The following is a 57,671-nucleotide window of genomic DNA, read 5'->3' on the forward strand; positions in this document are numbered from 1 at the left end:
GCTCGTGAATGTGTTCTACGACCCGTCGGCGAAATACTTCTATGTCAACAGCGACCATCAAATTCATTCCGAACATGCGCATGGGCCGGATGGAGGCCTATATACGGATTTCTGGTGGGAAGCCCAGCTGTGGGAAACGGTAATGGATGCTTACGAACGCACGAACAGTCCGGTATACCGGACAATGATCGATGATATCTATGCCGGCTTCAACAACAAGTATCCTGATATGATGGCGAACCCTTTCAATGACGATCTGGGCTGGTGGGCGCTGGCCTGCATGAGGGCTTACGAGCTAACCGGCACTGCTGAATACCGTAACCGCGGGAGCTTTCTGTTCGGCCAAATCTATGCGGAATGGGACACGGTTTATGGCGGAGGCATTTGGTGGAGAAGGGACGCACATACACCGGGCCAAGCGAATGCCCAGAAAAACATGGCGACGAACGCCCCGATGGTCATGACCGCCGTCAAGCTCCGCAATGCCTATAATGATCCTGCCTATCTGACCAAAGCTGCACAAATCTACAACTGGTCCAAGACAACCCTGGTGAACGGCAGCAAGGTTAACGATCATATTGAAGGCACCGGCAGCGGCTTAGTCAAGGATTGGGACTTCACCTATAATTATGGAACCTTTCTGGGTGCCGCAGTCTCCATGTACCAGGCTACAGGAACTGCTTCCTACCTCACAGATGCTAATACTGCCGCACAGTACGTTGTGAATAAAATGGTATCCGCCCAAAGCCTCATGTATGAAGGGGAAAATGATGCCGCCGGCTTCAAAATGGTCTTCGTCCGCAACCTGAACCGCCTGCGTGTCCAAGGCGGACAATCGCAATATTTGAGTTTTCTTCAGCAAAACGCTACACAAGCCTGGAATCACCGCCGTGCTTCCGATCAGATCATCGGCAGCGACTGGCTCTACCCGACTGGGACGGCCTACGTGCAAAGCCTGGCTGCTGCTGCGGGCGCTTCTATTCTGCAGCTTGTACCGGCTGACGGCTACACCGGCTATATTGCCGGCAATGGCGCATATGAAGCGGAGAATGCCCGGCGGACCTTGGCTTCCGGCGGTGGCATGATTAATGAGAGCACCAATGCCGGCTTCACCGGAAGAGGTTATGTGGGAGGCTGGAACACGAACGGAACATCGCTTGATTTCTATGTCAACCAGAATACAGCAGGCACCAAAACAGTAACTTTCCGTTATGCCGCTGCTGCCGGCAATGCTTCGCGTTATGTAAAAGTGAATGGGGTTGTAGTCTCGGCCAATCTGGTATTCAATTCAACTTCAAGCTGGAGTACCTACGGAACCGTATCCGTAACAATACCGCTGAATGCTGGCTCCAATACGATTCAACTGGGGTATGACAGCACTCTGGGGAATTCGAATTATTTGAATGTGGATTTGCTGAGCGGTTTGTAGACAGTTAAGCTGCACCGGCTGAGGATGACCTGGAGCCTTGAAAACAGGCAGCACGGGTCATCCTCTTATACTTTTAATCCAGCCGTCATTCCATCCTTCAGGAGAGCTTCAGATTCCCTTCATTTTGGATCACCGGATTGACCTTGAGCTTCACCTTCATCCGGGGCAAATAATCGGTTCTCCAATGACTTAGCTCGCTCCTGGGCAATTTATTTCTGAAATACTGCCCGACGCCTAGAATATCAGCCTTGCTCGCCAGTATTTTGTCAAAAAGATGCTCAAACCTCTGCAGCAAAACCTCCTGAAGTTCGTCTTTGATCAACTTTGTAGTGGGAGTGCCCTTCGTTTCCACGATGCTTACCTTGAGGGTTAATTCTATATCCAGATAAGGAATGTTGTGGACCAGACGGCTTCGATGCCGCGTTGAATTGCTTAGGATCAGGACGCTCGCGTTATTCATGACTTCAATTTTCCCTTGAGTACCGAGGCCATTGACCGAATTGAACAGCAGCGTTTCCTCCGGGGTGATCTGTCCGACCATTCGGCCGTTCTTAATGATCGCCGAGCCGGTGTAATCGATAGTTCCGCTTTTGCCGGATTTGTAGACCGGAATGGCAACATCCCGGGTATAGGAATGGATGCTCCGGTACACCTGCCAGATTCGGGTCAAGGCCATCTGCGGATTCCAGCCGGCGTTTTTTTCAAAACTGTCATATAAGGTGGTTCCTTTGGGGGCCATCGACACTTTGACATGCTCAAAAAAAGTATCCAGCTTCTCGTCGCAGATCACAACAAGCGCTTTGGGGGAAATTTCCCTGGATCTCATGAAGGTTGTAATGCTGTCACTGAGGCCGAGCTGAGCATATTCTTTCTCCACCAGAATCACTTTGAGATGTAGAAGATCCACAGAGCTTTCCATTCTTGCACTGATTTTGTCTACGGCCTGGTTGATGGTTTTCCCGGTTTGGGTCAATATCTTTAGGGAAATTCCACTTTCCAGCGGCTCCGGGATTTGCAGAACGATTTGGTATAGATTCTCATGATAGGCAATCCCCATGACTAAGGGCAGGGAACGGTGATTGATGTCCCTGTTGTCCCAACAGCCAGTGTTAAGGAGCAGCAGGCATATGCATAGCAGGCTTCCGGCCGTTCGCCTAATCCGCCGCATGACAGTCCACCTTCCTTTGCAGTCTTTTTCCGAAGAAATAAGTTGACAACGGTATAGTAATCACAACATAAAACCGGAGGTATGAGTTCCATTCGAACAGCAGTTTCACATCTTCCCAATTGGGAATGGCCATACAGGCGATGAAGATGAGAACCGGAAGGGCAAACGTTAAATATGACGGCTTAATAACCGGTATACACCGGCTGATCACCCGTATGGTTGACCATAACACCATGGTGAGGAAGAGCATCGTAAAGGAAATCAGGCAAAGAAAGAAAAAGATGGTAATCCGGTCAAACATCAGCCAGCTGAGATTGATGGAATCCAGGGCCGCAATAAAGGGGAAATGAAAGGTAGAGGCGGTAGCCTGCCCAAAAGTCAGCACCGGGATATATACGGAAAACAGAAAAAAGGGCAGCAGCACCAGTGCGGCAATGAATATATTTTTTTTCCGGTAGGTGAAATAAGGCTGAAGAAATCCCAGGAACAGGAATCCTCCGGCAAATGCAAAGAAACTTTGATAAAAGTCCGAATCTGTAAAAAAAGCAAATCCATCCGCTAACGGGAAGATATAACGCCAATCAACGTTCTGAAAGGAAGCCGCAGTGAACAATAAAATCACCGGGAGGCATAACATACCGGTCAGCACCCCCGTCCGGAGGAGTGTGCCAATGCCCTTTATGGCAATAAAGGCAGCAATCAGCAGAAACAACAGCATGATCGCCCACAGCGGAGTATTGGACAGAAAAACAATCGTCATCATTTCTGCGCAGTAACGGAGTGTGATGATAATAATCAGCAGGAAATAGACAGTGACTGGGAGCAGCAGCAGCAAGGGCCAGCCTTTGCCCGCTTCCAAATAGAGGCTGATAATATCCCTTCGGCCAATGAAGCTTAGTCCTTTCATATAAACCGTAATAGCGGCAAGGTGGACCATAAAGCCGATAATCACCGGCAGCCAGTGGCCGTCGTTAGTGCTGGAGATTACATCTCCGGGGTACAGGAAAAAGATCAGCCCCAGGTGGATGAAAAAATACATCAGCGTGATCTGCCAGGTTCTATCCATGGTTCACCTCTTTTTTGCAACGCATGATGCTTGTGTAGGGAATGCCAAATGGATGCAGACTCGACAGGTAGGCAAAAACCAGCACCAGACCTTCCATAATGCCAAACACCCCATAAATGGCGGCAAGAATCACAATGATGTATTTTGCGATCCGCAGCGAAAGGGATTGCTGCAAGCCGATAATGGTGGAGTTGGCGATGGTGGTTGCCGCCAGAATGATGATGAGCAAATTACTCACCAGCTTTGCCTGCACAACCGCCTCCCCCAAGATGATTCCACCTACCATAGTGATCGTTGGGCCAATGTTTTTGGGCAGACGGATGCTCGCTTCAATAATCAATTCCAGTATCAGCAGCATGAGCACTATCTCAACGATGGCTGGATAGGGGATGCCTTCTCGGGTCTGTGCAATCGAAAGCGCCAGTTCAATCCTCAGCACCTCCGGGTTCACGGAGACGAGGGCGACATACGTTCCGGGGAGAATCAGTGTCAGCATGACCCCAATTACACGCAGGGCGCGCAGGAACATCATAAGCGGCAATGGCATATGCCTGTCACTGCCCAGGACAAAAATATCCCAGAGCAGGCTCGGAAGCACCACTGCCACCGGCAGCCTGTCCATGAACAGCAAAGCACGGCCGTTTCTCAGAAAGTTCGCCGCTTCTTCCGGCAGCTCGGTCTGGTTCAGATTCGGGACCAGCGTCCAGTTCCGGAACCCCATCATACGCTGAGACAGCTGCTGCAGATTGTCAATTTGCTGGTGTTTATTTTGCTCAATCTGCATTTTGATTTTCTCGATCAGGTTAACATCGGCATGGCCTTCATAATACACCAGCGTTAGCTGACGTGTTTCTTCACTGCCGATAGTATAAGAGCTGACATTGACATGGCTGGATTGAATTTGCTTACGAAGAATCCCGATATTGGAGTTGATATCCTCGGTGAAGGAGCTTAAGGTACCTTGAAATACATTTTCGTTGACAGGCGGGGTTATGGAACGGTCAAGGGTTCTAGCGACCGTGTCCATCACTATGAATGAATTCTCTTGTTCAAAATAAATAATCAGCTTGCCTTGAAGCAGCCCCGCACTAGCCTTGTCCATGCCGGATGCAGTCTCAACCTGCCCCAATACGGTTCTGAACTCCTCCAGACCCAATCCCGTATCTGCAGCGGTGTTGATGTAGGTTTGGAGGTTCTGCTTCGTAAGGGTCCAATCCATCAGAGAATTGAAACCCATCAGAATAACCGGGGTTTCCAAGAGGTAATCATTCAGTATAAAGAAATCATCGCTGACGGCATATTGTTCCTTAATCCTGCTGATGAATCCCATGAAATCAATCCTCCCTTCTGAAGAAAAATGGTTGCTAGAAGGGTTCCCCTGAAGGAGAAAGGATATGCATGGTAATCGGTCCATGGCAAAAGTGCAGCTGCAGCTTCTTTAAAGCATGGAATCGCCTATCTTTTCAGTAGAAATGCCTATCTGGATTCATCTGCATTATATCTATAATAAGTATGTATTGCAGCGGCAATCTTACATTATTATGGAGGAGGTTAATAATGCGCAACAAGTATTTCTTATGGCTGATTACCGGGACTCTAGTGATCGCAAGCTTGCTTATGGGTATGGGTCCATTTCCCCCTGCTTCAGCAGCCGGAGGCTCCAACCTGACGCTCGGCAAAAGCATCACTGCAAGCAGCCACTCCCAGATTTACAGTGAGGGCAATGTCCAAGACAGCAACCAGGCTACGTATTGGGAAAGCTCAAACAACATATTTCCGCAGTGGCTGCAGGTTGATCTGGGCGCTGTCACAAGCATGGAACAAATTGTCCTTAAGCTTCCGGCAGGGTGGGAAGCACGGACACAGACGCTATCGGTTCAGGGCAGCACGGACGGGATGGCATTCACAACCTTAGCCGGCAGTGCCGATTACAAATTCAGCCCTTCCGTTCAGAATAACTCCGTAACGATCAGCTTCAATGCAGCAGACACCCGCTATGTGCGTCTGAGCTTTACAGCCAACACAGTCTGGCCTGCGGCACAGCTGGCTGAATTTGAAATTTACGGCACCAGCGGCACTTCTCCGACGGCAACCCCGACAGCAGTTCCAACGTCGACTCCAACAGCAACAGCTACTCCTACCGCTACCGCTACCGCTACCGCTACTGCTACTGTTGCACCTACAGCAACTGCAACATCCACGGCAACACCCGTTCCGGGCAACAACATCGCCACCGGCAAATCTATAACCGCTTCTTCCAGCACTCAATCCTATGTGGCTGCCTATGCGAATGACAACAGCACCAGCACGTATTGGGAAGGGAACGGCCATCCCAGTACGCTGACACTGGACCTTGGTTCTAATTACAATATTTCCTCTATTGTGCTGAAGCTGAATCCGGCAGCAGAATGGAGCACGCGTACACAAACTATTCAAGTGCTTGGTCATAACCAGAGCTCTTCCACCTTCAGCAATCTGGTGACGGCTCAGAGCTATACCTTTAATCCGTCCACGGGAAATTCGGTTACCCTGCCGGTAGCAGCCACTGTCAAACGGCTGCATTTGAACATTACCTCCAACTCCGGCGCTCCATCCGGGCAAATCGCCGAGTTCCAGGTCTTTGGTTCACCTGCGCCGAATCCGGATTTGACGGTTACAGGCATGACCTGGTCTCCGGCCTCTCCAGCCGAGAACAGTGCGATCACGCTGAATGCTGTTGTCAAGAACAGCGGAAATGCGGCTTCGGGGCCAACCACCGTCAATTTCTATCTGGGCGGTGAGCTTGCAGGATCAGCTCCCGCAGGTGAACTTGCGGCAGGTCAATCCGTTACCGTCTCACTTAACGCAGGAACATATAAGGCTGCATCCTATGCCCTCAGTGCCAAGGTGGATGAGAGTAACACCGTTATTGAGCAGAATGAAAGCAACAACAGCTACACTAATCCGTCGAACCTTGTAGTTACACCTGTTGCTAGCTCTGATCTGATTGGAATCGTATCCTGGACGCCGGTAACTCCGGTGGCGGGCAATACGCTCGGGTTTACAGTGAATCTCAAAAATCAGGGAAGCATTGCTTCGGCCAGCGGAGCACATGGCATCACCGTTGTGCTTAAGAACTCTGCCGGGTCTACAATTCAAACCTTCAGCGGATCTTATGGCGGTGTGATTGCTCCAGGAGCATCGGTCAATGTCGCCATTCCGGGTACATGGACAGCAGGAGACGGAAGTTATACCGTAACTGCCACCGTTGCGGCAGATGCCAATGAGCTTCCTGCCAAACAGGCCAACAACATTAATACGTCAAATCTGGTTGTGTATGCGCAGCGTGGAGCAAGCGTTCCTTACAGCCGGTACGACACGGATGATGCTGTGCGCGGGGGAGCAGCCGCATTAAAGACTGCACCGGATTTCGATCAGGCGCAGATTGCCTCGGAAGCTTCCGGCCAGCGATATATCGCACTTCCTGCGAACGGCTCCTATGCTCAGTGGACGGTCAGACAAGGCCAAGGCGGGGCGGGAGTAACCATGAGATTTACCATGCCCGACGCTGCGGATGGCATGGGCCTGAACGGTTCACTTGACGCCTATGTTAATGGAGTCAAGGTCAAGACTATAGCCTTGACCTCATATTACAGCTGGCAGTATTTCTCTGGGGACCATCCCGGAGATGCTCCCGGTGCGGGACGCCCGCTGTTCCGGTTCGATGAAGTGCACTGGAAACTGGACACTCCGCTTCAGGCGGGTGACACGATCCGGATTCAGAAGAATAACGGAGACAATCTGGAATATGGAGTTGACTTCCTTGAGATCGAGCCTGTTCCGGCAGTCATAACCAGACCGGTTAATTCCGTTTCCGTCACGGATCATGGTGCGGTAGCGAACGATGGCCAGGATGACCTTGCGGCGTTTAACGCGGCAGTGACTGCGGCAGTATCTTCCGGTAAAACTCTGTATATTCCCGCAGGAACCTTCAACCTGAGCAGCATGTGGCAAATTGGCTCGGCCAACAGCAAGATCAACAATTTTACGGTTACGGGTGCGGGCTTCTGGCATACGAATCTGCAATTCACGAATCCCAATGCGGCTGGAGGCGGAATCTCGCTCCGCATTACCGGCAAACTTGATTTCAGCCATGTGTATATGAATTCCAATCTGCGTTCACGTCATAACCAGAATGCGATCTACAAAGGATTTATGGATAATTTCGGCAATAACTCTATCATTCATGATGTCTGGGTAGAGCATTTTGAATGCGGCATGTGGGTCGGGGATTACGCTCATACTCCGGCCATCTACGCCAGCGGGCTGGTTGTTGAGAACAGCCGGATCCGCAACAACCTGGCGGACGGCATCAACTTCTCGCAAGGTACCAGCAACTCCATCGTCCGCAACAGCAATGTGCGCAATAATGGAGATGACGGGCTTGCTGTGTGGCCGAGCAACACGTTTGGCGCACCGGATGGTGTGAACAATACTTTCTCATACAACACCATTGAGAATAACTGGCGGGCGGGGGGCATTGCCATTTTCGGAGGAAGCGGGCACAAGGCGGATCATAACTATATTATCGACACGGTGGGCGGCTCAGGTATCCGTTTGAACACTACTTTCCCGGGGGCTCATTTCAATAACAATACCGGCATTCTGTTCTCGGACACAACCATTATCAATAGCGGAACCAGCCAGGATCTGTACAACGGGGAACGGGGAGCTATCGATCTTGAAGCTTCCACCGACCCGATCAAGAACGTAACGTTTACCAGCATCGATCTCATCAATACCCAGCGGGATGCCATCCAGTTCGGATATGGCGGCGGATTCAGCAACATTGTGTTCAATAATATTACCATTGACGGCACGGGGCTGGATGGAGTAACCACCTCACGTTTTTCGGGAGCGCACAAAGGTGCGGCAATTTACACCTATACCGGCAATGGGGCCGCCACTTTCAACAACCTGACCACGAGCAACATTGCCTATCCTGACCTGTATTTCATCCAAAACGGCTTTGGTTTAACCATTCAATAGCACGAGCGGAAGGGAGAGGCTTTTACAGCTTCTTCCTTTTCTTGTTGTGTGATCTGTTCTGCGGGTATATCATACAGGTAATAGAACATAAGGAAGGTGAGACTCATGGGGGAGCATCCTTCAACCCCGCAAATCGCAATATTGAAACAAAAGTACACCGAACTCTACCCTCAAGCGGAAGCGCTGGTGAATGCCTGGGACCCGATTGGATTAATTGGAGGAGGGGCGCCTCCGGATGAATATGACTGTATCACGGTTCAACTGTTGGAACTGCTTGCTCAGGGGAAAAATGCCGCCGAAATCTATGAATTTATCCTTCAGGAGCTCTATGATCATTTTGGCATGGGACTAAATTCGGTCAAGGAAGAAAATTTGGGGCCCTATATCAAAAAACACAAAGACTTCAGTTCGGAGATCTTACATTGGTACGAAGAACTAAATATCACCGTTAATCTGGACTAACGCTTCAAAAGTTCAAGCCGATACATAAGGACCAAAACCCGCTGCATGTGGTGTTTGGTCCTTCTTTGTTGTTGTGGTACAGCCTTGAACCGGACAGTAGAATGACTAAAATTTGCTGTTTTTTGGCACACTTAAATCACGGCTTGCTGTCCTTGCCATCTAGGCAAAACTATAAGTTAAGGAATGAGCACAATGTGGTCAACTATTGTATCCTACATCCCGGGATGGGTCATATTCATGCAGGCTGCACTTACATTGCTCTGTCCGCTGGGAATTTATTATATATATAAAAAACTGTATGCATTCGTTAGCAATGCGGGACCCAAGATGAAGGCGAATGCTCAACCCAATAAGGATTCAACCGCGGACAGCCAGGTCAGCGGGCAGTACGAGGCAGATTTGTCGTATGTTCAGCAAGCAATCGGCGGGAACAGTGATGTGAATTTTCGTGAGTTTGTGGTACAGGGGTATGAGCTTCGGGCTGTACTTATCTTTGTTAACGGTATGCAGGATGAAGAATCGATCAACAGGCATGTCATGCAGCAGCTTATGTTCGGAAACAGCGGGATGAAGGAGGAGGGGCAAGATTCCCGGGAAACCTTAACCCTGTCCGCTCTAAAAGCAAACCTGCTGCCGCTCACAGAGCTTGAGGAGGTTACAGAGCTGGACAAGCTCCAGGAGCGGATTCTTTTCGGCTATACGGCATTACTGATTGAAGGAATACCCGCAGGACTTTTGGTTGGGCAGCCCAATGGGTCTATCCGTGCTATTACGGAACCGACCTCAGAAGCGCTGCTTCGCGGACCAAGAATCGCTTTTTCGGAAGTGTTGAGTGAGAACACGTCTATGCTGCGCAGACAGGGCCTGAATAAGAATCTGGAAATGAAGGTATACGAGGTGGGCAGTCTGGTAAAACGCAAGCTGGTGATTGCGTACATGAAGGATATCGTCAACCCCGATTTGCTGGAGGAAGTGAAGACGAGAGTATCCAGGATCGATATGGATTTTATTGCTGAATCGGGTTATGTGGAACAATTGATAGAGGATAATGTTCTAAGCCCTTTTCAGCAAATTCAAAATACCGAGCGGCCTGACCGGGTAATCAACGCCTTGCTCGAAGGGCGGGTTGCTCTACTTCTGGACGGGACACCGTTTGCACTCATTGTGCCAGTGACCTTCAGTATGCTGCTTCAATCACCGGAGGATTACTTTGAGCGGTGGCTGCCTGGAACCTTGCTGCGGCTGCTGAGGTTTTTCGCCGCATTCATGGCGCTGATGGCACCGGCTTTGTATATTTCCTTCATCTCGTTTCATCCCGGATTGATTCCGACCGAGCTGGTGATCAGCATCATCGAGACACGCCAGGGGGTGCCTTTTCCTTCCGTTATTGAAGTTCTGATTCTGGAGGTATCCATTGAAATCCTGCGTGAAGCGGGAATCCGGCTGCCCAAACCGATCGGACCTGCGATGGGCATCGTAGGCGGTCTGATTATAGGCGATGCCGCAGTGAATGCGGGAATCGTCAGCCCTTTTCTGGTCATAGTGGTGGCAGTTACTGCGATTTCATCCTTTTCGATCCCCATGTACAGTGCCGGCATCACGCTCCGTATTTTGCGGTTTGTTGGCATGATGTTCGCAGCCGTACTCGGCATGCTTGGCACTATTCTGTTTATACTGCTGATCTTTATCCATTTGACCAAGCTGAAGAGCTTTGGCGTGCCATACGTCACCCCTTTCTCCCCTCTGCGCTTGAGCGACTGGAAGGATCTCTATATTCGTGCACCGCTGCCTTTAATGAAGCGCAGACCTGAAATGATGAAGACACAGAAGAAAAAACGCCGCAACTAGCCGGAAAACAGCAGAAGGGGGAAGCTAAGTGTTTGAACGCTCTGACCCAAAAATCACATCCACACAGGCTGCTATATTCTTGACAAACACTGTTCTCGGTGCAGGAATATTGACGCTGCCCAGATCAGTTACCGAGTCCGCCAAAACTCCGGATGCCTGGATTTCGGTTCTGCTGGGAGGCGGCATTATCATGCTGGTTATCGTGCTGATGGTTAAGCTTAGCCAGCAATTCCCCGGGAAAACAGTCTATCAATACTCCAGACAAATTGCAGGCAGCATTCCAGGGAGCTTTCTTTCCATGCTGCTGATTGTTTACTTCATCGTAATTGCAGGTTTTGAGATTCGTGTATTTGCCGAGATCACCATGTTTTTTTTACTTGAAGGCACACCTATCTGGGCCATTGTCATCCCGTTTATCTGGGTGGGGGGGTATCTGGTCTTCGGAGGGATTAATTCAATCGCCAGAGTGTATCAGATTATTTTTCCGGTCAGCATATTCGTTCTTCTGCTGTGCTATTTCTTCAGTGGGAGACTGTTTGATCTCAATCATTTGCGACCGTTATTGGGTGACGGAATCATGCCGGTCCTCAGGGGACTAAAATCAACAATCTTGGTGTACACCGGTTGTGAGGTTGTAATGACAATAACAGCATTTATGCAGCATCCCCAGCAAGCTGTCAAAGCCATGTTAACCGGGATTGGGATTCCGATGGTGTTGTACTTGATAACTGTGGTCATGTCCATTGGCGGACTGTCGGTAGATTCAGTGATTACAAGCACATGGCCTACGATTGACCTGATCCGCAGCTTTGAAATTTCAGGCTTCTTTTTTGAACGTCTGGAATTCCCGCTGCTCGTCATTTGGATGATGCAGATGTTTTGCAACTTCTGCAGCTTCTTCTTCAACGCATCACTGGGAATCTCCCAGTTGTTTAAACTAAAGATGGCTCCGATAATTTTCGGACTGATGCCGTTCATTTTCCTGGCAACCATGGTTCCTGTACGCATCAACGATGTATTTGCTATTGGCGACGCGATCGGGAAGATGGGTATAGGCATTTTTTTCCTGCTGCCGGTTCTTCTGTCCCTGATTCTGATCGTTCGGAGGAAGGGGCTGAAGCAGAATGTATAGACACAGATTATTCCTTACCTTCTTGGCCGCTGCACTTCTGCTGGCAGAGACCGGCTGCTGGAGCAGCAATGAGATTGAAGATCTGAGCATGTACACGGCGCTAACTATGGATACAGGACAACCAAGCCAGGTGGAGCAGACCTTTGAGAAAGAAGGAGGAAGCTATTTTAAAGACAATAAAATTACAGTAACGATTGAGATTGTCCCGAAACAGTCCTATGAGAATTCCAACAAAACAGCGGATACCGGTGCCAAAGCGCATAACTACGTCAATATTTCGGAAACAGGCGATTCAGTATTGGAAATTTTGCGCCAGTTCGCCATTCGTCTGGATCACCCGGTGATTGGGCATCACCTGAAGGTTATTGTGATTTCCAAGCAGCTGCTGCAGGAGCAGCGAATACAGGATTTGATGGATTTTGTGCTGCGGGATAATGACATTCGTCCCAGCTGCTTAATTTTAATGAGTGAAGGGCGGGCTGCGGATATACTCAAAACGAAATATGGCGATGAAATACCGGCTTTTCACATTAGAGGCATGACGCGGAACCGTTTTAGAAACAACAGAATTATGAAGGGCATCATTACATCCGAACTTGATGCGCTGATGTATGCCAAAAAAACCTTTGTGTTGCAGAATATCGTTGAAGCGAATCAGGAAGTGGAGTTCTCAGGCGGAGGGGTGATTAAGGGGGACACCGGCAAGTGGATTGGAAATCTGGATCAGCAGGATATTGAGAGCATCGCATGGATAAAGGGGGAAGTAAAAGGCGGAACGCTCAAAACCTACAATCCGGATCATAAAACCGTGACCTATGAGATTAAGTCGGCAAAAAGTAAAATCTCGGCAAAAATGAACAAAGATCACCAGCCGGTGTTTCACGTGAATATTGAATCCGAAGGGCGGTTAATCGAAACGTGGAAGAACCCTGGGCTGTCCTCTAAGAAAGAATATCTTGAAAAATTGCAGGAAATATTCGAAGAGAGACTAGCCGCCATGATTCAATCGCTTATGCAGAAGATGCAGTCGGATTACAAAGTAGACGTAGCCGGATTTGGAGATCGGCTTGCTGTGGAAGAGCCGCAGGAATGGAAGAAGCTGAAAGATCATTGGGATGAAACCTTCAGCCGTACTCCAGTCACCTTTGATATCAAGCTTAAAATTACAGATTTTGGATCATTCATTGAATAAAGATTTGAGCCATAGACAGCTGAAGAATTAATGATTATAATTGATAGTGATTATCATTATCTCTAAAAATCTATTTTCCTCAAACACCGCCTACCCTGGTGGTGTTTTTTTTAGAGATGCTTTCAGGAGTTGAGATTAGAATATGATTGTAGAAGATCACCTTATATTGTGGAATCAAGCTGTGCTGAAAATTATGGATGTACGGCGCATCGAGCTGCCGGTCAGCGGGCAGCCACATCTCATGCGGCTTTCAGAAAGTACTATATTATTCACGGCACAAGGCCGGGCCCGGCTGCTGCTGGCCGGGGAAGAGAGGGTATTGGAGAATGGATATGTTTTTCATGCGGGTAAAGATGCAGTGCTCAAGGTCACGGACGTAGCTGTTCCATTGAGCTGTTATCGGGTTCAGTATAAGGCCGATTTACCTCTGTCCTGCAGCCGGGAACTGCTTGATTTGCTGGAGCGTACAAGGCCATTTGATAGACATTATGGTTTGGCAGCCACCAATACCGCTTCGCTATCTGCCACCTTATCCCGTATGGTTCAGGAATGGGAACGGCCGGAAGCACTCGCTAAGCTGCAGGTAAAGTTATTGTTTTACCAGTTCATATGCGAGCTGATGGATCAGCTGCAGCGCCGTAAGCCAGAGCCTGCTTCACCGGATATGGTCCTTCAAGCTGTCCGGTATATGGATGAAAACTATACGCATCCGATTACTGCGGACACTCTAGCGGAGCTGTTCAAATGCAGCTCACGCACCATGCAGCGGCTGTTCAAAAAACGGCTGGCGGTTGGACCAATTGACTATCTGCTGCAGGTGCGCATGGACCAGGCCAAGTCGATGCTCAGCCGTACAAATGCCGGGCTTAAAGAAATTTCTGAAGCTGTAGGTTATGCGGACAGCTATTATTTCAGCCGCTTATTTAAACGCTGCACGGGCATTTCTCCCAGCACGTACCGGGAATGGACACGGCAATCTGGCGAAGCTGAATCAGAAAGACTGTCTGTGCCCGTTGGAAAATCCGCAAGTGAACTGCTGAATACCGCTTTCCGCCGCTCCTTGCGGACAATCGTCCATCTTAAGGGCGAATTCCCGCTCGCGCGGCTGCCGGAGAAAATTGCCGTGCTGGACCCCCAGTTTACGGACCATATGCTTGCTTTGGGTGTGCAGCCGGCCGGAAGTGTTACGGTGAGCGGGGACCCGGCTGGCTTCCCTGAGTATCTGCTCGGCAGCCTGCGCGAGGTACGGACCTTGGGGACGAAAAATGAACCTAATCTGAAAGGGCTGCAGGCGCTCGCGCCGGATCTGATCCTCTGCACCGAGTTTCAAAAAAGTATTTACGGCAATCTCGCGCAAATTGCGCCAACCATTATGCTCAAGCGAAATCACGACTGGAAGGAAACCTTGCGGATCATCGGGCGTATCGTAGGCAAGGAAATAGAGGCGGAGCAGATCCTGCAGAGGTACAAACAAAAAACCGGACGGCTGAAAACGGTCCTGGCCGCCAAGCTGCATGGACAGTCGGTATCCGTCATCCGTCCGCAGGACAATCATATCAGACTGCATACAAGCGCTCACCGGACGGCTGCGATTTTATACGGTGATTTGGGACTGTGTCCTCCGAAGCAGGCCGTTCACCGCCAACGCACCAGTTCGATGATTCCCCTGGAAGGCTTGCGTGAGCTGGATGCCGACCATTATTTTGTATTGACCGGCGGCAAATTGGACACCTGGCCGGATGAGGTTCAGAATACAGCGACCTGGAAAAACCTCCGTGCTGTTCTGCAGGAGCATGTGTATCCTGCCAAAATGAGCATGTGGATCGCTTATTACGGTCCGATTGCGTTGAATCGGGTGGTAGATCAAGTGGAGGAAGTGTTCCTGTAAGCGAAATAGCAGATTGGCTGTGCTATGAAGAGGGTGGACAAACGGCGAGGCAGCCTGTTCCTTGACATCATCACTGCTGAATCCGGATTTTCAAATCGGGCGGCAGTGTTTTTTTGTGTCGCCATAATCCATTGCGGATGTCGCAAGTATCCATTGCCGGGAAGGACCTGAGTCATTATAGTGTTGTAATGATGATGAGTATCATTATCAATTAGGGATAGGAGGGACAACACTTATGCATCCGAATTTAAAAGGCCCGGGGGTCATCAGCCTGTTGATATGTCTTGTTATGCTGCTTGGGGGTTGCTCCAACCCATCAAATCAAGGCAGCGGGAAAACGCAAGGAACAACAGCGGATCAGACACAAGCCGCACCAGAACCGGTCGCAGGCTCAAGCTCCGAAGCAAAGCCCGCACCGGCAGCACCTGTTACGATTCAACATTTGAAGGGCGAGTTGACGCTGGAGAAAGTACCCGAGAGAATTGTCGTGCTGGATGTTCAGTACGCAGATGAGCTGCTGGCGTTGGGAAAGAAGCCGGCGGGGAGCGTAGTAGCCGGAACCGACAATGCAGTTCCCGAATATTTGGGAACTCAAATGGACAATGTTACTTTAATTGGAACGTATGAAGAACCGAACGTGGAAGCGGTCATTTCGCTGAACCCGGATCTTATTATCGGCACGGAGTTCCATGACAAAATTTACGATGAGCTGCAGAAAATCGCTCCGACGCTTATCTTTGAGCGCAATGAAGACTGGAAAACGGTAATGTTGAAGATCGGGCAGGTTTTGGGCGAGCCAGAACAGGCACAGCAGCTGATCGATGATTACAATCAGAAGGTGAGCGGTCTAAAAGCTGCGCTGGCCGGCAAGATGAAGGGACAGACGGTTGCCTTGATCCGTCCGCGGGATAGCATGATTCGTCTTCAAAACACTTCGCATCGAACCTCCCAGATTCTGTACGGCGACCTTGGACTGACTCCTCCCCCAATGGCCGTAAACAGCTCGGATACAAGTTCGATGATCTCGATTGAAGTTTTGCCGGAGCTTGGGGCTGACCATATCTTCCTGCTTCAGGATGATACGAACAAGGCACTGACGGCTGAATTTCAAAGTACCTCGGTCTGGAAAAATCTGAGTGCGGTAAAAGACAACCGGGTATATGAAGAAAATACGGCACAATGGATCGGTTATTATGGACCCATAGCCATTAATCTGATTGTCGATCAGATTGCCGAGGCACTTAACTAAAGCAATGTTACACTAAGAATCCAAGGAGGGGTTGTGTTTGAATATTCAGTCCCCGCTCGCACAAGAGGAATGGGCTGGATTAAGCCAATATTTCAGCTTGCATAAGCATACCGGACCTTGCAGCGCATATTCTGTAAAAGCTTCAGAGTTAATTGAAGTTCAGGCCTGTTCTGATTACCTGGACCGGTTGAGCGTACTTCTGGATTCCCCCTCGAGAGGAGTTACAGCTTCACAATTTATAAAAAGGTACGCCTTCTTAACCGCTGTCCCTCTATTGTACGCCATGACAGTGTACAATAAGGGGCTGGACTTTTCGGCCGGAAACTGCTGGCTTGCCTCACCGCCGGGTTACTCCTGGCTGGAATATGTCAGTCTGGCCGAAGCAAATGCCGCTATGCCTGAAACTGGCGAACGGCAGGGTTGGCGCGATATGTTGCTTCAGGCGCTTTTTGCCGGGAATTTGGGCCGGCTAATCCAAGTGATGTCCGGAGTGGCGCATGTGCCGAAAGCAATATTGTGGGAAAATGTGGCAGTGCGCGTATTCTCGCTCTACGAGAAAAGAATCGGCCTGTCAGTGGACCCGCAGGAGAAGGCCCGGGGACAGGCAGACTTCCAGTACTTGATTGAGCAGGCTCCAGGCGCCCTATTCGGAGAAAAACACAATCCGTTGCGCCGTTTCTACAGCCGTCCGGCCAGCTCACCGGTCACTGGTTCTCCCTTGCGGGTCCGCAAAACCTGCTGCTTCTACTATGAAGTCGCGGGCAGCGCGGATTACTGCTCCAACTGTCCGAAGAAGTGAACCTAGGCGATCCCGGAATAAGTACTCCTTGAACGGTATCCCTTCATACTTGCGCCGCCCCGATTCTCTGGGCGGCGCTTTGTTTGCTAGGCGTAAGCCCGGTGAGTACGTGAGGAGATTATCGAACAGATTCAATCCGAACCGCCAGTTGTGCCAATTCCTCCAGGAGCTGTTCTTCGAGGCTGATTATTTCATGCATTTTTTTATGAATCTTCCGCCGTTGAGATAGCTTGTTGCCTGAACACATCACTTTGATCATGAATTGATTTATAAGATTCCACTGCTCTCCTGAATGCTGATAGCCCTCAGCAGCTTGAGAGAGTGCGGTCAGGCCGGCCTCACGGTTAAGCAGACGCAGGAACAGGCTGAACCGGATCCGGTGGATTGGCAGGGTGTTGGCTGCCAGCATGAAGTTAGAGCTGTATTCAGCAGGACAATCGGCGGTGATCCCCGTATTCAGATAGGTGTCGGCATAGGCTCTGAGGTGAGCGGCAACCTGGCCCGGCTGAACCTGATTGAAAGGGGTGCTCAGCATTCCTTGAAGCGTAGTCTGCCAATCTGTGTATGAACGCGAAGAATCGCAAAGCTCAAATAATGCATAGAAATGGCAGGCTTGCTGAAAGACATCGAAATCCACAGCTTCAAGCTTTTTGCCATAGTAGGCATCCGTTAAATAGATGATGTGGCTTGTACGGTCCAGTCCAACGGCGAGACAGGCATGGCTGGTATGCAGCTTGCGGAAGGCCAGACACCAGGGGCAGTCATAGGAATCGAATCCGACCAGGACCGGCATTCCTGAAGACAACCGGCTCTCCAGCATGTCGAGCATGAAGTTCTTATCCATTTCTGGCTCCTTCCGTTCAATATAAGTGAACATAAGGCCATGGTACGCAGACAGAGATTCTGTACTGATCCGCGGCAGGGCTAACCGCTCAATCAACGGCTGATCCGGGAACTGCTGTTCTTCAAAGGACACCTGCCAGGCATTTCCGTACATGCACTTGCTGTCCTTTCCCTGCCATTGCGCCACAGAATGAATGCAGTCATCGATGCAGCTGCGGAGTGTGGGGTAGGGGGTGCTCTTAACGGGAACAATGTTCAGCAATGTTCATCATCTCCTTTGCCGACAAAAAATGACTGCGAAACCGGTTTCGATAACAAGCAGGAGTCATCCCGCTGTATTCGCGGAACAGCCGGTAGAAATATTTCATGTCGTAAATTCCGACCTCCAGCGCAATAGCCTGTATCCCAAGCTTCGTGAACATCAGCAGCATGCAGCTGTATTTCATGCGGATTTCCTGGAGCATCTGGATGTAGGATCTGCCGGTCTTTATTTTGAATAACCGCTGAAACTGGCGGGAGCTCATCGCAATCTGCCGGCTAATCTCCTTCAGTGTGATTTTCTCGCTGAAATTACTGATCATATACAGAATGACGTCATGCAGCGGATCTTCGTCAATCTCGGGCTGCTGAGTGAAGGGGACGGCTGCAGCAGGCAGTATGAGGTTCGCCAGCTTGAACAGCAGCGGGTACAGCTGCTGTTGATCCTCAGCGGAACCATTGTTATGAATCCCCTGCATTCGGCGGAGTAAAAAGGAAAGCTCCACATTATTATCCCTGTATCCGAACCATTGCTTCAATTCCAGAAGCTTCAGCAATGGAAACATGTCCTCTTCAGAGAATTGTCCTGACAGTTCGCTGGGAATCCTGCTAAGCTCAGGCCTGAGCATACAATTGAGAATGATGAGCGGCTGGGAACCGGTCAGGTCCTGCGGGTGAAAGACATGGGACACCCCAGGCGGTATAACTAGCAAATCCCCTTGAACAACCTGCATTTTATCCTCAGCTGCCAGATGAATTCCTTCCCCCTGAACCACATAAGCGAGCTCCAAAAAATCATGCTGATGACGTACGGAAGTGACCGTTTCCTGAGTCAGGAGCATTTGAACCGGTGAACAGGAGTCAAATAGATATTCCCCAGTAAATACCGGAAAAACTTCCATAGACAAGCCTCCGTTTCCTACTTCCTTAGGATATAGACCTGGAATCCACCCTAGTATAGCTGAATATTTTGGCGCATTCAACCATATATTAACATCTGGTTTTTTGGTATATTCATTTCATTCATTCCTAATATGCACACTGAAAGGGGTATACACATGCAGCAGAAGGTCATTGAGATTATCGCTGAAATCAAGGAGGAGCCGGGCCTGCTTCAGACGCTGAACGGGGCTTCCGATCTGACTCTGGATGCCGCACTCGATTCGCTGCAAATCATCAACTTTATTCTGAGAATCGAAGACGAATTCGATATCGAAGTAGATTTCGATACCTTTGATCTGGAACATTTGAAATCGGTAGACCGTTTCTCCGCTTATGTTGCCGGGCTTACCGTGCGATGAGGAAGGCTGTGCACTGCGGCAGCTTGGAGTCGGAACGGTACTGGCGGGAGGAAGACCTGGCCGCTCTGCCGTCCATTCCTGATGCGAGGGCGCTGGCTATCGTTCAGGCGATGGATGAAATGCTGTTTGTCTTTTGCAGGAGCGGGGATATTCTATTAACCCGTCATGGCATGGACCAAGCTCAATATGACTATCTGCAATCTCTCAAATATTCATTCAAGACGAATATGAATCCGTTAATATTAGGAGCCCAAGAACCGGACACAGACCAGAACGCACTGAATGTGTTTGAATTGCTGGGCAGGCTAGGCCCCGGGCAGGAGCCGGATAGGTTAATACCGGAAGGATCGCTGCTTGAACCTTTTGCCGTGCTTCCCGGGACGGAGGAGGCGGTTAGGCGCTATAAGCTTCTGCCCGGACTCCCGGATGAACAGACCGTGCGCACAGTGAACACCAAAACCTACTCTGCTGCTATGCGGGATAGGCTGTCGCTGCCGAATATCGCCCGGATCGTTCACAGTGTGGAGGAGCTGCTGCAATCAGGACAGGAGCTGCTGGAGAAGGGGTCTTTTCTGATCAAGGATGAGTACGGTGTATCCGGCAAAGGAAATCAGCTCGTGGACTCTGACCGCATGCTGCGCAGAATTGCCGGGTATCTGGAGTCCAGCCGGAACAAGGATAAAAGAATCCGCTTTGTGCTTGAGCCCCTGTTGAACCGGGAGACAGACTTTTCCTGTCAGTTTCACATCGATGCTGAAGGCCAGATCTCGATATTGTCTGTTCAGCAGCTGGTCAATCATGGCTTTGCCTTCGGTGAGTCCCATTCCCCGGAGCCGACGCTGCTCGAAACGCTGAACCGGGAAGGCTATTGGGAAATCATGCACAATATTGGACGGGAGCTGTATGCAGACGGTTATCATGGCGATGTATGCGTGGATTCCATGCTGTTGCGTGACGGGAGTCTCGCACCTCTGGTAGAGATCAATGCCCGCAAGTCGATGAGTTTGATTAAGCATAATATAGACCGCCATCTCAAGCATGAGGGGATGCACACCTGTCTAATACAGGTACCGCTCGCAACCATGGGAGAGGTTTGTTATGGAGAGCTGCTGCAGCGGTTGGAGGAGGCTGGCATATTATTTTCGCCGGCAGAGGGAGAAGGCGTGATTCCTTTGTCTTCAGGTACACTCCAGCCTCAGGTCCCGTCACGTTCCGCGGGTTCTGCCAAGGGTAAGCTGTATGCCTCACTCGCCTACCGGAATGAAGACCGCAAAAACAGACTCACAGGCAAGCTGGAAGAATCGCTTTTGCGCAATGGCTATACTATACTGCGTTAACAAGTGGAAACGGCTGCGCCGTCCTTAGAGAAGCTTATCCTTCCGAAGCAGCGATACTACGTATCGCTTTCAGGTACTCGTTTCAGCGGGAAATAGAAGGAATTTATAGCGCGAAGAATATAAATTATATTTTGAAAGGAACCCTCCAATGAACAACACCGTGACTGTTCTATGTTCTGGTTTTGGTCTGGGCTTCTATGTGCCCGGCCTGCTGATTGCGCGGAGACTCAAGGCACTTGGCATCAAGGCGGAGATTGAGGTTTTTGAAACATTAATGTCTGACAGCAAAAAAAAGCTGACGGACGACAGCCGCAAAGCGTACCAGAAGAATTTTGCGGTAGCACTGACCTCTCAGAAAATACCGGCGGATATCCGGAGCAGCCTTGATTCATCAGCCGTTGAAGGGTTATTCCAGCAATGGCGGCAGGAAGAAAGACAGCACTTCATAGTATTATCCGGGCACTGGGTACATGTGATGGACAGATACCGTGAAACTGCCGGTTTGCCTATGTATGCCGACTTGCTATATATTGATGCCGATCTTTCACCGTCCTGGAAGAATCTCCGCAGGCTGAATCCCGGTTATGCGGAAGGTTACCATGAAGTAAGCATGTATGATCCCGAGAAGCGGGAGATACTCTGCAGCATAGATGCCGGCCCCCTGGAAGCGCTGCCCGCTACGGCAAGAAACGGGAGATTGGTTGTTCATGGCGGCGGCTGGGGAATTGGAACCTTCCGCGAGAAGTTCGATGCCCTGGAGTCGGCAGGGTATGAGCTGGATATCGCCGCCTACAGTACTGAGGAGATTGGAGAGGCAATCCACGGAAGACGTTATTATATGAACGACCCGGAGTGGCCGACCTGGCTCCGCGACAGCAGCGGGCAGTATACCTTCCCGCCTTTTGCAGAGGTAACCGGCAACCAGGCCAACCACTTTCCGCCCTGCCGCCACTATCAGGAGGGGATGTATGGTGTCATCCGGCAGGCATCTGCTGTAATCAGCAAACCGGGAGGAGGGGCCTTGATTGATTCATTGGCCTCAGGCACTCCGCTGGTGCTGCTGGACCCTTTTGGCCCGCATGAGAAGATCAACAGCGATCTGTGGGTAGAGCTTGGTTACGGCATTCGTTACGGGGAGTGGGCCGGGACAGGCTTTGACCGGGAGGAATTGCTTAAGCTGTCGGACAACCTCCAGGCAGCCAGAGGCCGATATCCAGATTATGCCGCAAGTTATGCGGAACAATTATCCGCAGCAGAAGGGAGAAGCTAATGCAGCCTACCAGCAGAGTGAACCTGGATGCCAAATCCTTTGAGGCTTTGAAACGCACGATCAAGAATGTCGTCATTCCGCACAGAGAACGTAAGCGTGATCCCGGTTTCAAAACCGTTATGCCGGAGATAATGTCACTTAAGCTGACCAACCGCTGTAATCTCCGCTGCAAGCATTGCTACCAATGGAATGAATCCGGCTATCATCATGATATGGACACCGCCGAGCAGAATCTGGATATGGATTTGGAGATGATCCGCAAGCTTTTGCAGGAAACGGATGAAGCACAGTCCCGTCTGTATTTATGGGGAGGCGAGCCGCTGTTTCACCGGGATACGAAGCAAATTTTGGAGCTTCTGAAAGAGCATCCCCGCGATACGACGATCTGCACTAATGCTTATCTGATTCATAAGTATGAAGAAGAGCTGTGTGCAATCTCGGACAATCTGGAGCTGCTGATTCCGATAGAGGGGTTCGAGGAGGAGCATGATTTTCTGCGCGGCAAAGGATCGTTTCACAAAGTGATCGAGAACGTGGAACGGCTGCTTGAACTGCGCAAGCAAGGCCGCTTCCGCGGCCGGATCTCTGTGCATAATGTGATTAATGATAATATGATCGGCAGATTGTATGAGCTGGTGGAATTTTTTGAGCAAAAGGGTGTCGATCTGGTGCTGCTCTGCTTCCCCTGGTATATTTCTGCAGAAACCAGCCTGGAAATGGACCGCTTTTACGATGAACACTTCCAGTGGCTGGCGGAGCTTGCGCCGGATCACCGGAGCAGCTGGCATGCCTTCAAATACCATATTAAGCCCGGCAATGTCACAAGGCTAACCGAAGACCTGAAACGGATCAACAGCAACACTTGGCAAAATACAAGAATCCGTTACCAGCCGGGGCTCGACTTTGATGAAATCGAAGATTTTGTGGCCGGCAGGCCGATGGCGTCCCGCAGTACGTCGAAATGTCTGGCGCTCAGCACCAGGGTTGATATTGCCCCGAACGGCATGGTGAGTGCATGCAAATTTTTTGGCGAGCTGGCCATTGGCAACGTGAATGAGTTGTCCCTGACGGAAATATGGAACTCGGACCGCTACGACCGGCTGCGGCGGATTCTGGATGAAGGCTTGTCGCCAGCTTGTTCCAAATGCAATGTGCTGTACCTGAATACCTATGCTGCGCTGACACATGTATGAAGAGTGAATGTGGACCAACTGCCTATCGGCTGGGTATCCTGGGCTCCTCGAACATCGCTGCGCCAGCTATACTGGAGCCTGCACGGTATGTTCGGACTGTCAGTGTAGCCGCAATCGCAAACCGGACATTTGAAAAAGCGGCAAAAATGGCGGAAGCTTACCAGATTCCTTATGTAGCGGGCAGTCTGGATGAGCTGTTGGAGTTGGACGGCCTGGATGGCGTATATATTGCGCTCAGCAATGAGCTTCATACAGAATGGGCAGTCCGGGCTCTGAATGCTGGTAAGCATGTATTGGTAGAAAAGCCGATTGCCTTGGATGTTGAAGAAGCTGAACGGTTAAGGAATGTAAAAGAAAGACTGTCCGCCCCGAAGCTCGCCGAAGGCCTGATGATCGCGTTTCATCCCTGGCAGCAGGCGCTGAAATCCATTGTTGCATCGGGGCAATTTGGTCAGCTGCACAGGATCGAGACACGGATTACTGTACCTGCCAAAGACAGGCATGCCGGAAATTACCGCAGTGTCAAAGCTAAGGGCGGAGGCGCTTTTGCTGATCTGGGCTGCTACTGGCTGCAGTTCCTGCAGACCCTTGTGGGTCTTCAGCCCAGGGAGGTTACGGCGCAGTCCACATTTGACGGGCCGGATGGCTGCGACTGGACCTTTCAGGCAGCGCTAAAATATGCGAATGGGCTGGAAGCCGAATGCCTCACTTCCTTTGAGCAGCCTTTTCGAGCCTCGCATACCCTGTATTTTGATCATACTGTGCTGACAATCCCGGATTTTTTCCGTCCGGTCAAAGGGTTCTACAAAATCAAAATACGGCATGACCTTCCGGATAACCGCAGCACCCTTTGCGAATTCGAGCCGATGAACTATTATGTGAACCAGCTGGAAGCTTTTGCAGAAATCATGAGCGGGCAAAGGGCAGAGCAGCTGGAAGCCACATGGGAACGGGTGCAAATGCAATCCATCATAATGGCAGAGGCGCAGCAGCACCAGGTCTATCGTGAAGCAAACCATCAATGACCCAAAAATCAAAACAGCGATTCCCGGTCACCGGAGAGTCGCTGTTTTGTATTATCGGTCCTGCAATGAAGGAGGCTGCTCTGCCCAGGATCGCTCATTGTTCAGCACATAAATCCCCAAAGCCTGCTCGAAGGAAAGGCCGTGATTGTAAAAAGCGAGTATCTTCGCAGCAAAGCGCATACTCTTATCTGCACCGGGAGCCTGCAGCAGTTCTACTGCCAGCCTGCGGAAGTCCTTCGGCTTATGTTCCGCAGCATCTACGGCATCCAGCAGCGCCTTGTGGCTTGGAAAAAGCATCCGGTTATACGCCAGGATCATCCTCCCGCTGTAGAACACCAGATTGCCGGCGGTGTGAGCAAGCAGATAGGCGTCATTCCTTTTGGCCGCCTCTTTGGCAAAATAGAAAGCGTACAGGAAGATCTGGGCACAAAAATCCCGCAGATTGCGATCCCGGTTCTCTTCAGGATAGACAGGAATCCGGGCGACCAGTTCACCCAGCTCCGGGATTCTGGAGAACAAAACCTCCGAACCGGTAAAAGCATACCTCGTCGGCTCATTGCCCCGCTCGGCCGCGAGCTCCAGAAACCGGAAGTTGATGACTTTTACATCGGCGTATCCGCCTTCATATGTGCTGACTTCACGGTCCACATAGGACAGAGTATTGTTCCGGCTATATTCTTCATAGGCCTCATCAGTTAACAGCAGATGAACATCCACATCGGAGGTTACTTTGGCCGTTCCCTGGGCTACCGAACCACTGGTGATTACCGCCAGACAGGAAGGGTTCTTTTCAAGCTTCCCCACCAGCTTCTCCAGAGTCTGTCTGTGATGTATATACATCTTTTTCATCCTCCTTTAACGAACTCTTAGACCTTAAGCGTACCGGTTGGACAGCCCAACGGCTATGGTCAATCCGGTCAATCCGGTTATATCTGGTTGAGAGATCCCATTATTGTCAAGTGATTGACAAACGCGGAATATAACTATATTGTAGATACATTAAGTCTTTGATTGGACTAATTATAGATATAAAGAGTCCATGAAGTACTTTATTATCAGAGAGATAGGGTGGGAATGGTATGAAAAATAAACCAGGGATGCTGGTCTCATCACTCGTCATCGCGAATTTTCTGGCCCAGCTGATGCAGACGATGCTGAATACTGCACTGCCGCGCATCATGCAGGATTTGGGAATCGACGAGAGCAGGGCGCAGTGGCTGGTCACTATTTATTTTCTGGTTGCAGGTATTACAGTGCCTGTTGCCGGGTTTTTGGTCGGAAGGTTCACTACAAGGGCATTATTTTTTACTTCCGCAGGCTCATTTGCTGCAGGAACACTACTGGCTGCAACCTCGCCGGATTTCGGTCTGATCCTCGCTGGACGGATGATCCAGGGGATAGGGGCAGGCCTGCTGATGCCGCTCTTTCAGACTACGGTGCTTAGGGTTTTTCCCAAAGAGAAGATCGGTTCAGCTATGGGACTGATCGGCCTGGTGATGGGGCTTGCTCCGGCTCTGGGTCCGACCCTGTCCGGTCTGGTCGTCCAGGAGCATTCCTGGCGAATTCTGTTTTATGCATTACTTCCCATCGTGGCTGCCAATTTACTGCTGGCTTTATTTAGCTTAAAGAACGTCGGGGAAACTCATCAGGCTAAGCTGGACCCGAGGTCCATCCTTTATTCAAGCATCGGATTTGCAGGCTTGCTGTATGGGGTAAACCGGGCAGGTGAGCAGGGAGAATCACATTTGATTACGTGGGGAATCATCCTAGGCGGGATCATTATCATCGTCCTGTTTATCCATCGTCAGCTCAAGCTGACAGTGCCGCTGCTGGATTTCAATTTATTCCGCAACCGGAGATTCACCCAATCTTCCATCATTGGAGTCCTTATGTTTATTGTCATGGTCGGTGTGGAGCTGCTGCTTCCGCTGTATGCCCAGAATGTCCGTGGACTGACTCCCAGAATGTCCGGTCTGATGCTGTTGCCGGGGGCTGTCCTCTTAGGTGTGACCAGTGTGGTCTCCGGCAGGCTCTATGACCGGTATGGCATACGGCTGATTATCCGGGGTGGCTTTTCTCTAATTGCCGTTATAACGCTGCTTCTGACCCTTCTGTTGTCGGCAAATGCTTCGATGATTCTTTTGGCTGCTGTTTATGCGCTCCTTATGGTTGGCATCGGGTTCATCATGACGCCGGTCACCGCTTTTGCCATGGCAAGCGTGCCCGTCCCGATGATTGCCCATGCCTCACCTATGACCATTACTATACGTTCCCTAAGCAGTTCAATGGGCGGAGTTATGCTGGTTTCCATCATGGCAGCTTCAATGAACCATACTTCAGTCCCTTTTCCGGGGAATATTCTCCAGGGTCTGCTCACCTCCTTCTGGACATTAACCGGGATCGCAGCCATCGGGTTATACATCTCCTTTATTCTGAAAGAGCGTAAGGCAGGCCAGGGATAATAACTATTCTCCATGCAAACAGGCAACGTATGATGCAGTACGTGAATTTGTGAAAAAAATCTAAAAAAAGATGCCGCATGCCAGTTTAATTTGAGTTTATAAATGAGGTGTACATTAGACTCAGCCTCCACAACTATAAACTTAAATAAGGGAGTGTAATGATGTCAAACGTACTGTTTTTGAGTGTTTCGGCTCATGGTCATGTCAATCCGACCCTTGGACTTGTGCATGAATTAGTTCAGCGGGGGGAAACGGTCACCTATTTCGGATTCGAAGAATTCAGAGCGAAAATCGAACAAACAGGAGCTGTATTCAAGTCGTATAAAGAAAAGTTACTGCTCTTTCAAGACGGCTTTGGAAAATCTAACGAAGAAGAGCAGGCAGCGGCAGCTGAGGATCTTCTGTCATTGCTGACGGATACCCTCCGGCCCGGCAAGCGGATTATTGAGGATGTGTTGGACCAGATCAGAGGCCTGCAGTTTGATTATGTGGTCTACACGGCCGCTTTTCCATTTGGAAATGCCATCGCCCAGATTCTAAAAATCCCGGCGGTTGCATCGATGGCTATCATAGCGACACCGGCAGAATTCATGCATGCAGGCGGAGAGCCTGGGGACGGAGAACCTTCAGAAACCTCTAATCTGGACAGTTATCAGGCAATCGTACAGGAGCTGAAGGAAACCTTTGATGTGGAGATGCCGCCGGACATACTGGGCTGTTTCTATTGCAAAGGCGATATTAGTATCATATATACCACCAAAACTTTCATTGCCCATCCCGAATACTACGATGACAGCTTCAAGTTTATTGGTCCGCCTATTTTTGACAGACAAGAGAAGACGGATTTTCCGTTTGAACAATTGGAAGGAAAAACGGTCATCTATATCTCCATGGGAACCCGTGTGAGCACCATACTGGAATTATATGACCTTTTCTTCAAAAGCTTTGCCGATTTCGATGCCGTTGTGGTCATGACCGCTTACAATGTGGACATTTCCCAATTCTCCGTCCCTGATAACTTCATTGTCCGCAATTATATCCCGCAGCTGGAGGTATTAAAATATGCGGATGCAGCTATTACACATGCAGGAATGAACAGCACCAGTGACTTGTTATACAGCAATGTGCCATTTGTAGCGATTCCGATTACAGCGGACCAGCCCTATATGGCCGCAAGAGCTCAAGATCTAGGGGCGGCTATCACTCTGGATGTCATGAAGCTTACCCCTGAGCTGCTAAGAGCTTCCGTGGAAAAGATTCTTGCCGATCCCGGCTATCGTGAGCATATCCATCAGATCAGTAAGTCCTTTAAAGAGGCAGGGGGGTATCCGAAAGCCGTTGATGAGATTTTCAAATTAAAAGAGGAAAACGGAAAACGCTAAGGCTCCTAAGCTTCCCCAACTTTAAACGGCAACGCTGTCCAGTAAAGGACGGCGTTGCTGTTATGTCCTGGTTTTAAGTAACTTTCATCCGGGATTTATTTTCGTTGAATACATCCCTGATCTTTAAGGTTCAATCCCGTAGATCAGCTTTCCTTTATGATAGACCGTGATATGTTCATTCGCGGCATAGCTGGTGATGGCCGGCTGAAACGAGTAGTCATCGCCCTGATTGTAATTCGCCCAATTATCTTTATGAATGCGGAACTGAATGTCACCGGTTGAGCCGGAAGCTGCGAGCGAGCCTGCATCTGCCGAGAAACCGATCTCCGCATAGGTATCGGCCCCTGCCAACGGCGTAGTCAGGGGGACGATCGCTGTCAGCAGTTTTTCTTTTCCAATCGCCGCATAATCAAACTCCAGGGTCTGCGCCGCACTTCCATCCCTTGTGTACCAATAACGTATCGTGAGCTCATTTAGCGGAATAGGAGTGCCCGACTCGTTCTTAAGCTGCAAGCTGGCCCTGATCGAGTTGACGGCAGTCCCTGTTTCACCTGCTAGATAGAGCATTGTTGCTTGAGGATCACCCGGCCCAGGTCCTTCCCCAGGTCCGCCAGGATCGCCAACAGGGATAAAGGTTACCGGTTTCATAATAAGATCCAGCATGGCCTGTTTCGGCTCATTCCAAGATGTCCAGTCATCGAGCAATAGCCCCCCGGTATCCCCGCTATTCGGATTAAGACTCCAGTATGTCCAGTAGAGATTGTTCTGGCCGATGTAGCTTACCAGCGCATGTTGCCATTTGCCTTCGACTGTGAGGGTATCCACACTGCGCCCGCCGAATTCCCCTGCAAGGACTGGGGCGATTTGTTCTTTGCTGATGTATCCCCAGGTATCATCCCACAGCTTCGGCAGATTGTTTGGAAAATCAGCAGCACTGAACCAAGGCTGTGAAGCTACCCCAGGACCGTAATCATGCGGGGAATAGACCACCCGATCCGGCACTGTAAGCGTGACCGGATGATTACGTACACCTGTCAGATTGCCGCCCCACCAATAGCTGCTGGAGTTGCCCTGGACATTGGTTTCTATGCCTTCGACGATGATCAGCCAGTTCGGGTTCACGGCGAGAATCGCATTTCCTGCCCGTTCGCTGGCCAGCCGCCAGTCTGTGGCAAGATTTCCTGTTCCCCAGCTTGCCGTACCGTGCGGCTCATTATGCAGATCGGCCCCAATGACTGTAGGGTTATCCGCGTAACGCTGAGCTAGCATCACCCAGTCATTGATCCAGCGGGTTTCGGGATAGGCCGAAGTGTACCACAGCGCCGATTGTCCGCCGGAATCCGGCCGGTGCCGGTCAAGGAAGATCCGAATGCCGCGCTTTCCGGCTTTTTCAATCAGTTTATCCATGATCTGCACCGGCTTCAGACCGATGAGATCAGGATTTTTGGCATAATCGATGCTGTTGGCTGCTGAGCCTGTATCAAACATCTGGTTGCAGTATGGCAGCCGGATCAGGTTATAGCCTTCCGCTTTGATTTGATTGAGCACATCATCCATGGAACGAGTCCACAACCCATGCGGAGAGTAATTCGCGGTTTCAAAACCAAACCAGTTGAGTCCGTTGAATAGGGCCGGGTTGCCTGCAGAATCCACGATTCTGTTGCCTGAGGTATGATAATAGCCTGCTGCACCTTGAGCCTTCACTTCATAACCCGGATACGAAAAAGCACCTGCCAGCAATACAAAAGCAACGAACAATACTCCCAGTTTCCTGAACCCAAACGACATTCATTTTCCTCCTCTTAGTGATTTCAATGAGGTCAGACTTTATAGCATACGATCGGGATGTTAACGTATTCGTATGAGCGGGCGGCAAATATGGAGAATCAGCAACACATCATGATGTTCATCCTATTTACCGGTATTCTCGAAATATTCAATCCTTTTCTGTGGCTCATACGTCATATCACTTAGAACATCATTTTGATGACATCTTCCCTATAACTGCACTAAATAAAGATAGAAAGGGGAGGGGATATATTGGAATTGGAAAAAACCATGGACAAGCCCATGACGAGGGATAACGTACTGTTGGGCGAAGAGGCCTTTTTTGAACGGCTGTATGCCGAACACCGCAAATTGTATTCTATTGCCCTAAGCTATATGCGTTCTGAGGCAGATGCGCTGGAAGTGGTGCAGGAAGCCTCCTGCCGGGCGTGGATGAAACGAAAAAAGCTGAGAAATGAGGCGGCTTTTACACCCTGGGTGATCCGGATTACGATCAACTGCTGCATGGATGAGCTGAGGCGCCGGAAGCGCGTATTCCCTGCGGAGACGCTGGGAGAGCAGGCAGCGGTGGAGATGAACAGCAACGAGCGGATAGATCTGGAACGGGCGATGGACCGGATGAAGCCGAAATACCGGCATACGATCCTCCTTAAGTACTATTTTGTTCAGCAGGACAATTAAAAAATCCCCATCCTTGAGCAGTTTCACCATGGCACTGGCAGACAGTTTCACTGATGCAAAGGGTGCAGTACATCCGATTAGTGGAGACAACGATTATTCGAGCCGCACCACATCGGATGAGAGTATTATGGAAGGCTACGCGGTCAGTTTTGGTGAAAAAGCGCTGGACTATCCCCAGCCGCTTACGATTGCAATAGAACGGTATTGGAATCCGATTCTGGAGTCTCAAACATTGGAACTGCACTCCAAATAAACGGCCTCAGTGAAAGATAACTTTTGTCCGGCAATGAACTTCTCTCTTAATTTATGGCTGGAATGTGACGATAATAATCAAAAACATGCATGAATTAGGAGAGCGACATCATGGACAATTTAGATGCTTTAGTGCTAGCAGCACCCTTCTTCAAACAAATTCATTCCCAGGATATTATGATTGGAGTTACAGACAAAGAAATATTCCATTACTATGCGCCCAGCAAGGTGCTGGATTTCGGACTGACCAAAGGAAGCCCTGTCCCTCCGGATGACCCTTCCTTAAGTAATGCGTTAGCCGGGCGCGCTACGACCAACCGGTTGGCGCCTGAGCTCTATGGAGCGACAGTCATTTCTTCGGCAGTGCCGGTTTATGATGCTGCCGGGGAAATTATCGGCGCATTTGCGATTGCCTACACCCTGGAAAACGAGGACAAAATGGAGCAGTTGACCAGCAGCATTGAACAGATCAGCGGCCAGCTGGTTGACATGGTCCAGAATGTCGCTGCCCAGTCCGAAGAGCTGTCGGCTACTACAGCCCAGATCCTTGATAATTCACGCAAAACGGTAGAAGAGTCCACTCAAGTAAGCAAGGTGACCGGCTTCATCCGGGAAATCTCCGAACAGACGAATCTTCTTGGCTTGAATGCGGCCATTGAAGCAGCACGCGTGGGGCAGGAGGGCGCAGGTTTCGGTGTAGTGGCTACGGAAGTGCGCAAACTGTCCGTGCATACCAAGGAAGCGACAAAATCAATCGAAGATTCATTGAACACAGTTCAGCGTTCGATCCGTCAGATGGAAAAAGAAATCGAAGCGATTGCCGCTTCTTCCTCCGAGCAGGCCGAATTGGTCACCGAGTTCAGTGATGTCATCGAACGGCTGAATCAGACCAGCGGTGAAATGGCCAAATTCATCAATTCCATAATTCAATAAACCCATATCCATTCCAAAAAATCCGCAGACAGGACGTATCGTTCCTGTTCTGCGGATTTTTTGGAAATACAAGGATTTATATGCTTCGCGCTATAAATTATCCATCTATTTCTCGCTGAAACGGGTACCGTCCTTATAAGGACGGCGTAGCCGTTTCCACTTGTTCTGCCTAGACCTCAATGATGATAGGAAGAATCATCGGTCTGCGCTTCGTGCGTTCATATAGGAACTTACCCAGCGTTTCCTTGATCGTTTCCTTGATGATATTCCATTGGCCCAGGTCAGCCGGGCTCATCTTCTGCAGGGTAGAGGTAATCAGCTGGTTGATCTCTTCCATCAGCGTGTCGGAGTTGCGCACATATACAAATCCCCGGGAGATGGTATCCGGATCGTTCAGGATTCGTCCGTCATTTTGGCTTAATGTAATTACCGTAATGAGAATTCCGTCTGCAGACAGCTGCCGGCGGTCACGCAGTACAACATTGCCGATATCACCAATGCCGAGTCCGTCCACGTAGATTTGTCCGGCTGTAATCCGTCCGCTTTGGCGGACATCCCCGGCGTTCGACTCCACAATATCCCCATTTTTCAAGATAAAGATGTTCTCATTCTTGACCCCCACGGCTTCGGCCAGCATGGAGTGATGGTGAAGCATCCGGTATTCCCCGTGAATCGGGATGAAGTATTCAGGCTTCATCAAGGTAAGCATCAGTTTCAGTTCCTCCTGGCTGCCATGCCCCGATACATGAAGCTCACTGCGGGAACCATAGATCACACGTGCGCCCAGCATATACAGATTGTCCACAATTCTGGAAACGTTGCGCTCATTGCCTGGAATCGGATTTGCCGCAAGCAGAACCGTATCTCCGGCGCTGATCTCAAGCAGTCTGTGACTGGAATTCGCCAGCCGGGACAACGCGGCCATGGGTTCACCCTGGCTGCCGGTGCATAACACAGCGATCTTGTCCCGCTCCATTTTGCCCGCCTCTGCGGGTTCAACCAGCATGCCTTCGGGGATGTTCAGATAGCCCAGTTCCTGGGCAACGCCGACGACATTAACCATGCTTCTGCCCAGCAGGGCGAGCTTGCGGCCAGTATGCCCGGCAGCGTCCACGATCTGCTGCAGACGGTGCACATTCGACGCAAAGGTGGAGATAAAAATCCTGTTCTCCGCCTTATGAAAGGCTTCCTCCAGATGCGCACCTACAAGCCTTTCAGAAGGGGTGAACCCGGGCCGCTCGGCGTTCGTACTTTCGGATAACAGAAACTTGACCCCTTTTTCGCCGATCGCCGCCATTTTATGTATATCGGGATACTGTTTGTTGACAGGGGTCATATCGAACTTGAAATCGCCGGTATGAACGACAGTGCCCTCAGGCGTATCGAATACAATGCCTAGGCAATCCGGAATGCTGTGGTTTGTTCTGAAAAAGGTAATCGCAATAGAGCCGAAATTCAGCGTGGACTCCGGATCGATGCAATGCAGCTGGGTCTGGCGCAAAAGGCCGTGTTCCTTCAGTTTGGTTTCAATTAACCCGAGGGTCAGGCGGGAGGCATATACCGGAATGTTAAGCTGTTTGAGAAAATAAGGAATTCCCCCAATGTGATCTTCATGTCCATGCGTCACCACAAGGGCTTTGACCTTGTCTGTATTGCTGAGCAGGTAGGAAATATCAGGAATGATAAGGTCAATACCCAGTAAACTCTCATCCGGAAATTTAGATCCGCAATCTATGACGATGATGTCATCGGCGTACTGCACAAGATACATATTTTTGCCAATTTCATACACCCCTCCCAAAGCTGCAATCCATAGACGCTCACCAGTCATCTTCATGCTCATTCCTCCTTTTTTGATTACGCATATTATGCATATCACAACATGGGTTTATCCAGAGCGAAGTGATTTTATTCTTGGAAAAAGCAATACCCGATGAAGGCTTTCTGAGATCTGCCTGCCTGATCGGTGAGGCTCTTGGCTATTACAGTATCAGACGCAGGGCAGAATCCGGCACGCGAAACCCTGAATAAACAGCAATTTAAAAGAAGTCATAGGCGAACAGCCATGTCTAGCAATGGAACCCCTGATGGGGAATGAATCCGTCCAAGCCTTGAAGGAACCCCGCGGTTAACGTAAAAAGGACCCGGTTGCACTCATTTTCAAGGTAGAAGATGTGGATGCTGTTTATGAGCAATTGCGCATTAAAAGGATTGAGTAGCCAGTTCAAGCTTAACCACTCATCCCATATATTCATAATCCTTTTGAAGGCCCGCCTAAAGCGGGTCTTTTTGTAGTTCCTTTCAAACTTTATCTATTTCAGTGTTAGTTACCATCTAATATAGTTTAAGTAAGTGACGTAACAGCTTTTTCCAAGAAACCGTTTTATTTTGGGAAAATAAGAGTGGAACAGGGGATTTTTCGGTTTGACAACCTGTATATACAAGTGTAGAATCCATACTTGTATATACAGGTAAATTGAATAGATAAATAGTTACCGCATACGGGGAGGGACTTACACATGGAAACAACGCCGCAAGCAGACTGGTGGCGCAAGTCTACGGTATATCAGGTTTATCCCAAGAGCTTCAAGGACAGTACAGGCAGCGGGACAGGTGACATCAAGGGACTAACCGGCAAGCTTGATTATTTGCAGGAGCTGGGGATTGATATCGTCTGGCTGCAGCCGGTTTACGTATCTCCACAAAATGATAACGGTTACGATGTCGCCGATTACCGGCAGATTGATCCGGCCTTTGGTACCATGGAGGATTTTGAAGAATTGATCCGGGAGCTGAAGAAACGCAGCATGCATCTGATGACCGATATCGTTGTCAATCATTCTTCTACAGAGCATCCCTGGTTTCAGGAGGCGAGGAAATCCAAGGACAATCCTTACAGGGATTATTACATCTGGCGGGACCCTGCACCGGACGGAGGGGTACCCAATAACTGGCAGTCGAAGTTCGGCGGACCGGCTTGGCAATTCGATGCGACTACCGGCCAGTATTTCCTCACCCTGTTTGACAAGACACAGGCAGACCTAAACTGGGAAAATGAGCAGGTTAGGCAGGAAGTCGCTGACCTGATGCTTTTTTGGGCGAAAAAAGGGGTGGATGGGTTCCGGATGGATGTCATCAACCTGATCTCGAAAGATCAGAGCTTTCCTGACGATGACAGAACCACCGCTCCAGGCGATGGGCGTAAGTTCTATACCGATGGCCCGCGGGTCCATGAATATATCAAAGAGCTCTATGCTAAGGTCTTTGGGCCTTACAATCTGGTGACCGTAGGCGAGATGTCCTCAACCACCCTGGAGCACTGCATCCGCTATTCCGCACCCGAAGAACGGGAGTTCTCCATGACCTTCAACTTCCATCACCTCAAGGTTGATTACAAGAACGGCCAGAAGTGGGAGCTGCAGCCTTATGATTTTGCCGAACTGAAAGAGCTGTTCACCCGGTGGCAAACCGGAATGCAGCAGGCCGGCGGGTGGAATGCCCTCTTCTGGAATAATCATGACCAGCCGCGTGCCTTGTCCCGCTTCGCAGATGACGTAAAATACCGTAAGGAAAGCGCTAAAATGCTGGCTACAACGCTTCACGGCATGCAGGGCACGCCCTATGTCTACCAGGGTGAAGAGCTGGGGATGCCCAATCCCGACTGGCATGATATCTCGGAATTCAATGACATTGAATCGAAGAACATGTACCGGATTCTGCAAGAGCAGGGATTGTCAGGGGAGCAGGCACTGGACATTATACGTGAACGCTCCCGGGATAATTCGCGGACGCCGATGCAGTGGGATGCATCAGAGCATGGCGGATTTACCAGCGGGACTCCATGGCTTAAAGTGGACAGACGATACAAAGAAATCAATGTCCAAGCCGAGCAAGGTGATCCGGACTCGATTCTAGCCCATTACAAACAGCTAATTCGTCTTCGGAAAGAGGAACCGGTCATAACAGACGGGATATTCCAAAGATTGGATGAAGGGCATCCGCAGATTTTTGCCTATGCCAGAATGGTTGAGAAGGAAACACTTATTGTCGTGTCCAGCTTCAGCGGTACGGAGGCCGGCTTTACTTTTGCAGGCGAATTCTGGTCCAGCCGTATCAACAGTCAAGCCGCGAAACTGCTGATCGGCAATACTGTGCAGACACCTGTGTGGGGCCAGACCCTTGAGATTCCGCCCTATGGCTCTTATATGTGGATCATCCGCTAATATAATTATGAATAAGGGAGAGCAGATATGGCTATTAACAGACAGAATGTAGAAGAGATCGTAAAGGCCGTCGGAGGAAAAGAAAATATTGAAGCCGCTACACACTGTGTAACACGGCTGCGCTTTGCCTTGAATGATGAGAGCCAAGTGGATACAGACGCACTGGAAAAGAACGATCTGGTCAAAGGCCATTTCTCATCTCAAGGACAATTCCAGGTGATCATCGGTCCGGGGCTTGTGGACAAGGTATACGACGAAATGATCAGCATCACCGGAGGGAGCAGAGCTACCAAGGACGAAGTGAAAACAGCGGCCAGCAAAAAACAGAACCCGCTGCAGCAGGCGATCAAGACGCTGGCAGATATTTTCATTCCCATTCTTCCGGCCATTGTAATGGCGGGCCTGCTGCTCGGGGTTAATAACATCCTTACCGGGCCGGGCATCTTTTTCGACAGCAAGTCCCTGGTCGAGGTCTATCCGCAGTGGAAGGACTTTGCTTCCATCATTAATACCATAGCCAGCACAGCCTTCACGTTCCTTCCGGCTCTGATCGGCTGGTCGGCGGTAACCCGCTTTGGAGGCAGCCCATTGCTGGGGATTGTGCTTGGACTTATTCTGGTTCACCCCGATTTGCTTAGTGCGTATGGTTACGCAGATGCCAAAGTAGAAGGTACCGTTCCTGTGTGGAATCTGTTTGGCTGGCATGTGAACAAAATCGGCTATCAGGGACAGGTGCTGCCCGTGCTGGTGTCCGCCTACTTGCTCGCCCGGCTGGAGCGGTGGCTGAATAAAAAGGTACCCGATTCCTTCAAGCTGCTGATTGTGGCTCCAGTGGCCCTGCTGATTACCGGATTCCTGGCCTTTACGGTTATTGGTCCCGTCACCTTCATTATTGCCAATGCCATCACCTCGGGACTGGTCAGCATCTTTGGCGGTTTCCCGGCGCTGGGCGGCTTGATCTATGGAGGATTGTACGCGCTTCTGGTTATCACAGGGATGCACCATACTTTCCTGGCCGTCGATATCCAGCTGATCGGTTCGGAAGGCGGGACATTTTTGTGGCCGATGCTTGCATTGTCGAACATTGCCCAGGGGGCTGCCGCACTCGGGATGATGTTTGTCGCCAAACAGGAAAAAACTAAAGGGCTGGCCGTCACCTCCTCCATCTCCGCTTTCCTGGGAGTTACGGAGCCTGCCATCTTCGGGGTGAATGTGCGCTTCAAATATCCTTTTATCTTCGGAATGCTGGGTTCAGCTATTGCCGGTGTGCTGCTGGCCATGAATAATGTGCTCGCTTCTTCCATCGGGGTAGGCGGAATTCCCGGATTCTTATCCATCTTCCCGAACCAGTGGGGGGTGTTCTTCATCGGCATGGCGATAGTGCTGATTGTGCCTTTCACAGCTACCGTGCTGTACGGGAAAATCCGCAGCCGGGGAACAGATGAGGCTGATGGTACGGACGATACTACTGCAAAAACCTCCCCAACGGACAATGCTTCCAGTAAAATTGAGCCAGCGGCTCCATCACGCGCACAGGTTCAGACTGCTTCCGTTCCGGTATCCAGTCCCGCTACAGCCGTTAATGTACTGGAAGTCCGGTCACCTGTCCGGGGCAGAATTGTGCCCTTGGAGCAAGTGCCTGACCCGGCCTTCGCGGAGCGGCAGATGGGGAAAGGCGTAGCTGTGGAGCCATCCGAAGGAAAGGTAACCGCACCTTTTGATGCTACTGTTGCCCATGTGATCAAGAGCAAACATGCCGTCATTCTGGAGCATGCCTCCGGCGTGCAGCTGCTGATTCATATCGGGATCAATACCGTATCCCTTAAGGGCAGCGGTTTCACTGCACATGTCACTGCAGGTGATAAGGTGAAAGCCGGTCAGCTGCTGCTTGAATTTGACCGCGATGCCATAACGGCCGCTGGTTACCCGTTGATCTCACCGATTATTGTCCCGGACGGACAGGAGGTCATTGAGCGGGTGGAAGAGCTGACCGGCGGAGATGAGACTCATCCGGGTGCCGTATTAAAGATCTATCTGCAAGGATAACTTTCATGATAAGATGAGCATGGTGATTCCAGTGAACAAAAATATTTATTCGCATATCTATAATGATTACTCCGCACGGATTCAATCGGGACAGCTTCAGGCGGGGAAGAAAATCCCTTCCGAAAGCCAGCTTGCCGCCGCTTACAGCACTTCAAGAGAAACAGTTCGCAAAGCGCTGCAAATGCTCTCCGAGAACGGGTATATTCACAAGATCAAAGGCAAGGGGTCCTTTGTGCTGGATACGCAGCGCCTGAACTTCCCTGTCTCCGGCCTGATCAGCTTCAAGGAGGTTGCAGATCAGCTCGGGCGTACGATCCGTACCATTGTCTATGAGAACAGCCTTGTTCCTTGTTCAAGCAGTGTGTCACAGCGTCTGCTCATCCGGGAGAATGAACCTGTCTGGAAAGTGGTCCGGGCAAGGGAGATCGAAGGCGAGAAAATCATTCTCGACAAGGATTATTTCCTGCCGTCCGTCGTTCCTTCTATACCGGCTGCTGCCGCTGAGGATTCCATATATGAATACCTGGAAGGCAAACTTCATCTGCGGATCAGTTACGCCAAAAAGGAAATTTCTGTAGAAGAAGTGACCTCCGAAGATAGGCTGCTGCTCGACCTGCATGATTACCAGCATATCGTCGTTGTGCGCAACTACGTGCATCTCGTCGATACCCAGCTGTTTCAGTATACCGAATCCCGCCACCGGCTGGATAAATTTCAGTTCGTAGATTTTGCCCGCCGGGCGCAAATGGAAGGGAACCCGTTATAATAGCAGGTCCAGAGCATTACAGCACAGAAATCGGCACACGTTAAGTGAATGGAGTTGTTTTTGTGCAATCCGTATGATAAAATGCACTTAATTTAATGAATGGGGTTGAAAAGGATAATGTAGGATTTTCTTGCTGAAGGATAAACCTAATAAAACGTCTAATGCGATCAGAGTCGCATGTTTTATTGTGTTTTAAGCAAGAAAGTTACATTTTCTTTTCACTCATACGATAGGTCCTTAATCTGCCCTCACGGGGGCTTGATTTGCTGTATCTATTTGAGCTGCGAGAAATGAACTTTCTTGCGGCTTTTATTTTTGTATACAGGAGGACCTAAATAATGTCATTAATTAATGTTACCGGCCTTACTTTTGCCTATGAGGGCACCTACGATAACATCTTCGAGAACGTGAATTTTCAGATCGACACCGATTGGAAATTGGGGTTTACGGGAAGGAACGGAAGGGGAAAGACTACTTTTCTCCAGCTGCTTCTCGGCAAACATGAATACAGCGGAACCATTTCGGCTAAGGTTAACTTTGAATATTTTCCGTACCCAGTGCCCAACAAAGAGGATCTTACTATTGATGTGATCAACGAAATTTTCCCGGACTATGTTCACTGGCAATTCATGCGCGAGCTGTCACTGCTGAAGGTGGATGAAGACGTTCTTTACCGGCCCTTTGCTTCCTTATCCAATGGAGAGCAGACAAAAGTGCTGCTGGCCGCATTATTTATTAAGGAAAACAGCTTCCTGCTGATCGATGAGCCCACGAACCATTTGGACATGCATGCACGGGCGCTGGTCAGTGAATATCTGAATACCAAAAGCGGATATATTCTGGTTTCTCACGACAGATCCTTTCTGGATCACTGTGTAGACCACATTCTGTCCATCAACAAAACCAACATCGAGATTCAAAAAGGCAATTTTTCCAGCTGGTGGGAGAATAAGCGGAGACAAGATAACTTTGAGCTAGCCCAAAATGAGAAGCTTAAAAAGGACATCAAACGGCTGTCGGACTCTTCCAAACGCACGGGGAACTGGTCCCATGAAGTGGAAAAATCCAAAAACGGAACCCGGAATTCCGGCTCTAAGTTAGATAAAGGATACGTTGGCCATAAGGCTGCCAAGATGATGAAACGCTCCAAATCTATTGAACAAAGACAGCAGTCGGCCATTACCGAAAAGTCTAAGCTGCTGAAAAATATTGAGAGCTCGGATACCCTGGAGATTTCACAGCTTGCTTACCATAAAAACATACTGGCGGAGCTGGAGCAGGTCTCGATATTTTACGGGGAGAAGCAGGTTTGCGCTAATGTGAATTTTACGATTGAGCAGGGGGAACGGATCGCGCTTTCAGGTAAAAATGGTTCCGGGAAATCAAGCATCCTCAAATTAATCTGCGGCGAGGATATCTCTTATACAGGCAGCTTCATGAAGGATAGTCAACTGAAAATATCCTATGTGTCCCAAGACACTTCGCATTTGCAGGGGAGCTTAACCGATTACATCAGGGACAACGGTATTGACGAAACTTTGTTCAAATCAATTTTGCGGAAGCTTGATTTTTCCAGAATGCAATTTGAGAAGGATCTGTCCACCTACAGTGGCGGCCAGAAGAAGAAAGTACTGATCGCCACAAGCCTGAGCGAACAGGTGCATCTGCACATCTGGGATGAGCCGCTGAATTTTATCGATGTCATTTCCCGGATGCAGATTGAAGAGCTGCTGCTGGAATATACGCCGACTATCCTGTTTGTGGAGCATGACCGCGAGTTCTGCAACAATGTAGCTACGAAGACCATTGAACTTTGAACCTGTTAACTTTGAACCTGTTAAGGAAAGGGAAGCGCGTATGAAGAAAGTCATCGTAATCGGATCAGGAATTCTCGGGGCTTCAACCGCCTATCACTTGGCCAAAGCGGGGGCGGATGTTACTGTGGTGGACCGCAAGGATATCGGGCAAGCAACCGATGCCGCTGCCGGAATTATCTGCCCGTGGCTGTCCCAACGGCGCAACCAGGCTTGGTATCGTCTCGCCAAAGCAGGGGCCCGTTATTACCCTGAACTGATTGCACAGCTCCAAGAGGAAGGAGAAACCGAAACCGGATATGCTCAGGTAGGTGCCTTAAGTGTTCATCATGATCCGGTAAAAATCGGACAGATGAAGGAACGGGCCGCGCTGCGCAAGACGGATGCGCCGGAAATTGGCGAAATTACAGAGCTCACGGAATCACAAACACGCGGGCGTTTCCCGCTGCTGGCAGAAGGATTATCTTCTGTTCGCATCAGCGGTGCCGCCAGGGTAGATGGACGTGCGCTGCGTGATGCGCTCATAAGGTCTGCACAGCGCAGCGGGGCTGTATTTATCCGTGGGGAGGCGTCGCTTCAGGTTCATGGCAAACGTGTAACCGGCGTAGCTGCCGGGAACACAACCTTTTTGGCTGACAGCATCATTGTATGTGCGGGTGCATGGGCAAGTGCGCTATTGCAGCCTTTAGGCATTGATTTTAAAGTGCGTTTCCAAAAGGCGCAAATTATCCATCTGGAGATTCCGGATCATCAAGATACTGGAGTATGGCCTGTAATTATTCCGCCTAATGATCAATACCTCCTGGCATTGGGTCAACAGAGGATTGTTATCGGATCGACACACGAAAATGATATAACAGGCTACGATACGAGAGTCACTGCCGGCGGAATGCAGGAGATACTAAATAAAGGGATAGACCTGGCACCCGGTTTAGCGAACTGCACTTTTCTGGAGACAAGAGTGGGCTTCCGTCCCTTTACACCCGGATTTCTTCCTGTGATGGGGGCTGTCCCCGGCTGGGAAGGGCTGATTGCGGCAAATGGGCTCGGCGCATCGGGATTGACGATGGGGCCGTATATAGGAAGGCAGCTGGCAAAAATGACGCTGGGAATGGAGATGGAGATTGATATCAGTGATTATGATATCCGTCATGCAATGAATCAAGTCTGATCCTTGTTGAATTCAGATATAAGAGGGGATTATGCCGATTATTGCGCCTTTCCGGTGTTCCTGTTATACTTTTTTCATGTTCATCTTGATAGGGGGTTTTACTGATGGCAATGCCGAATTGCTCATTAGCTAGGAAGTCCTCATGCAAAGCCTAATCTAGGGGCGATACTTTGCGTGAGGGCGGGAGAGTAGATTCAATCGCCCATGCTTGACATTATCGTTTCTAATAATGGCTTTGCACCTTATGTTTTTTTTATAATAAATAAGGGGCTGAAAGCTATGAATACACCATTTATTAGAAACCATCAATACAACGTAATTAAGAAGCAAACGGAATTTCTCCAGAAGACACTGCGGTCCGTCGCGGACCAGAGCGTCTTGAAGACGGTAAGATACCGTACAGCTGTAAATATTATTGAAGCGTTCTCTTCTCTGACAACAGAGCAGGAGCGGATGCTGGAACAAGTATCGGGCTTAGAGACCGCACATGAATTCCAGAGTTATATTTACGCATTAGAGCCATACCTGGAGCCATTTCCGCCGATTACGCTGAAGCAGATCCAGAAGCTGTTCCCGAAGAATAAGAAGCTGAAAATGCCTGATCTGCAATCGATTGACTTTAGATATGTGACCTATCTGAGTTGGGTAGACATAGCCACGAACAAATTGTTCATGATCTATCCGTTTGAAGGACAATTCATCGGCATCGAGGGAAGAATCACGCCGACCCACAAAAAAGGGTACTGCATGTTCTGCAACCGGCATCAGGAGCTTGCGTTCATAACGGTCAAGACCAAGCCCGCCAATGCTTTGCCTGATCAATATTCTTCCATCGGCCAATACGTATGTATGGACGGCCATGCCTGCAATCAGAGTATTACCAATACAACCTCGCTGGAGAAGTTCATTGTCTCTGTTCGTAAATAACCATAAGCGTCAGGCTGCCTCTAGGGGCAGCCTTTTTTGATGAAAGCCAGATCCTATACTATCTATTCGGTTGTTTAATATAATGCGCTTTCATAGTTGCACAACCCTGAAATCACAACTATTTTACTCATGGATTGTAACTCCTAACGCAGCTTTTTTGGAATGGGAATTCCAATAATCGTGATACCACTCCACCGTTTTTGTGATTCCTTCTTCGAGAGAAGTATCAGCAGACCAATTGAGCATAGATTTTGCTTTTTCCGGTGACAGGTGTTGGTGCAGGATCTCACTGTTTTTTTGATATTCGTAAAGCGGTTCAATATGTTCAAGGTTCATGACACGTTGAATGATATCAGTGACCTTTTTTATGTCCCACAACTTGCCTGTTCCAAAATTAAAAACATTACCATTCCCCTCATTATTTACATAATGGTACATAGCCATATAGGCGGCTATTAAGTCTTGAATATATAAGAAATCTCTCATGTATATCCCGTTTGAAGGGATTCTAATAATTGGTTGAAGATTTGCATACAACCGCTGTATGGTTCCGGGAATTAACCGGCGAAAATTCAAGTCGCCTCCCCCAAAAATATTGCCGAAACGGCCTATCACGATAGGCAAATTAAAGCTATGTCTATAACTCTGAGAAATAAGATCGGAACAGGACTTTGATGCATCATAGGGATTTCTGCCTTGAATGGGCATATCTTCATCATAGGGGAGATCGGGGCTGTCACCGTAAACCTTGTCACTGGATGCGACTATTATTTTTGATATCTGGTCTTGGTGAATACGGCAAACCTCCAGTAGATTATATGTACCCTTTACATTGGTTTCAAAGGTTTGCCAGGGGATCTGGTAGGCCAAATCTTGAAGGGAAACAGCAGCGAGGTGAAAGACAGTGTTGATTTTCCCGTCTGTAATTGCACGTTCAATCAAGTTGTAGTCGGCAATCGAACCATAATAGCATCGAATCTCCTTGTCCAATCCCAGTTTTGCGAACTGGCTTCGTGGGTCGAACTCGCTCAAGACAGAGGTTACTTCAGCACCTTGTTCTATTAGATGATGAGTTAACCAGGCACCTACAAATCCGGAAGCTCCTGTAACTAAAGCACGGCAATCCGATAAAGAGCTTTTCATTGTGATAACCTCCCAAAGTATTATGGTCAAGACGAAGCCGAAGGTTGAAATATCCATTTTTGCCGATAATATACCAGTCTCTAAATAATTACAACATATTTTTATTCTCTTATATTACTTTTATCTCAAAAAAGTACATTGCTGCTATTTCGAGTCTACCCGCAAAGTCCAAATGGAAAAAGAAAAATTAATGAGTCTGTAACTATCCCTACAAAAAAACCGCCATGCAGGCGGCTTTTTTGGGGGTGAGGGGACCGATTATAGATCGACTGGCAGGACAATTCCGGCCGATTGCTCCGGATCTCCGCAAGCTTGGGGGATTATTTTCTAAAAGATCTGTAGAATGCACGAATGTCGTTGGCTAGCGGTTCCGGTTCTTCCATAGCAGTAAAATGCCCGCCGGCGGGCATGGTGGTCCAACGGGTTACATTCAGATTGCGCACAACCCAGGATTTAGGAGGCTGTAATACATCCCCGGGAAAAACGGCTATTCCTGTTGGAACTTCTATGCGGCCCAATGGCGGCAAGGAATGCGTATTTTCATAATACATATGTGCTGATGACCCTATGGTGTTAGTCACCCAGTAGATCATAATATGTGTCAACAGCTCGTCCTTGCTATATTTCTGGCTGAGGTCACCCTTACAATCGCTCCAGGTGCGAAATTTCTCGATGATCCAGGCTGCCAAACCTACCGGAGAGTCAGAAAGTCCATAAGCAAGAGTCTGGGGTTTTGTCGATTGGATGGCCATATAGCCCCCCTCATGGGAGATCCATTCAGAAGCGTTTTTCTGATATTGCCGTTCTTCATCCGTACATTCCGACTCGTCCTCTAAAGTTATGAGACTTCTTATAATACCAACATCAGTTAGATGGATTCCAAATAAAAGTTCAGGACGGTTCGCTGCCAGATACCTCGTAACACCGGAGCCCATATCTCCGCCTGCAGCGGCAAATTTTGGGTACCCCAATTCCTTTGTCATCAATTTAGCCCACATCTGGGAGACAAAAAAATTGTTGACGCCCGGCCGATTAGGGTGACCAGAAAATCCGAATCCCGGCAGGGAAGGGACAATGACGTCAAAGGAGTCCTCCGGATCACCCCCATAACTGGCAGGGTCCGAAAGGAGAGGAATGATTTTTTGATAACGAAGGTAACTGTCGGGCCATCCATGGGTAAGGATAATGGGGAGGGGGTTAGGTCCATTGCCGCGCTCGTGTACGTAGTGTACATCTATCCCATCAATATTGGAACGAAACTGGGAAAAGCGGTTCAGCATAGATTCTTGGGCGCGCCAGTCGTAATGATCCCTCCAATAGGAAACTAGTGATTTTAAATAACTTAGATCAGTTCCTCTGTCCCAGCCTGAGTTTTCCAGTTCATCGGGCCAACGGATATGATGCAGCTTATATTGCAGATCGTCAAGAATCTCATTGGAGACATGAATATGAAACGGTTCAGCAGCCATTATGGTTCCTCCTTTTGTTGTTTTCACAACATTATTATATACATTGAACTTGTATGTTACACTGAATTAAGTGAAGCAATCAACTATACTATTTGACAGGTGATCCTTATGCCACAAGCAGACCGGCACAAAAAACGAACCGTGAATATAGAATTTGCAGCAGTGGAGGATTTTAGTATTCTTCCATATCCAGAACGGTTTACGCTGATTTTTATAACGTCTGGAAGTATAAAGGGGGTACTGAATCAACGTCCAATCTCTGTCAGTGCTCCTGGTGTCCTTTGTTTGGCTGAAGACGCTCAAGTGCAAGTGGTTGAAAAGATTAACGTATCGGCACAATCCTTTCATTTTCACCGCGAATTTCTTAAAAGCGTTAAGCTTTCCGAAGCGAGGGATGATTTTCCTGCACAGCCTAGAATCCAAACAGGACTTTCCCTTTTTCAAAGTAACGAAGTACCTCGTGTAACGGAAAAAGCCTATCCGCTATTACTCGAATGGTTTTTCATACTGGGTATGGAAGTGAAGGCGCAAAGTGATGAACTTTGGGTGTGCAGAATAAAAAAGTACCTCATTCAAATTTTGGGGTTGTTGGAGGAATTGAATCGGCCTAGCGAACACTCGCCTGTCGATGCAGTGCTGGACTACATTCACACTAATTATCCGCAAAAGATTTCATTGGAGGATTTGACAAAATGCGGCCATTTGAACCGTGTGACTTTAAATAAGAGGTTTCAGGAAAGGTGCGGGAATACAGCGATGGGCTACCTGCTTTCACATCGTTTAAAAGTTGCGGGTGATCTTTTGGTACATACAGATATGAGCCTCAATGAAATTGCGCGCGCTACTGGATTTGAGTATGATACCTACTTTATCAAACAGTTTACCGCCAAAAAAGGGATGTCACCGACGACCTATCGGACTGCTTCCCGTAAGTTGGCCAGTGTCAGTATCTAATAAAATTCTATTACTGAACACTGCTCGCCCTATGCGGCGGCTTAATCGTCAGCGACCGGACTTATTCCAGCAGTTCTTTGGCTCCGTTCATCAATAAGGGCATAGTCTGTTTAACGAATGCTTCCGCACTTATTAGACACCCCTCATTGTTCCAAACGTAAGCCGCCCCGTACATCCCCCAACTTAACAAAATAGAAGCTGTATTTATTAAGAATTGCGCGTTTGGACTCGATTGCATCTTGTCTTTGTCTATAAAGGAAAGAAGTATCGTTTGAATTTTTTCTTTTATTTGATTTTCGAATACAGGTCCGAGCGATGTATACCTTCTCTTGCACATAGTGCTTAGACCCATATGAAAATCGCATACACCCAGAAAAATACTCTGAATGGTTTCTTCATTTAATACTTCATGACCGCTTATTCTACGATTTATGATTGTCATAAATGATTCCATTAGTTTGGTCTCAAGCATTTCAAATTTATCTACAAAGTGCGCGTAGAAAGTCGTCCTGTTAACAGTAGCCCGCTCCGCAATATCCCTGACGGTAATCGATTCAAAGTCTTTTTCTTGAAGTAATGCAGCAAAAGCATCTTGAAGGAGCCGCCGTGTACGAATCACGCGAGGATCAGCTTCATTCTTATTAATTGTCATAGTTAGGATCTCCTCAACAAAAACGACATTATAGAGATGGTGTTGTCTATCCAACGGCTTATGGTTATTGATGATTGTGAATCAGTCGGTTGTTATTATAACATACAAATACAGCAGGTGTTGTTCAAACAACTAGTGTTGCATAGAAATAAAATGCTGAATGCAGCTTATCCCAAAGGAGGAGAGAACCATGTCGGTTTCACAACCGTCTAAAACGATGGAGCACCAACTTTTTTTCGATGTTATTCAAGAACGCCGGTCGGTTCGCAGCTATGATTCCGAGATCAAGATTTCGCGGGAGGAATTAGCCGAAACGTTGCGGCAAGCCACACTGGCTCCTTCAGCCGCTAACCTGCAGCCGTGGCGGTTTCTCGTTATCGACTCGCCGGAGCTGAAGCAGAAGCTGCTTCCGATCGCATTCAATCAACAGCAAGTGGTCGAGGCTTCGGCTGTCATTGCGGTACTCGGAGATTTGGAGTGTTATAAATGGGCAGAGAAAATTTACGGGATGGCGGTCGATGCGGATTACATGCCTGCAGAGACGGCTAAATCGTTCGTAGAACGCTATACCGGCATGTATTCGAACATGTCATCCGAGGCCATCCACCAAAAAGTTTATACCGACGGCGGACTAGTATCGATGCAACTTATGCTTGTCGCCCGCGCTAAAGGCTACGACACGGTACCGATGGGCGGCTACGACAAACAAAAGTTCATGGAAGCTTTTCATATATCAGAACGCTACGTTCCGATTATGCTGATTGCCATCGGCAAGGCGGCGAAGTCCGGTCATCCGACAGTGAGGCTGGCAGTCGATGATGTAGCTTTCTTTAACGAGATGCCTGAGGAATAACAGAATGAAAAAGACCTTGGCGCCGCATAAACAAAGGCGAGCTAAGGTCTTTTTCAGGTTCTGCACCTCAGGTTCTAACAAGGCGCACAGCAAATAAGGAAGATGTAAGGGAGGAATAGGGATTTGCCACATGAATTAAATGTAAGTATGGACCTTCAAGTAAATTATATTAATTACGTAAAATAATAATTTGACGAATAAATAACAATGAGATATATTGAATTCACGGAGGTTCATACATATATGGATAAACAGATGAAAATGCACTACATGCAACGAATTGATGAGAAACTGTCTGAATTGCCTTGGTATGTTACAGAATATATAGATAGCAAAAAACGCAAGTTATCTCCAACGACACTTCTTAATTATTGCCATGATTACATTATCTTTTTCGATTGGCTTATCGCTGAGAATATCACTTCATCAATCCGGAAAGAAATACACTTAGAAACACTGGAGCGATTAACTATTCGTGAAGCGGAAAACTTTTTGTCATTCCTGGATTATCAGCTTGGGAACAAGAAGCTTACGATTAATCGCAAATTGTCCTCGCTAAAATCTTTGTTTGATTACCTTCAGAATAAGGCTGAAACAAGCGACCTGAAGCCATATATTCAACGAAACGTAATGGCCAAGATGGATTTAAATGCGGTCAAAGAAAGCCAGGAGACCATTGCAAACCGTATTGAAGGGAAAATTCTCAGAGAAGACGATTTTGAACTATTCCGGCAATTTGTAGCGCATGATTTTGGTGAAAAGTATAAAGATAACAAACGGATTTTTACGTTTCATCAGTTTAACCGTGAGCGTGATACGGCAATCGTTTCGCTGATCTTAGGCTCAGGACTTAGATTGTCCGAGGTTGCAGGCATTAATATGGATGACTTGGATATGAACAAAGCGCTGGTACGCGTAATACGTAAAGGTGACAAAGAACAATACGTTTACTTCAGCAAACAGGCTTTATTGGATTTAGAAAGTTATCTGCAGATCAGAGAAACAAGATATGTACCAGAAAAACACGAAAACTATTTATTCATTGCAGCTCCTGTAGGCCGTAAAGGAAAAAGCCGGCGTTTGACACAGCGCTCAATTGAAAAACTGATTGAAAAGTATGCTGCAGCCTTTGGAAAACCTTCACTTACAGTACATTCACTGAGGCATTCTTTTGCAACGCGATATCATTTAGAGAATAACGATGTACCGAAACTGAAGAACCAATTAGGGCATTCATCCATACAAACAACAATGATTTATACACACTTAACTGATGAAGAGATGCGTAACGCTGTAAATAATATGGACCGTTAAACCCGCGGTGTTCCGCGGCTTTCTATATACATTTTCACAAAACCCGTATTTTGTACATATGTATATGAATTCCCGGCCCAGTGCCAGCTTTGAACACAGATTGAACATAGATTCATTAATTAAACGGTTTTGGCAGCTCAATACTGGCAATGAGCATCCTTAAATCTCCATGTTGTTCCTGCTCATGATATTTTATTTTGAATTTAACTCATCTCCGGTAACCCATTTATGATTCCGACGAGCTCTCCGCCTGTTGTTTGAGTATAGTCAATCATATATACCGTTGTCTGCTTTCCTGAATCAATCCCTTTCATACCAGGCATGTGATCTGAAGTAAGCACGACTTCTGTACCAGGTGCATAAAGTTGGTCTCCCGCCCCTTTTATTTCCTCCTGAATCACCCATTTATGGTTACAGGCTTTCCCCCGTCGTCAGTGTGTACAATACCGAATATACATTGGTATCATAAGCGCCAACTATAGTTGCTGTTGCTCCCTTCAACCCGGGTATATATCCCGCGGTGATTATAGCTTGCTCTCCAATCTTGTATTCCGGATTAGTTGCTTCTTTTAAGCCTGCAGGTTCCTCACTTGTCGGATTCTCGTGAACCATCCAGCACTGCTGAATTCCCCCAACCGGATACGAATGACCAGTATTTCATTTTCTTTTCCCGCGATTGAATCAAAAAAAGCCTGTCCCTAAGGAACAAGCCGGAAAATAAAATCTGTATTAATCCTGCAAAACGTCTAATTCTGATACGATTTTCTTATACTCGCGCCCGTCTTCCTTGCCCTGAATCGGATTCCATACTTGTGCGAAAAACGGTTCACGTTTAGCGCGTTCTTTGTAATTCCAACTTTCGCGTTCACACTGAGGACAAAAGTGGCCGCCCTCAAGAACCAGCTTCGGACTCGCAGAAAAGGTATGACCGAAAGCACACTTGAAATCAAGTTTTTCTGTCCAGTTCCCCGTTTCCATATCCACTGAAAGGCATTCCCCGCCGCGGAATGTTGCCGCTCCCTTCATATCATCAATATTCAGCAGCGCCGCCGGCTTATTCTCATCATACCCGTGATCAAGCTTGATTACTTTATCCCAGTTGATGAACTTTTTCATTTCAGACAGCTTCGAAGGAATCGCCTCCCAATTGCTCTTGCTACCCCAGTAAGCATCAATCTTCTCAATATCATTGTCTTCTATAAAACGGAGTGTACCGCGTTCTTTTATGGCCTCTTTCTTCAATGTCCGCTTGATCATAGCTCCCATTAATTTCTGACCTCCAGGCAACTTCGTAACGACTTTTGCCACCGGAACGAGTGCTCCAAGATTATCAAGGTAACTTTGATAGAAATAGTCCATTGAATCACTGCGGAAGCCGAGATAATTCTCAAGCTTGTCAGAGTCCAGATAATATTGTCCATGAAAATTACGAGTCGCAAACCATTTTCGATCTATAACATAATCTAAATTGGTTATGCCCAGTTTGCCATACAGCACCTGAAACATTTCCAGCGTGCTAACCCGGCAGCTTTCTCCGCCGCCAATATTATAAATATGCTTCCAGAATCCTTCATCCAACTCTCCGCTAATATCTTTGATACACAGATTGCGCATCAAACGACCGGAATCCCGGTCAGATACATACTCCAGTACATTCTCAAGGCAGTTATGAAACATAATCGGGTCCTGTATCTTGCTCATCGCCGGACCCATAATACCGGTTTGTCGAAGACTTACCCAATATCGCAATCCTGATTCAATTACCATCCGTTCGGCAGCAATTTTTGAGACGGCATAATAATCGTAAACACTCGGCTTGATCGGATCGCCCACACGCCCCCAATGGATAGGAGGCATACGGTCGCCCGTTTCTGCAATAGTGCCGATATTTACGAAACGGGTTGAATTCGAATGTCCGCTTTTTTTAATTGAATCGATGATATTTTTTGCTGAGCCATAATTGATCTGCATAGCCTTTTCAGGGTGCTCATCGGCTGCAGGAGATACAAAGGCAGCAATGTGCAATACAATATCCGAATCTTTAACACAATCATAGACCAATTTGCGATCGAGCAAATTGCCGTATACTACCTTGATGCCTGCTATCTCTTCATATTCCTTCAGCTTTCTACGGCTGTTCTCGTTGTCCAAATCAAAGAGAAGCAGCTCACATTGGGCCAAGTCATTTCGCAGTAGCTTTAAGGTCTCACTTCCCATATTGCCCGCCGCGCCCGTGATCATAATCCGCGTTTTCTTCATCTAATTTTCACCTGCACCAGAATTTTATTGACAAATAACCCGTCTACCTTCAAGATACAGACACAGTGTCTATTTTACAACCAGCAGTTGATCATGAAACTGATGTAGAATAGACAGTCGAGGATGATTTGTCTATCCAAGCACAAATATTTTATATTCTGGGAGGAAAACGGGATGAATCAGCGGGAAAAGCTAACCCAGTTATTGCTGAAACAAAGTTTGATCAGTCTCCTTAAAGAGAAGAACATAAGCCAAATCAGCGTCAAAGAACTATGTACCTCTGCAGGCATCAATCGATCAACCTTTTATTTGCATTACGCCAATGCATATGAACTGCACACACAACTCGAACAGGATATCATCGACAACGCAAATAATTACCTGGAAAAGATAGAGGCAAATAACAATGCCAAGCTCTATGTTCTGGCTTTTTTAGATTACATTAAGAAAAATGATGAACTCTTCTCCGTCATGCTGCTAACAACGCCTAATAATACGTTGTTTTCCAAGCGTCTGCTCAATGCCATACTGATGAATATTGACGATCACCTCCAGCTTAGTGTACCTAAAAGTAAGAAACCGTTCATATACACATACTTGGTTAATGGAAGCTTAGCCATTCTCCAAATGTGGATTCAAGAACGATTTCTTGTTCCAAGCGATGAAATGGCCGACCTAATCTTCTCTTTGGCCGACCACTCCATGTTAGCTTTTAAATCCAAGGATTAACGTACGTATAAAAATTTGCCCTAAATTCATATTCTTTTTTTATTGCTCAGCACTTCTAATAGTTGAATAAGCCTGACCTTATCTTCAGGTTCCAATCTCTCAAGAATGGAGTTCAAAAATGTTAGACGTTTTTCATCTGCCTGCATCCATATTCCGTAACCTAAAGGGGTTAGTTTAAGCATAAGAGTTCTGCGATCTGAATTATCATATTCACGGCTCACATATCCGGCATTTTCCAATCGATTAATGGCAGCCGTCGCCGTACTTTTTTGAATAGACATTTCTTTTGCGACTTTTTTTAAAGATATATTCTCGCACCTCTGAATTACTGTGGGTGATGCAATCCCCGCAGCGGGCAATTTCATAGCCCACACTCCTCCGCTCCTACTGAATATCCATTTTATTATATATCCTGGAATTGATTCAGCTCCACTCCGGCTTCCGCTCCAAGGCCAGTCGTCGCAAACGGACATTCCTTCGGAGGTGAAGCACATTTGGACGCCGCCCCCTGCTGCTGCATAAGCGCTGGCCCCGATGCAGAACAGGCCTCAGGGATCTCGTAGCACCGGATTGTTGTTGTTCCAGGTTGCCCTGGCCTCCCTGGAACAACAACGGGTCCCGCGCCGTCCAGCGGCCAGTTCTGGCCCAGACGCACCAGTCCGTTCCCTTCATCTTCCAGTCCGCTCCCGAAGCCGATGGCTACGGAGAAGTCCGGGTTCGTATCCAACAGCTTCACGCCGAAGCCGTCGTATTGCAGCTGCTTGACGATGGCGCCGTCCAGCCCCACCACCAGTTGCGGTGTCCCCACCGCGTCGGTGATCATAGAGTAGCGCCGGTCCCCTTGTTCGAGACCCACGAGCAGACCATTCTCATCATAGAGATACGCTGTCGCTTCCCCCGATGGAGCGATGACCGCTGTAGGTAGCAACGGAGCCAGCATGTTGCGGGGGTGGTCCCTATCTGATCCTCCCTGCAATTCTTCGGCCAATCCTTCATAGGTGTAGCGGATGGTCTCGCTCCCCACGGTCGCCACCAGCAGCTTCCCATGTACACCGTACACGAAAGCATCCTCTCCCTGCCGATTCAGATAGCTGTTGTCGTCAAAGCCGTATACCGCCTCCCCTACACTTAGCAAGCGGTCTTGGGATCCGTAGGCTGCGGCCATTCCGTTGGCCCAGTCGCTTACGGTTCTCATCAAAGGTGTAGCGTTCGGTCCACGGAGTGCCTGCAGCATCCGTATTCACCAGCTCCAGCAACCCGTCCGTTGCCGTCATAGGCGTACTGGTAGCTTTCCACGTTCTGCCCCGCTGCACTGTCTTGCCGCTGAGCAGGCCCCGGACATTGTAGCTGTCGCTCTCCCGATACATCACCGTCCCGTCCATGTGATACACCGCGTCCTTCCGGCGTCCCAATTCATCATAGGTCACCGAGTCTTCCAGTTTCCCGTCCTGCCAGCCGCTGATACGGCACCCACCACCGCAGGTAAGGGCAAAGCCGCCCACCTGGGTCTGCTGCCCATCCTTGTTCCATCCCAGCTGCGTATCATGCACGACCGGTGCGCCATCCGCTCCGGCTAACTCGAGATGAATTCCTGACAGCATGGAGGCCTTGAGCGTTTGGTCCAAGTGGAATCCCAGCATCCCGAGCAACTGGAAGAAGCGATTCTTACGGTACTCCGTGATGCGCCTCGCCCGGGAGCTCCAACTACCCTTCACAGCCATATCCCACTGGACCCCAAGCGAAATCGAGGAGGAAGCCATCAAGCGCGGAGTGGTTTTATATGCCGTTTGGCAGCTATTAAACTATAATCCTTATTCAAAATCCCAAAGATTCACCAACGAGGATAACCTTTATTCTCCCCGCCGGTTTACACATTCTTGTTTGGACGATGTAAGAACAGATACAATCATCTGTTTTACAATCTCCGCAAGCACCATTGATCAGGCAGGGCGTTTTTTGCGGCGAATGTAAAAATGGGCTGGACGAACACGAACAGCGGTATACATTAATGGGGGCCGCATATGTTCTGGCTCTTATAACTGCGTCTTCAGCGGTCTTGCAAACCTTATTCATCCCAACGATAGCAATAACACTTTTCGGTCCAAAGGTAATCGCCGCTGTTCGATTGCCCACACTATCTATATTGACCAATATGCCATCTTCGCTAACGGCGTTAAAGCTCGTTAAATAGGTGTCGCACAAAAGAGATTGGCGCATGAGATCATAACGTTCCTCCATTGTTTGCGCTTTATCACGATCAGTGATCATATAGCTGCCTTGACGTACTCGATTAAGAAGCCCGATTTCCTCAAGCGTGACTGACCCACCCCATGATACCGAAGAATGTTCCGGAATAAATGATAGTGCCTTTTCTACAGCTTCTTTGGCGTTATCACAGTAATAAGCCTCAAACTTTCTGCTTTGCAGATTTTTAATAACCTTTGAGGCTAAAAGTCTATTTCTCGCTTTTATTGAATTTTCTTTCCCTTGCATTGTTTTTCTCCATTCTGACGTTAGAAAAGGTGACTAACTTCTTTTGTATTTATGATTAATATAGTATAGTAAAAAGAAAAAATATGTTGCACATGCAACGAGGAGTCTCTCATGAACAACATAGATTCCCTATGTCAATCACGTTTATTTTCGGAGATTTCCCCAAATGATATTCCCCAAATGCTTAAATGTCTGTCAGCCACACGGAAAGAATATGCAAAAGATGAGATGGTTGTCCGTGAGGGCGATTTAGTTGATGATGTCGGCATCATATTGCAGGGTAGCGCTCAAAGTACGAAATTGAGCGTCACGGGAAAACAAATTATTGTATCCCTCCATTATCCGGGTGGATATACCGCAGTTTTAACAGCGGCTAGCCGTGGAAGAAGATGCCCTATGTCAGTACAGGCAATAGAACCACTTGAAGTTCTGTTTATTCCTATCAAAAGCATATTGAGCCGTTGTACGAAGTTATGTATGGCACACGAACAATTACTTGGCAATCTTTTTGATAGTATCGCAGAACGAGCGTTAGAACTGCATGACCGAAATGATTGTCTGATTATGCCTACTATTCGGGATAAGGTCTTAACTTATTTAATAAGAGTCATGCGTGAAACTGGAACAGAAACTTTTACTATTCCTTTTGATAGAGAAGCGATGGCCGAGTATCTAGATGTAGATAGAAGTGCTTTATCCAGAGAGCTTGCATGGATGAAGCGGGATGGCTTGATTGACTTTTATAGAAACGAATTTAAGCTATTGCAAAAAGCAGTAGAAAAAGATTTTCACTCCGGCAAGCAGGGCAAGTGTATTGACACTTGACTCTTTGCTTGTTGGGAAGTGCCTTCCCCAAACCCTGCAGCTTCGGGCCAATTCGGCCCGAAGAAAGGTGCTTCGCACCGGATCCGGCTGCTGCGGTGTTCCTGGCTGGAGCCGGATCCAAAACTGGAAGAAGAAATTCTTACGGTACTCCGTGATGCGCCTCACCCGGGAGCTTCAACTACCTTCACAGCCATATCCCTCTGGACCCCAAGAAATCGCGGAGTGGTCCCTACCATTTCGACCCGTCAAGTCGGGCGTTTTTTGAAATCAGGCGGATCTTAAACAGCACCGGACTCGTGACTGGAGCATAATTTTATTTTGATGATCATCAAATCGGCAATAGTACCATGTTCCTGTCCACCGACATAACCACTATATTTTTAGCACAACAACCCCGATCAATTCCCCAATCCTATGAGTAATTCCACACCGTCCGGAGCATCAGCCATTCTTCTCTCGGAGCAGCTTCATCCGTCAATGGATGCTGGAACTTGCGCAGTTGGATGCAAAGGAGATTCATCGGCCGCATAAGCCTGCAGTTGTAGACCTAAAGACCTCCCGTTCACGCGCAATCGAGATTTACGGCCTCCTGCTCAAGTCCAGATATCATATTTTTGCATGGATACCCCAGGTAATTCGAATCGATAGACCCATCGCTCCGGGGCTATGTCTTTTGTTATACTTCCAAGTGAGGTTTCAAACCTTCTAGAATCAGGAATTTAATCGCAGCATCCTTCATTTCGCACGTAAATTCAAAACCCGCACAGAGGAGCGCAAAGACATGAACTTTTTCAAAAAACTGTTTGGCGGCAATGAAATGGGCAAATCGGAAGACGGTACCACAATTTACGGCTATGACGCTCCGGATGAGCGGCAGGTTACGCCTCTCTCCGAAATTTTGTACATGGAAGAATTAAACGAACATTTTAATAAAGTCTTTCCAAACCGAGAAACCGGCGTGTTCCATGAACTGATTTCAGACATCGTACATATTGATGTGAACATTATGGAAGCTACACCTGATGAGCCATACCGAGTGCTGTACACCAATGGGATGAGCGATCTGCCGATGACACTCCCACAGGAGATCCGTAAAGAGTACAAGCATCTTGAACGCTCGGAGCTGATGATGTTTTTGCCGGCGGACTGGCCGCTTACGCAGAAGGATTTTGAAGCGGAGGAGAACTACTGGCCGATCCGGCTGATGAAGATGCTTGCCCGGTTCCCGCATATGTATCAGACGTGGCTTGGATACGGCCATACCATCCCCAACACGGAGGATTACGAGCCATATGCGCCTAACACTGAGCTGTCCGGCGCGATCCTGTTTGCTCTGCCGGAAGAGGTTAGCACAGTCCATACGAAAGATGGCAATCAGGTTCAGGTTTATTTCCTGGTTCCGCTTTACCGGGAGGAAATGGAATTCAAACTGGAGTCCGGTATGGATGAACTGGTTGCCAAGCTGTCCAAGCTGCCCGGTGATTTCCTCGTTCTGAATCCGAATAGACCCAATGCTTGTAAATAACTGCCCGGATTAACGGGTTTGAAAACAGCTTTAAAAGGCTGAGCCTAAGTAATGGATATGACTTTGGGTTCAGCCTTTTTATTAGAATGTAAATCCCACGTGTAGCTCTAGTGTAGCAGAGCAGTCACTGCGGCAAATTTGGACTTCCGGCAATGCTCTGTTATAAGAAACCGCCCCTTTCGATTTCCGTTACTCAGTGACCGAAAAGTATCTCTCCTCTAAAGATATTCGACTTCTACCCTTGCTCACTAACTCCTTTGATCAGCTCTTCTACGCGCTTGGCTTAGTTTTAGATGATTACCTAATCGGCAATAGTACCATGTTCTTGTCCATCGACAAAAAATGGCAGCTGTTACTACCTTGTCCTTTTGCCGACCGGCTTTGCTGCCTATCGAAGGCCCGGATAACAAACGCGACTTTTTCGTATCATGGAATGAAACGCGAATTCTATCTGAAGTTGGTATTACTGTATTATGTAAAAATAGTGAAGCCTAAACTTAGGCATCTCGTTTACAGTAAAAT

At 48.5% G+C, this 57,671-nt stretch carries 47 protein-coding genes and 2 pseudogenes (2 of these 49 cut by a window edge); 31 read left to right on the top strand and 18 right to left on the bottom strand.

All coding sequences use genetic code 11. The annotated features are described in order from the left end of the window. A protein-coding gene (locus tag BLQ82_RS08405) for a glycoside hydrolase family 76 protein (protein ID WP_062528329.1) crosses the window boundary here: on the top strand, positions 1-1,429 show its 3' portion. 128 nt of this gene lie to the left of the window's left edge; the window shows 1,429 of its 1,557 coding nt (coding positions 129-1,557); its start codon lies off the left edge, out of view; its stop codon occupies positions 1,427-1,429. A gap of 97 nt (positions 1,430-1,526) precedes the next feature. Here the strand turns inward: BLQ82_RS08405 and BLQ82_RS08410 are convergent, their stop codons facing one another. The 3 genes and pseudogenes from BLQ82_RS08410 to BLQ82_RS08420 form a co-directional block, all read right to left on the bottom strand. Beyond that, entirely contained in the window at positions 1,527-2,597 is a 1,071-nt protein-coding gene (locus BLQ82_RS08410; protein WP_062528328.1) for a Ger(x)C family spore germination protein, read from the bottom strand. 187 nt (positions 2,598-2,784) lie between these two features. After that, positions 2,785-3,663: pseudogene (locus BLQ82_RS08415) on the bottom strand (GerAB/ArcD/ProY family transporter); the annotation flags it as partial. Continuing rightward, a complete protein-coding gene (locus BLQ82_RS08420) occupies positions 3,656-4,993 on the bottom strand; it encodes a spore germination protein (protein WP_062528326.1) in 1,338 nt (445 codons plus the stop codon). The gene BLQ82_RS08420 and the pseudogene BLQ82_RS08415, both read right to left, overlap by 8 nt. A 227-nt stretch (positions 4,994-5,220) precedes the next feature. Between BLQ82_RS08420 and BLQ82_RS08425 the strand changes: the two genes are divergently transcribed. From BLQ82_RS08425 to BLQ82_RS08460, 8 genes are all read left to right on the top strand, one after another. Continuing rightward, a complete protein-coding gene (locus tag BLQ82_RS08425; protein ID WP_062528325.1) occupies positions 5,221-8,691 on the top strand; it encodes a discoidin domain-containing protein in 3,471 nt (1,156 codons plus the stop codon). A 105-nt stretch (positions 8,692-8,796) separates the two neighbouring features. Further along, positions 8,797-9,153, top strand: a complete 357-nt coding sequence (locus BLQ82_RS08430) for a hypothetical protein (RefSeq protein ID WP_062528324.1) — start codon at positions 8,797-8,799, stop codon at positions 9,151-9,153. A 192-nt stretch (positions 9,154-9,345) separates the two neighbouring features. Further along, entirely contained in the window at positions 9,346-11,001 is a 1,656-nt protein-coding gene (locus tag BLQ82_RS08435; RefSeq protein WP_062528323.1) for a spore germination protein, read from the top strand. Between the two features lie 28 nt (positions 11,002-11,029). Beyond that, on the top strand, positions 11,030-12,133 hold the full coding sequence (locus BLQ82_RS08440) for a GerAB/ArcD/ProY family transporter (protein WP_062528322.1): 1,104 nt from the start codon (positions 11,030-11,032) through the stop codon (positions 12,131-12,133). Beyond that, on the top strand, positions 12,126-13,325 hold the full coding sequence (locus tag BLQ82_RS08445) for a Ger(x)C family spore germination protein (RefSeq protein WP_062528321.1): 1,200 nt from the start codon (positions 12,126-12,128) through the stop codon (positions 13,323-13,325). The genes BLQ82_RS08440 and BLQ82_RS08445 overlap by 8 nt, the downstream gene beginning before the upstream one ends. Before the next feature lie 142 nt (positions 13,326-13,467). Further along, positions 13,468-15,213 (top strand): AraC family transcriptional regulator, encoded by a 1,746-nt coding sequence (locus BLQ82_RS08450; protein ID WP_062528320.1) that lies wholly within the window; start codon positions 13,468-13,470, stop codon positions 15,211-15,213. Positions 15,214-15,448: 235 nt separating this feature from the next. Beyond that, positions 15,449-16,462 carry an ABC transporter substrate-binding protein gene (locus tag BLQ82_RS08455; RefSeq protein WP_062528319.1) on the top strand — a complete coding sequence of 338 codons (1,014 nt, stop codon included), beginning with the start codon at positions 15,449-15,451 and terminating at the stop codon, positions 16,460-16,462. 37 nt (positions 16,463-16,499) lie between these two features. Further along, positions 16,500-17,261, top strand: a complete 762-nt coding sequence (locus BLQ82_RS08460) for an IucA/IucC family C-terminal-domain containing protein (RefSeq protein ID WP_062528318.1) — start codon at positions 16,500-16,502, stop codon at positions 17,259-17,261. Between the two features lie 118 nt (positions 17,262-17,379). Here the strand turns inward: BLQ82_RS08460 and BLQ82_RS08465 are convergent, their stop codons facing one another. After that, entirely contained in the window at positions 17,380-18,366 is a 987-nt protein-coding gene (locus BLQ82_RS08465) for a hypothetical protein (protein WP_062528317.1), read from the bottom strand. Next, positions 18,344-19,264, bottom strand: a complete 921-nt coding sequence (locus BLQ82_RS08470; RefSeq protein ID WP_062528316.1) for an AraC family transcriptional regulator — start codon at positions 19,262-19,264, stop codon at positions 18,344-18,346. Before BLQ82_RS08470 ends, BLQ82_RS08465 begins: the two co-directional genes overlap by 23 nt. 156 nt (positions 19,265-19,420) lie before the next feature. On the opposite strand from BLQ82_RS08470, the gene BLQ82_RS08475 reads away from it, so the two are divergent. The 5 genes from BLQ82_RS08475 to BLQ82_RS08495 all read left to right on the top strand — a co-directional run bounded on the left by BLQ82_RS08475 (position 19,421) and on the right by BLQ82_RS08495 (position 24,488). Beyond that, complete coding sequence (locus BLQ82_RS08475; protein ID WP_062528315.1) at positions 19,421-19,663, top strand: acyl carrier protein; 243 nt, start codon at positions 19,421-19,423, stop codon at positions 19,661-19,663. Next, on the top strand, positions 19,660-21,000 hold the full coding sequence (locus BLQ82_RS08480; RefSeq protein WP_074648050.1) for an ATP-grasp domain-containing protein: 1,341 nt from the start codon (positions 19,660-19,662) through the stop codon (positions 20,998-21,000). The genes BLQ82_RS08475 and BLQ82_RS08480 overlap by 4 nt, the downstream gene beginning before the upstream one ends. 148 nt (positions 21,001-21,148) lie before the next feature. Continuing rightward, positions 21,149-22,270 carry a glycosyltransferase family protein gene (locus BLQ82_RS08485; protein WP_062528313.1) on the top strand — a complete coding sequence of 374 codons (1,122 nt, stop codon included), beginning with the start codon at positions 21,149-21,151 and terminating at the stop codon, positions 22,268-22,270. Further along, positions 22,270-23,463: a radical SAM/SPASM domain-containing protein gene (locus tag BLQ82_RS08490; protein ID WP_062528312.1), complete on the top strand. Its 1,194-nt coding sequence runs from the start codon at positions 22,270-22,272 to the stop codon at positions 23,461-23,463. The genes BLQ82_RS08485 and BLQ82_RS08490 overlap by 1 nt, the downstream gene beginning before the upstream one ends. Then, complete coding sequence (locus tag BLQ82_RS08495) at positions 23,460-24,488, top strand: Gfo/Idh/MocA family protein (RefSeq protein ID WP_062528311.1); 1,029 nt, start codon at positions 23,460-23,462, stop codon at positions 24,486-24,488. Before BLQ82_RS08490 ends, BLQ82_RS08495 begins: the two co-directional genes overlap by 4 nt. A 51-nt stretch (positions 24,489-24,539) precedes the next feature. Here the strand turns inward: BLQ82_RS08495 and BLQ82_RS08500 are convergent, their stop codons facing one another. After that, a complete protein-coding gene (locus tag BLQ82_RS08500) occupies positions 24,540-25,328 on the bottom strand; it encodes a nucleotidyltransferase domain-containing protein (RefSeq protein WP_062528310.1) in 789 nt (262 codons plus the stop codon). A 239-nt stretch (positions 25,329-25,567) separates the two neighbouring features. Between BLQ82_RS08500 and BLQ82_RS08505 the strand changes: the two genes are divergently transcribed. Next, positions 25,568-26,950 carry an MDR family MFS transporter gene (locus BLQ82_RS08505; protein WP_062528309.1) on the top strand — a complete coding sequence of 461 codons (1,383 nt, stop codon included), beginning with the start codon at positions 25,568-25,570 and terminating at the stop codon, positions 26,948-26,950. A 158-nt stretch (positions 26,951-27,108) separates the two neighbouring features. Further along, on the top strand, positions 27,109-28,332 hold the full coding sequence (locus BLQ82_RS08510) for a macrolide family glycosyltransferase (RefSeq protein WP_208810666.1): 1,224 nt from the start codon (positions 27,109-27,111) through the stop codon (positions 28,330-28,332). Positions 28,333-28,455: 123 nt separating this feature from the next. Here BLQ82_RS08510 and BLQ82_RS08515 read toward each other — a convergent pair whose 3' ends face one another. Next, positions 28,456-30,120 carry a cellulase family glycosylhydrolase gene (locus BLQ82_RS08515; RefSeq protein WP_062528307.1) on the bottom strand — a complete coding sequence of 555 codons (1,665 nt, stop codon included), beginning with the start codon at positions 30,118-30,120 and terminating at the stop codon, positions 28,456-28,458. 252 nt (positions 30,121-30,372) lie between these two features. Between BLQ82_RS08515 and BLQ82_RS08520 the strand changes: the two genes are divergently transcribed. The 3 genes from BLQ82_RS08520 to BLQ82_RS08530 all read left to right on the top strand — a co-directional run bounded on the left by BLQ82_RS08520 (position 30,373) and on the right by BLQ82_RS08530 (position 31,986). After that, positions 30,373-30,801, top strand: a complete 429-nt coding sequence (locus BLQ82_RS08520; protein ID WP_244280731.1) for a sigma-70 family RNA polymerase sigma factor — start codon at positions 30,373-30,375, stop codon at positions 30,799-30,801. Between the two features lie 28 nt (positions 30,802-30,829). Then, on the top strand, positions 30,830-31,054 hold the full coding sequence (locus tag BLQ82_RS08525; RefSeq protein WP_062528306.1) for a hypothetical protein: 225 nt from the start codon (positions 30,830-30,832) through the stop codon (positions 31,052-31,054). A gap of 110 nt (positions 31,055-31,164) precedes the next feature. After that, positions 31,165-31,986: a methyl-accepting chemotaxis protein gene (locus BLQ82_RS08530; protein WP_062528305.1), complete on the top strand. Its 822-nt coding sequence runs from the start codon at positions 31,165-31,167 to the stop codon at positions 31,984-31,986. 169 nt (positions 31,987-32,155) lie between these two features. Here the strand turns inward: BLQ82_RS08530 and BLQ82_RS08535 are convergent, their stop codons facing one another. Next, positions 32,156-33,823: a ribonuclease J gene (locus BLQ82_RS08535; RefSeq protein ID WP_062528304.1), complete on the bottom strand. Its 1,668-nt coding sequence runs from the start codon at positions 33,821-33,823 to the stop codon at positions 32,156-32,158. Positions 33,824-34,505: 682 nt separating this feature from the next. On the opposite strand from BLQ82_RS08535, the gene treC reads away from it, so the two are divergent. The 6 genes from treC to BLQ82_RS08565 all read left to right on the top strand — a co-directional run bounded on the left by treC (position 34,506) and on the right by BLQ82_RS08565 (position 42,933). Then, the gene (treC, locus tag BLQ82_RS08540) at positions 34,506-36,209 is read left to right on the top strand and encodes an alpha,alpha-phosphotrehalase (RefSeq protein WP_062528303.1); all 1,704 of its coding nucleotides are present in this window, start codon (positions 34,506-34,508) and stop codon (positions 36,207-36,209) included. A gap of 27 nt (positions 36,210-36,236) precedes the next feature. Next, on the top strand, positions 36,237-38,255 hold the full coding sequence (gene treP, locus BLQ82_RS08545) for a PTS system trehalose-specific EIIBC component (RefSeq protein ID WP_062528302.1): 2,019 nt from the start codon (positions 36,237-36,239) through the stop codon (positions 38,253-38,255). A 31-nt stretch (positions 38,256-38,286) separates the two neighbouring features. Further along, the gene (treR, locus tag BLQ82_RS08550) at positions 38,287-39,021 is read left to right on the top strand and encodes a trehalose operon repressor (RefSeq protein WP_062528572.1); all 735 of its coding nucleotides are present in this window, start codon (positions 38,287-38,289) and stop codon (positions 39,019-39,021) included. 338 nt (positions 39,022-39,359) lie between these two features. Next, positions 39,360-40,838, top strand: a complete 1,479-nt coding sequence (locus tag BLQ82_RS08555; protein WP_062528301.1) for an Lsa family ABC-F type ribosomal protection protein — start codon at positions 39,360-39,362, stop codon at positions 40,836-40,838. A 40-nt stretch (positions 40,839-40,878) separates the two neighbouring features. After that, positions 40,879-42,006, top strand: a complete 1,128-nt coding sequence (locus BLQ82_RS08560; RefSeq protein ID WP_062528300.1) for an NAD(P)/FAD-dependent oxidoreductase — start codon at positions 40,879-40,881, stop codon at positions 42,004-42,006. A gap of 279 nt (positions 42,007-42,285) precedes the next feature. Continuing rightward, positions 42,286-42,933, top strand: coding sequence for a FusB/FusC family EF-G-binding protein (locus tag BLQ82_RS08565; protein ID WP_062528571.1), 648 nt, complete (start codon positions 42,286-42,288; stop codon positions 42,931-42,933). 123 nt (positions 42,934-43,056) lie between these two features. Here BLQ82_RS08565 and BLQ82_RS08570 read toward each other — a convergent pair whose 3' ends face one another. Both BLQ82_RS08570 and BLQ82_RS08575 read right to left on the bottom strand, forming a co-directional pair. Continuing rightward, a complete protein-coding gene (locus tag BLQ82_RS08570; RefSeq protein WP_062528299.1) occupies positions 43,057-44,076 on the bottom strand; it encodes a GDP-mannose 4,6-dehydratase in 1,020 nt (339 codons plus the stop codon). Between the two features lie 320 nt (positions 44,077-44,396). Continuing rightward, entirely contained in the window at positions 44,397-45,545 is a 1,149-nt protein-coding gene (locus BLQ82_RS08575; RefSeq protein ID WP_062528298.1) for an epoxide hydrolase family protein, read from the bottom strand. Positions 45,546-45,653: 108 nt separating this feature from the next. On the opposite strand from BLQ82_RS08575, the gene BLQ82_RS08580 reads away from it, so the two are divergent. Then, complete coding sequence (locus tag BLQ82_RS08580) at positions 45,654-46,499, top strand: helix-turn-helix domain-containing protein (RefSeq protein WP_062528297.1); 846 nt, start codon at positions 45,654-45,656, stop codon at positions 46,497-46,499. Between the two features lie 61 nt (positions 46,500-46,560). Here the strand turns inward: BLQ82_RS08580 and BLQ82_RS08585 are convergent, their stop codons facing one another. Next, positions 46,561-47,151: a TetR/AcrR family transcriptional regulator gene (locus tag BLQ82_RS08585; RefSeq protein ID WP_062528296.1), complete on the bottom strand. Its 591-nt coding sequence runs from the start codon at positions 47,149-47,151 to the stop codon at positions 46,561-46,563. A 190-nt stretch (positions 47,152-47,341) separates the two neighbouring features. Here BLQ82_RS08585 and BLQ82_RS08590 point away from each other — a divergent pair, with 190 nt between their 5' ends. Both BLQ82_RS08590 and xerS read left to right on the top strand, forming a co-directional pair. Further along, the gene (locus BLQ82_RS08590) at positions 47,342-48,004 is read left to right on the top strand and encodes a nitroreductase family protein (RefSeq protein ID WP_062528295.1); all 663 of its coding nucleotides are present in this window, start codon (positions 47,342-47,344) and stop codon (positions 48,002-48,004) included. 243 nt (positions 48,005-48,247) lie between these two features. After that, positions 48,248-49,318: a tyrosine recombinase XerS gene (xerS, locus tag BLQ82_RS08595; protein WP_062528294.1), complete on the top strand. Its 1,071-nt coding sequence runs from the start codon at positions 48,248-48,250 to the stop codon at positions 49,316-49,318. A 192-nt stretch (positions 49,319-49,510) separates the two neighbouring features. Here the strand turns inward: xerS and BLQ82_RS31320 are convergent. Both BLQ82_RS31320 and BLQ82_RS08610 read right to left on the bottom strand, forming a co-directional pair. Continuing rightward, a pseudogene (locus tag BLQ82_RS31320) lies at positions 49,511-49,912 on the bottom strand (YdhK family protein); the annotation flags it as partial. Positions 49,913-50,047: 135 nt separating this feature from the next. Further along, entirely contained in the window at positions 50,048-51,577 is a 1,530-nt protein-coding gene (locus tag BLQ82_RS08610) for an NAD-dependent epimerase/dehydratase family protein (protein ID WP_062528293.1), read from the bottom strand. Between the two features lie 174 nt (positions 51,578-51,751). Here BLQ82_RS08610 and BLQ82_RS08615 point away from each other — a divergent pair, with 174 nt between their 5' ends. Next, positions 51,752-52,306 (top strand): TetR/AcrR family transcriptional regulator, encoded by a 555-nt coding sequence (locus tag BLQ82_RS08615; protein WP_062528292.1) that lies wholly within the window; start codon positions 51,752-51,754, stop codon positions 52,304-52,306. 26 nt (positions 52,307-52,332) lie between these two features. On the opposite strand, the gene BLQ82_RS08620 is transcribed toward BLQ82_RS08615, so the two are convergent. The 4 genes from BLQ82_RS08620 to BLQ82_RS08635 form a co-directional block, all read right to left on the bottom strand. Then, positions 52,333-52,671, bottom strand: coding sequence for a MarR family winged helix-turn-helix transcriptional regulator (locus tag BLQ82_RS08620; RefSeq protein ID WP_062528291.1), 339 nt, complete (start codon positions 52,669-52,671; stop codon positions 52,333-52,335). A 38-nt stretch (positions 52,672-52,709) separates the two neighbouring features. Continuing rightward, positions 52,710-53,501 (bottom strand): hypothetical protein, encoded by a 792-nt coding sequence (locus BLQ82_RS08625; RefSeq protein WP_482815389.1) that lies wholly within the window; start codon positions 53,499-53,501, stop codon positions 52,710-52,712. Continuing rightward, on the bottom strand, positions 53,407-54,027 hold the full coding sequence (locus BLQ82_RS08630) for a hypothetical protein (RefSeq protein ID WP_062528289.1): 621 nt from the start codon (positions 54,025-54,027) through the stop codon (positions 53,407-53,409). The genes BLQ82_RS08625 and BLQ82_RS08630 overlap by 95 nt, the downstream gene beginning before the upstream one ends. Positions 54,028-54,121: 94 nt before the next feature. Beyond that, the gene (locus BLQ82_RS08635) at positions 54,122-54,799 is read right to left on the bottom strand and encodes a lactate utilization protein (protein WP_062528288.1); all 678 of its coding nucleotides are present in this window, start codon (positions 54,797-54,799) and stop codon (positions 54,122-54,124) included. Positions 54,800-54,910: 111 nt separating this feature from the next. Between BLQ82_RS08635 and BLQ82_RS08640 the strand changes: the two genes are divergently transcribed. Next, positions 54,911-55,624 (top strand): Crp/Fnr family transcriptional regulator, encoded by a 714-nt coding sequence (locus tag BLQ82_RS08640; protein WP_062528287.1) that lies wholly within the window; start codon positions 54,911-54,913, stop codon positions 55,622-55,624. A gap of 781 nt (positions 55,625-56,405) precedes the next feature. Next, a complete protein-coding gene (locus tag BLQ82_RS08645) occupies positions 56,406-57,149 on the top strand; it encodes a suppressor of fused domain protein (RefSeq protein WP_062528286.1) in 744 nt (247 codons plus the stop codon). Positions 57,150-57,646: 497 nt separating this feature from the next. Here BLQ82_RS08645 and BLQ82_RS08650 read toward each other — a convergent pair whose 3' ends face one another. After that, positions 57,647-57,671: the 3' portion of an ABC transporter permease gene (locus tag BLQ82_RS08650; RefSeq protein ID WP_244280732.1), read on the bottom strand. 578 nt of this gene lie beyond the right edge of the window; 25 of the gene's 603 nt are visible here — the last part of the coding sequence; its start codon lies off the right edge, out of view; it ends in the stop codon at positions 57,647-57,649.

Origin of the sequence: Paenibacillus jilunlii, assembly GCF_900102965.1 — a bacterium.
Lineage (GTDB): Bacteria > Bacillota > Bacilli > Paenibacillales > Paenibacillaceae > Paenibacillus_AQ > Paenibacillus_AQ jilunlii.

Bases quoted from the DNA above. Each gene is read 5' to 3' on its own strand.
- BLQ82_RS08410 (WP_062528328.1), bottom strand. From the start codon at position 2,597: ATGCGGCGGATTAGGCGAACGGCCGGAAGCCTGCTATGCATATGCCTG.
- BLQ82_RS08420 (WP_062528326.1), bottom strand. From the start codon at position 4,993: ATGGGATTCATCAGCAGGATTAAGGAACAATATGCCGTCAGCGATGAT.
- BLQ82_RS08425 (WP_062528325.1), top strand. From the start codon at position 5,221: ATGCGCAACAAGTATTTCTTATGGCTGATTACCGGGACTCTAGTGATC.
- BLQ82_RS08430 (WP_062528324.1), top strand. From the start codon at position 8,797: ATGGGGGAGCATCCTTCAACCCCGCAAATCGCAATATTGAAACAAAAG.
- BLQ82_RS08435 (WP_062528323.1), top strand. From the start codon at position 9,346: ATGTGGTCAACTATTGTATCCTACATCCCGGGATGGGTCATATTCATG.
- BLQ82_RS08445 (WP_062528321.1), top strand. From the start codon at position 12,126: ATGTATAGACACAGATTATTCCTTACCTTCTTGGCCGCTGCACTTCTG.
- BLQ82_RS08450 (WP_062528320.1), top strand. From the start codon at position 13,468: ATGATTGTAGAAGATCACCTTATATTGTGGAATCAAGCTGTGCTGAAA.
- BLQ82_RS08455 (WP_062528319.1), top strand. From the start codon at position 15,449: ATGCATCCGAATTTAAAAGGCCCGGGGGTCATCAGCCTGTTGATATGT.
- BLQ82_RS08470 (WP_062528316.1), bottom strand. From the start codon at position 19,264: ATGGAAGTTTTTCCGGTATTTACTGGGGAATATCTATTTGACTCCTGT.
- BLQ82_RS08475 (WP_062528315.1), top strand. From the start codon at position 19,421: ATGCAGCAGAAGGTCATTGAGATTATCGCTGAAATCAAGGAGGAGCCG.
- BLQ82_RS08480 (WP_074648050.1), top strand. From the start codon at position 19,660: ATGAGGAAGGCTGTGCACTGCGGCAGCTTGGAGTCGGAACGGTACTGG.
- BLQ82_RS08485 (WP_062528313.1), top strand. From the start codon at position 21,149: ATGAACAACACCGTGACTGTTCTATGTTCTGGTTTTGGTCTGGGCTTC.
- BLQ82_RS08490 (WP_062528312.1), top strand. From the start codon at position 22,270: ATGCAGCCTACCAGCAGAGTGAACCTGGATGCCAAATCCTTTGAGGCT.
- BLQ82_RS08495 (WP_062528311.1), top strand. From the start codon at position 23,460: ATGAAGAGTGAATGTGGACCAACTGCCTATCGGCTGGGTATCCTGGGC.
- BLQ82_RS08500 (WP_062528310.1), bottom strand. From the start codon at position 25,328: ATGTATATACATCACAGACAGACTCTGGAGAAGCTGGTGGGGAAGCTT.
- BLQ82_RS08505 (WP_062528309.1), top strand. From the start codon at position 25,568: ATGAAAAATAAACCAGGGATGCTGGTCTCATCACTCGTCATCGCGAAT.
- BLQ82_RS08510 (WP_208810666.1), top strand. From the start codon at position 27,109: ATGATGTCAAACGTACTGTTTTTGAGTGTTTCGGCTCATGGTCATGTC.
- BLQ82_RS08515 (WP_062528307.1), bottom strand. From the start codon at position 30,120: ATGTCGTTTGGGTTCAGGAAACTGGGAGTATTGTTCGTTGCTTTTGTA.
- BLQ82_RS08525 (WP_062528306.1), top strand. From the start codon at position 30,830: ATGGCACTGGCAGACAGTTTCACTGATGCAAAGGGTGCAGTACATCCG.
- BLQ82_RS08530 (WP_062528305.1), top strand. From the start codon at position 31,165: ATGGACAATTTAGATGCTTTAGTGCTAGCAGCACCCTTCTTCAAACAA.
- BLQ82_RS08535 (WP_062528304.1), bottom strand. From the start codon at position 33,823: ATGAAGATGACTGGTGAGCGTCTATGGATTGCAGCTTTGGGAGGGGTG.
- treC (WP_062528303.1), top strand. From the start codon at position 34,506: ATGGAAACAACGCCGCAAGCAGACTGGTGGCGCAAGTCTACGGTATAT.
- treP (WP_062528302.1), top strand. From the start codon at position 36,237: ATGGCTATTAACAGACAGAATGTAGAAGAGATCGTAAAGGCCGTCGGA.
- BLQ82_RS08555 (WP_062528301.1), top strand. From the start codon at position 39,360: ATGTCATTAATTAATGTTACCGGCCTTACTTTTGCCTATGAGGGCACC.
- BLQ82_RS08560 (WP_062528300.1), top strand. From the start codon at position 40,879: ATGAAGAAAGTCATCGTAATCGGATCAGGAATTCTCGGGGCTTCAACC.
- BLQ82_RS08565 (WP_062528571.1), top strand. From the start codon at position 42,286: ATGAATACACCATTTATTAGAAACCATCAATACAACGTAATTAAGAAG.
- BLQ82_RS08570 (WP_062528299.1), bottom strand. From the start codon at position 44,076: ATGAAAAGCTCTTTATCGGATTGCCGTGCTTTAGTTACAGGAGCTTCC.
- BLQ82_RS08575 (WP_062528298.1), bottom strand. From the start codon at position 45,545: ATGGCTGCTGAACCGTTTCATATTCATGTCTCCAATGAGATTCTTGAC.
- BLQ82_RS08580 (WP_062528297.1), top strand. From the start codon at position 45,654: ATGCCACAAGCAGACCGGCACAAAAAACGAACCGTGAATATAGAATTT.
- BLQ82_RS08585 (WP_062528296.1), bottom strand. From the start codon at position 47,151: ATGACAATTAATAAGAATGAAGCTGATCCTCGCGTGATTCGTACACGG.
- BLQ82_RS08590 (WP_062528295.1), top strand. From the start codon at position 47,342: ATGTCGGTTTCACAACCGTCTAAAACGATGGAGCACCAACTTTTTTTC.
- xerS (WP_062528294.1), top strand. From the start codon at position 48,248: ATGGATAAACAGATGAAAATGCACTACATGCAACGAATTGATGAGAAA.
- BLQ82_RS08610 (WP_062528293.1), bottom strand. From the start codon at position 51,577: ATGAAGAAAACGCGGATTATGATCACGGGCGCGGCGGGCAATATGGGA.
- BLQ82_RS08615 (WP_062528292.1), top strand. From the start codon at position 51,752: ATGAATCAGCGGGAAAAGCTAACCCAGTTATTGCTGAAACAAAGTTTG.
- BLQ82_RS08620 (WP_062528291.1), bottom strand. From the start codon at position 52,671: ATGAAATTGCCCGCTGCGGGGATTGCATCACCCACAGTAATTCAGAGG.
- BLQ82_RS08625 (WP_482815389.1), bottom strand. From the start codon at position 53,501: ATGAGAACCGTAAGCGACTGGGCCAACGGAATGGCCGCAGCCTACGGA.
- BLQ82_RS08630 (WP_062528289.1), bottom strand. From the start codon at position 54,027: ATGGCTGTGAAGGGTAGTTGGAGCTCCCGGGCGAGGCGCATCACGGAG.
- BLQ82_RS08635 (WP_062528288.1), bottom strand. From the start codon at position 54,799: ATGCAAGGGAAAGAAAATTCAATAAAAGCGAGAAATAGACTTTTAGCC.
- BLQ82_RS08640 (WP_062528287.1), top strand. From the start codon at position 54,911: ATGAACAACATAGATTCCCTATGTCAATCACGTTTATTTTCGGAGATT.
- BLQ82_RS08645 (WP_062528286.1), top strand. From the start codon at position 56,406: ATGAACTTTTTCAAAAAACTGTTTGGCGGCAATGAAATGGGCAAATCG.